This window comes from Halobaculum sp. CBA1158 (assembly GCF_021431925.1).
Classification (GTDB): domain Archaea; phylum Halobacteriota; class Halobacteria; order Halobacteriales; family Haloferacaceae; genus Halobaculum.
Window position 1 is genome coordinate 445,401 of sequence record NZ_CP090371.1, and the last position, 55,136, is coordinate 500,536.

The window sequence follows — 55,136 nt, forward strand, 5'->3', positions numbered from 1 at the left end:
CTCGAGTTGCCCGACTGGGTCGACTGTCGGGTGGTCCGGCGTCGCCGGGGGAAAGGCGCGGCCGTCACCGCAGGGTTCGAGGCGCTCTCGACGGACGTGTACGCCTTCGCCGACGCCGACGGGGCCACCCCCGCGGCGTCGCTTTCGGACGTGATCGACCCCGTCGCCGGCGACGAGGCGGACCTCGCCGCCGGCTCCCGCCGGCACCCCGCCGCGGACGTGCGGTCACACCAGACGATCGCGAGGCGCTTGCTCGGCGACGGCTTCGCGTGGACCGCGCGCCGGCTGCTCGATGCGGACCTCCACGACTATCAATGCGGCGCGAAGGCGCTGTCGGCGGCGACGTGGGACGCCGTCCGCGACCACCTGTACGAGCCGGGGTTCGCGTGGGACATCGAGCTGATCGCCGTGGCGGCCGCGCTGGACCACCGGATCGTCGAGGTGCCCGTGACGTGGGAGGACCAGCCCGGATCGACCGTCTCGCCGGTCGGCGACACCCTCGACATGGGACGGGGGCTGCTCGTCGCGCGCCACCGCGCGCGACTCATCCGCGACGACCGCCTGCACCGCCTGCTCGACCGCGAGGAGGGCGTCGCGCTGGTGAACCGCCCGGGCGAGGACGACGCCTCGGCCGCGTCCGGCGGCGACGGCGGCGTGACGGACGCCTCCGGGAGCGACGCGCGATGAGTCGGGACCGCGGCACAGTCGAGACGCTGGCGTCGGGGACGCGCATCGGCCAGTTCGTCTCCGTCGGCGTCGTCGGCGCGACCGTCGACATCGCCTCCTCGACGGCGCTCAGCGAACTCGGCGTGTTCCCCGAACTGGCCGCGCTGATCGGCATCGAGACGGCGATCGTCGTCATGTTCCTGCTCAACGACCGCGTCACGTTCGCGGGCGAGGGGGCCGCCGGCGTCGTCCCGGCGCTCCGTCGACTCGTCCGGTCGAACGTCGTCCGCGCCGGCGGGACCGCGGTACAGCTCGTCGTGTTCACGCTGCTGTTTCGCGTCGTCGCGATCCCCGTCTCGGCGGCGGGGATCGACCTGTGGTTCGTCGCCTCCCGCGTCGGCGGCATCGGCGCGGGGATGGTCGTCAACTACGTCGCCGAGAGCCTGTTCACCTGGCGCGTTGGCGAGTAACGTGGTGAGAAACCGCATACGGCGACGGGATCGGAAACACAACCCTTACAAGTGCAGGTCGTTTTGTCTCCGGTAGCGGGATGGGATAGCCAGGAGATTCCGCCGGGCTCATAACCCGGAGATCGGTAGTTCAAATCTACCTCCCGCTATGTTCTGCGCGCGCACCGCGAGTGACGAACGGATGTGAGTCACGAGCCGCGCGCGGTCACTCGTTCCGGAGTAGATTTGAGCAGGGAGAGAAGCGAGCGTCAGCGAGCGAAACGACTGTGTTCAAATCTACCTCCCGCTACTTCTCGCCGCACACCGCGAACGACGAACGGAGTGACTCGTGAACCGTGCGGCGGACTTCGTCTTGAGGTGGATTTGAAGTGGACCGGACGCACGCAGCGCCAGTGAGCACGTCCGGGCGTGGTTCAAATCTACCTCTCGCTATGTTCTGTCGCCGAGGCAACGCGAGAAGCGGCGCGAACCGCGAGCCGACCGACGACCCATCCGCCCCGCCGCCACGACCGATGTTGTTTTCACACGTCTGCGTTAGTATTCGCCGTATGGCCGACAGCGACGACGTCGTCTCGTTCGACGTGAACGCGGTTCGGGGGGCGATCGACGCCGCGATCGACGACGAGCACGCGCTCCACGTCGTCGCGGCGTTCACCGCCGACGCGTACGAGATCGCCTACTGCGACGAGTTCACGCGGTCGTTCTACGCCGACGAGGAGGAGATGACCGATCACTTCGACCAGATCCACCAGTACACCGGGATCGACTTCTCGGAGATCGGGCTGTTCGTCGACGAGCTGTTCCCGGTCGCCGGCGGCGTCGAGTACGTCTCCACCGGGATGGAGCACCTCACCGTCGTCAGACTGTACACCGGGAACGAGGGGCTGCTGCTCACCCTCGATCCCGACGCCGAGGTGACGACGGCCGTCGAGGCCGTCCGCGACGCGATCGACGTCGACCTCGGCGCGACGGGAACCGCCGCCTCCACGTCGGAGTTCTGACGGGCGTTCGAGGGACGTTCAGGAGCCGGTGAAGTCGATCCGCCCACCGCCGTCGCTTCCACCCTCCTCGTCGCCCTCCCCCTCGTGTTCGCCGAGGTGGTCGAAGGTGTACCCGTCGTCGTCGAGGAACACGCCGCCGTCGGCGACGACCACGTCCACCGACTCCATCACCGACCCTTCGCAGGGGCCGAAGTCACAGTAGCCGGTATCGAGTTGGAACGTCGCGCCGTGTCGCTGACACCACACCTCGCCGTTCGTGACGCGCGCCCCGTCGCCCTTGTCGAGGCGCACGTCCGTCCAATGCTGGCAGTAGTTGCGGTACGCGACGATAGCGCCGTCGGACAGCCGGGTGCAGAACGCCTCCGCGGGCTCTCCCTCGTCGTCGCGCAGCGTGAACAACAGCGTCTCGCCCTCCGCGACCTCGTCGGCGTCGACGATCCGCGCGGCCTCGTCCATGTGACGACGGAGGGGTCGCGGGCTTGTATGACTCCCTATTCGCCCCGACGGCCGCCGTCGGCGTCGCGGTCGCGGTCGTCGGTGGCGGTGTCGCGGTCGTCGGTGGCGGTGTCGCGGTCGTCGGTAGCGGTGTCGCGGTCGCGGTCGCCGGTGGCGGTGGCGGTGTCACGGTCGCCGGTCCGGTCCTCGCGGTCACCGTCGCGTTCGCCGTCCGCCACGCCGTCACCGTAACACTCGCGCTCGATGCGGTCGTCGTACAGTCGGCTCAGCAGTTCCGTCACCGGTCCCCCGCCGACGTCGACGCCGTCGTACGTGCCGACGGGTCGGATCTCTCGGAGCGAGGAGGCGACGAACGCCTCGTCGGCGTCGCGCACGTCGTCGGGCGTGTACCGCCCCTCCTCGACGGGAAAGCCCTCCCCGCGGGCGATGTCCAGCACCTCGGCGCGAGCGACCCCCGGGAACACCGGCCCGTCGAGCGACGGGGTCCGGATGGCGTCGTCGGCCACGAGGAACAGGGAGGCGGTGGCGCACTCGGCGACGTGTCCCTCGGCGTCGAGCAACACGGCCTCGTCGGCCCCGGTCACCCGCGTCTCGACGCGGGCCAGGACGTTGTTGAGGTAGCTGTGCGTCCTCGCGTCGCTCGGGATCGCGCGGTCGGGAACCCGACGGGTCTTCACGGTCTGGAGCGTCGCCGCCCCGGTCCACGTTGACTCCCCGCCGGCATCGCGGCGGCCGCCCCGCGGAAGCGGGTCGACCGTGATCACGACCGTCGGGTCGGTGTCGGCGGCGGCCGGCGGGGCGAATCCGGCCGTCTCCCCGCGAGTGACCGACAGCCGGACGGCGGCGTCGGCGAGGTCGTTCGCGCGGAGGGTGTCGCGGACGCGGGCCTCCAGCCCCAGCGCCGAGAGGTCGAGGTCGTCCGCGGGCATCCCCAGCGCCTCCAGCGAGCCGAACAGGCGGTCGACGTGGGCGTCCCACCGCCAGAGCGTCCCGCCGTACGCCCGGATCGTCTCGACGGCGGCGTCGCCGTACCGGAACCCGCGATCGCGCACGGAGACGGTCGCCTCGTCGGCGGCGACGAGGTCGCCGTCGACGTGATACAGGCGGTCGCTGTCGGCGTGCTCGCCGCCGCCGTTGCGGCCGGCGGTCCGGTCGCCGTTCGCGACGCCGTCGGTGTCGCTCGTCCGGTCGCCCGTCCCGTCGTCGCCTGCGCGGTCGCCCGTTCCGTCGTCGCCTGTGCGGTCGCCCGTTCCGTCGTCGCCTGTGCGGTCGCCCGTTCCGTCGTCGCCTGTGCGGTCGCCCGTCCCGTCGTTGCCTGCGCGGTCGCCCGTCCCGTCGTCGCTCATCGCTCCCCGCCTCGCTCGCACATGATCGGGGAGTCGCGGACCATCGCCTTGCCGGTGTCGGTGAGGGCGCTCTCGAGGGCGGAGTTTGAGAGAGGTACCGGAGCGTCGATTGCGGCGCTACGCCTCGTGTTCGGCGGCGCGATCGATCCAGCGGGAGACGCGCTTCTCGGAGACGGTCGTGCGCTCGGCCACCTCCGCGGGGTCGGCGGCGACGAGGTCGGCGACCGTGTCGATGCCGATCTCTCCCAGTCGCTCGGCGTACGCCGGGCCGATCCCCTTGATCTCGTCGACCGGAACGCCGTCGTCCGTCGATTCCCCGTCGCTCTCCTCATCCCCGTCGCTCGCTTCGTCCCCGTCGGTTCCCTCACTCCCGTCGCCCTCGGTCGGATCCACGTCGTCCACGTCCGTCGTCACGTCCTCGGACTCCGGGCCCGCGGCCTCGGCCGGCTCGGCGGCCGCGGCCGCCTCCTCGTTGGCCGCCTCCTCGTCGACGAGCGCCTCCGTGGAGGCGTCGGCGTCGGTGCCGGCGGCGACCGGGTCGTCGCCCTCGCTCTCGGCGTCGACCGCGTCGCCGTCGTCCTCGCCGGGTTCGTCGCCTCCGGCGTCGACTCCGTCGTCCCCGCTTTCTTCGTCGCCGGGTGTCGCGGCGGCCTCGGCAGGCTCGGCCGCGCCCTCGGCGTCCGCGTCGACGGCCGACCCGGTTGAGGCGACGGCGTCGGTGTCGGCGGCCGCCGGCTCGTCGCCCTCGTCGTCCGGGTCGGCGTCGCTGATCTCGGCGTCGTCGGTTCCCTTCACCGCCGCTTCGGTCCCGGCGTCGGCCTCCGGCTCCTCGCGCTCGCGCTCGACGGTTACCGAGGCCTCGCTCGCCCGCTCGTTCGACTCGCTCGCGCCCCCGATACCCAGCAGGCGTTTGATCGTCCGAAGGATGGCCATGTCGTCGGAACCACGCCGTCGCCTTTTAAAAAACCAGCGGCGGACGGCGAGAAAACTGCCCGGAGCGGCGGCGATACCCGATCGGAGGGGACGGTCACTCCGACCGGTCGAGCGCGTCGCGAAGCGCGCCGTTCATCGCCCCGACGGGGGCGTCGCGATCGGTCCATCGCTCGAACGCCTCGACGCCCTGGTACAGCAGCATCCACGCGCCGTCGACGGCGGTCGCGCCCGCCGCCCGCGCCTCCCGAAGCAGTCGGGTGTCGAGCGGGGCGTACACCGCGTCCAGCACCGCCATGTCCCCGTGGAGGTGCTCGGCGGGCACGGGCGTCTCGTCGGACTCCATCCCGACGGTCGTCGCGTTGACGAGCAGATCGGCCGACGGCACCGTCCCCGCGAGCGTGTCGAGGCCGCCGGCGGTCACGCGCGTCGGGGGCGTCGCCGCGGGGTCGGCGTCCGCGTCCCCCGCGTCGTCAGCGCCGCCCGCGCGGGTGGCTCCCAGCGCCTCGCGAACCTCGCCGGCCAGTTCCTCGGCCCGGGCCGCCGTCCGGTTGGCGACGTGCAGGGCGTCGACGTCCTCTGCCAACGCGAACGCGGCCGCACGACCGGCCCCGCCAGCCCCGACGACGACGGCGGCACCCTCGCGTTCGACGCCGTGGTGCCCGAACGCCCGTCGGACCCCGGACACGTCGGTGTTGTACCCCCGCGGCGGGTCGTACGCGAAGTCGACGGTGTTGACCGCGCCGACCGCCGCCGCGAGGTCGCTCGGCTCGACGGCCGCGAGCACGTCCCGCTTGAACGGCACCGTGACGTTCAGTCCACTCATCCCGAGCGTCGCCGCCGCCTCCACGGCCGCCGCGCCCTCGTCTGCGTCCGGTTCGAGGGCGACGTACCGCGCGTCCACGTCGAGCGCGTCGTAGGCCGCCTCGTGCATCGGCGGCGACAGCGAGTGCCCGACCGGATTCCCGATCAGTCCGTACACGTCCATGGAGGCGACGACGACGCGACGGGGAATAAAACGCCGTGTACCGCGGCGTGCGTGGCGTTGCCGTCGAGATACGGCTTCCGCTTCGATCGAGCCACCCAGATATCGGTTCTGGTATTTCGAGGGTGGGATTCAAATAGCGGAGGCGGAACCGGCCGAACAATGCTGCTTCAGTTGGCTGACGTACTCCTGACGGAGCACGGCCTGTTCTTGCTCTTGGGGGTCGTGTTCCTCTATCTCGGCGCGGAGGCGCTCGTGAGGGGGGCCGCCGGGCTCGCCCTCGGGGTCGGGATTCACGCGGCGCTCGTCGGCGTGACCGTCGTGGCGTTCGCGACGACGGCTCCGGAACTGTTCATCGGCGTCATCGCGGGCGTCGACGGCGACGCACAGCTCGGGCTCGGCGCGGTCATCGGCTCGAACATCGCCAACATCGGGCTGGTGCTCGGCGTCTCGGCGCTGCTGCGTCCCCTGTCGGTGTCGCGGAACGTGGTCCGCAGGCACCTGCCGTTCATGGCGCTCGCGGCGCTGTTGGTCGTCGTCTTCGGGCTCGACGGGACGATCGGTCGCATCGAGGGCGGGGTGTTCCTGCTCGTGCTCGCCGCGTTCACGGTCGTGCTGTACCGGGGTGCCACGGACGCGGCCGAGGCCGTCGACGAGTCCGGCGCGGTCGCCGACGGCGGCGCGGTCGTCGAGGAGGTGCCCGAGGTCGACGCGGACGCCGGCGTCCAGCCCCGGCACGTCGCGTTCCTCGTCGTCGGCCTCGCGCTGCTGTTCTTCGGCTCGCGGTGGCTCATCGACAGCGGGCGGTCGATGCTGTACCAGCTCGGATTCACCCAGCGGCTCATCGGGCTGACGGTGCTGGCGTTCGGCACGTCGCTGCCGGAGTTCGCCGCCAGCGTCGTCGCCGCGGTCCGCGGGGAGGCGGACTTCTCCGTGGGCAACGTCGTCGGCTCCAACATCTACAACGTGCTCGCGGTGCTGGGCCTGCTGGCGATCATCGCCCCCGTGTTCGTCTCCTCGGGCGTCTCCTCGTTCGACTTCCCGGCGCTCATCGCGTTCACCGCCGCGGCGGCGGTGGTGATGCTCCGCGGCGGCGAGGTCGGCCGACTCGACGGGACCGTCCTGCTGGGCGGGTACCTCGTGTTCTTCTACCTGCTGCTCCCGTAGGAGCGGACCGCGCGTACCCGAGCCTCGGTCGGCCGAGTCGCCGTCGGCGGATCGTCGAAACGCAAGAGTAAGGGGAAGCCGCCGGCTCCGTGGCGGTAATGAGTTCACGACTCCGTCATCCCCTCACCGCGCTGTTCGGGGGGATCGCGCTGACCCTCCCGTGGATCCTGTCGTGGCTGACCGGCGTGAACGAGGGCTTCTCGACGCTGACGACCGTCGGCGTCGCCGGCGTCGCCGTGCTGGGGGCGTCGTTCCTGCTCGCGTGGGGGGCCGAGACCGCGGAGAAGGACGTGCCGCGGGCGTTCGCCATCGCGGTGCTGGCGGTGCTGGCGGTCGCGCCCGAGTACGCCGTCGACGCGCTGTACGCCTGGCAGGCCGGCCAGGGCGACGCGGCCGCGTCGAACCTCGCGGTCGCGAACATGACCGGCGCGAACCGGATCCTCATCGGCATCGGCTGGTCCGGGATCGCGCTGTTCTCCGTCTATCGGGCGTACAGCGGCGGCGGCGCGGACCCCAACGTCGTCAAGCGCGACGGCTTCCTGCGAGACTACGTCGACCTCGACCGCGACATCTCCCTGGAGATCGCCTTCCTGTTTCTCGCGACCGTCTTCGCCTTCTTCGTGCCGCTGGGGGGCGGGATCGGCGCTATCGACACCATCGTCCTCGTCGGCCTGTACCTCGCGTACATCCTCGTGATCATCCGCGGCGACGTGGAGGAAGTCGAGGAACAGGTCGGCGTTCCCGCCTATTTCCAGGCGAGGGCGCGCTCGATACGGATCCCGGTCGTGCTCGGCCTGTTCACCTACTCCGGGCTGCTCATCTTCACCGCCGTCGAGCCGTTCGCCCACGGGCTGGAGGCGCTGGGCCTCCAGTTCGGCATCCCCGAGTTCTTCATGATCCAGTGGATCGCGCCGCTGGCCTCCGAGAGCCCGGAGCTGATCGTCACCGCCTACCTCGTCAACAAGGCGCGGTCGACGGCGGCGTTCAACGCCCTCATCTCCTCGAAGCTGAACCAGTGGACGCTGCTCATCGGGACGCTCGTCGTCGTGTACAGCATCTCGCTGGGGCAGTACGGCGTGCTCATGTTCGACGAGAAGCAGGCCTCTGAGATCTGGATCACCGCCGCACAGAGCCTCTTCGCGCTCGCGATACTCATCAACTTCCAGATCTCCGTGCGCGAGTCGCTGCTGCTGCTCGTGTTGTTCCTCTCGCAGGTGATCACGGAGTTCTACTTCATCCGGACGATGTCGGAGGCGGCCGCCGAGGCCAACTCCATCCTCCTGCTCGACGCGTTCACCGTCTTCTATCTCGTCATCTCCGTCGGACTGCTCGCGGCCCGCCGCGATCAGATCCGCGAGGTGGCGACGCTGACGGGCGCGACCGTCCGCGACGCTGTCGACGGCGACGCCGAACAGCCGGCCGACTGACGCCGCGCCCCCGTCTCACGACTCGCTCCGTCCCGCTCCGCCGGAACCGACGCGTATTCGAGTCACCGACCGCTATCCGTCGGTAGTGATCGGTATCGTCGTCTCCCGCGCGGACCGCGCCTCGACCCACATCGCCGAGCGCCTGCTCGCGCTCGCCGACTGGACCGAACGGACCGACGACGACCGCGCCGACGCCGACGGCGGCGGGACGTACCACACGCTCGACCCCGCGACTGCGACCGAAGCCGTCGCCGACGCGGACCGGGACGGCGCGGTCGCGGTCGACACCGGCGACTGCCCCACCCGCTTCGAACTCCGCGTCTTCGACGAACTGCACATCCGCCTCGGCGACCCCACGCCCGCGTTCTCCGAGCGCCCCGACTACCTCGTGTTCGTCTCGCGCCACGCAGGCGACACCGGCCCCCTCCTGACGTGTCACTTCACGGGCAACCTCGGCGAGGCGGAGTACGGCGGCGAGTCGCGCTCGCTGGCCCCGACGTGTCCGGGGGTCCAGCGCGCGCTCGTCGCCGGCTTCGACGACCACGCCCCCGAGGGGTACGAGGTGGCGATCGAGGGGACCCATCACGGCCCGACCGACCTCGCGACGCCCGCTGTGTTCGCTGAACTCGGCAGCGACGACGAGCAGTGGGACGACCCGGCGGGCGCAACCGCCGTCGCTCGCGCCGTGCTCGATCTCCCCGCCCGGGACGCGAGCGTCGCCGTCGGCGACCCCGACCGACCGCGTCACCTCGTCGGCTTCGGCGGCGGTCACTACGCCCCGCGGTTCGAGCGAGTGATTCGCGAGACCCCCTGGGGGGTCGGCCACGTCGCCGTCGACTGGCAACTCGAGGAACTGGGTCACCCCGAGGAACACGGCGACGTGCTCGAGGCCGCGGTCGCCGCCAGCGACGCGGACCACACGCTCGTCGAGGGCGAGCGCCCCGCCCTCCGGGACGCGCTGGCCGACCGCGACGTGCGAGTGGTGAGCGAGACGTGGGTCCGCGCGGTCGGCGACCGGCCGCTGGGGCTGGTGGCGTCCCTGGAGTCGGATCTGTGTCCGGTCGAGGACGGCCTCCGGTTCGGCGACCGCGCGCCCACCGGAAACTCCGGGGACGCCGGGAATACTGGGAACGCTGGGGACGCCGGGGATTCCGCCACGGCGGACGACGCGGTCGCCGGCGAGGCGGCCGCCGACGGCTACCGCATCGTCGACCTCCCGGCCGAATTGCTCGCGGCGGCGCAGGGCGTCGACGCCGAGGCGGCCAGGACCGCGGTCGACGCCCACGTGGTCGCCGTCGAGACCGAGCAGTCAGGGAGCCGCCCCGCGGGACGCGCGGCGGTCCCCGCGCACGGCGACGATACGGTCGCCGACGCCGCGGACACAGACGCCGCCGGTCCCGACGCGTACGACGCGCTCGTCGACGATCTCGCGGCGATACTACGCGGGACGTACGACGAGGTCGTCCGCGAGGACGGCGCGGTGGTCGCGCGCGTGGAGTCGTTCGACCCCGAGCTGGCGGCGACGCTCGGCGTGCCCGAGGGGCCGAAGTTCGGCGCGCTCTCGGCCGGCGAGCCGGTCGAGGTCGACGGCGAGACGGTCCCGCCCGAGGCGGTCAGCAGGGAACGAGAGGAGCGCTTCCCCGTCTGAGCACTCACCCCTCCGCCCGGATCCGTTCGGGTCCGGTCCGGTCGGTCCGTTATCGCCGGCCGGGTCCGCCGGCCGAGTTCCGACGAGACGACGACGGGACGGCGTCTGACACGTGCACGACGCGAGGGGAAGGATAATAACTCTCCGTCGGCAACGCACCCGCATACCTATGGATTCCATCGTCGAGGACGCGATTAACGAGGCCGAGGAGGAGGCCGGGGAGCCGGGGGACGACGGCGCTCCCGCGGGCTCCGACTCCGCTGGGGGAACCGCCCCCGACGCCGGCGGCTCGCCGGACGCCGACGGCGACGCCCCCCGGACGGGGAAGATGACCGACGAGGAACTGCAGGACGTCCTCAAAGACCTCCAGACCAACATCACGGTCGTCGGCTGCGGGGGGGCCGGCGGCAACACGGTTAATCGGATGTTCGAGGAGGGGATCCACGGCGCGGACCTGGTCGCGGCCAACACCGACGTGCAGCACCTCGTCAACATCGAGGCCGACACGAAGATCCTGATGGGCCAGGAGAAGACCCAGGGTCGCGGCGCTGGCTCGCTCCCGCAGGTCGGCGAGGAGGCCGCCATCGAGTCGCAAAACGAGATCCGCGAGTCGCTCGAGGGCTCGGACATGGTGTTCGTCACCGCCGGCCTCGGCGGCGGCACCGGCACGGGCTCGGCCCCGGTCGTCGCGAAGGCGGCCCGCGAGATCGGCGCGCTCACCATCGCCATCGTCACCACCCCCTTCACCGCCGAGGGCGAGGTGCGACGGACGAACGCCGAGGCGGGGCTCGAACGCCTCCGCGACGTGGCCGACACCGTGATCGTCGTCCCCAACGACCGCCTCCTCGACGCCGTCGGGAAGCTCCCCGTCCGCCAGGCGTTCAAGATCTCCGACGAGGTGCTGATGCGCAGCGTCAAGGGCATCACCGAGCTGATCACCAAGCCCGGCCTCGTCAACCTCGACTTCGCCGACGTCCGCACCGTCATGGAGAAGGGCGGCGTCGCGATGATAGGCCTCGGCGAGTCCGACTCCGACACGAAGGCCCAGGAGTCCGTCCAGTCGGCGTTGCGCTCGCCGCTGCTCGACGTGGACATCTCCGGGGCGAACTCCGCACTGGTGAACGTCACCGGCGGCTCGGACATGTCCATCGAGGAGGCCGAGGGCGTCGTCGAGGAGATCTACGACCGGATCGACCCCGACGCGCGGATCATCTGGGGCACCTCGATCGACGAGGAACTCGAGGGGCAGATGCGGACGATGATCGTCGTCACGGGCGTCGACTCTCCCCAGATTTACGGCCGCAACGAGGCCGCACAGGTCGCCGCCGGCGACAACCTCGAGGACATCGACTACGTCGAGTAACCCGGCCTCCACCCCCGTCCGCCTCGGAGTCGACGGGTCGGCCGGGCGGGACGCCCCGTCGCCCCGCCGTTCCAGTTCTCCTCTTCGGCTCGCACCCGCCACGCACCGCCCCGGAGCAACAGATATAGAAGGAGCCGCGGAGTACGACCGATCAACATGGATGTCAAGTACGACCTGACAAGCTACGTCAGGGTGCTCAAGCTGGCGAGCACGCCCTCTTGGGAGGAGTTCTCCCAGATCTCCAAGATCGCCGGCGCGGGCATCTTCCTCGTGGGCTTTCTCGGGTTCGTCATCTTCGCGATCATGACGACGCTCACCGGAGGGATCTGAGCGTGCCCATCTACTCGGTGAAGACGACGGCCAGCCAGGAGCGCACCGTCGCGGACATGATCGCCAGCAAGGAGATGGCCGGGATCTACGCCGTGCTCGCGCCCGATCAGCTCACCAGCTACGTGATGGTCGAGGCCGAGGACGACGCGGTCATCCGGCGCGTGTTGGAGGAGGTGCCTCACGCCCAGGGGCTCGTCGAAGGACCCGGCGGCGAGGCCGGCCAGTCGTCGATGTCGGAGGTCGAGCACTTCCTCTCGCCGACTCCCGACGTGGAGGGGATCGCCGAGGGCGACATCGTCGAACTCATCGCCGGCCCGTTCAAGGGAGAGAAGGCGCAGGTCCAGCGCATCGACGAGGGCAAAGATCAGGTGACCGTCGAACTGTACGAGGCGACGGTTCCCATCCCGGTGACGGTTCGCGGCGACCAGATCCGCGTGCTCGACAGCGAGGAACGATAGCGCCCTCGCCGTCGACAGCGACCGATCGGACTGCCTTCGACCGGATCGCGACCGATCGGACTGCCTTCGACCCGACCGGTCCCGAGCGGATCGCCCGGAACGGCACCAACCGGATCAGACCGTGTCGTCGATCCGCTCCACGACGCTCTCGATGTCGGCTCGGTCCTCGATCTCGGCTTTGATCGACTCGCGCTCGCGGATCGCGTCGGCGTCGGCGTCGTACGCCCGGACGAACTCCGCGCGCGTGTGCTCGTCGAACGCGTGGCGGATAGCGAAGTACCCCTCCGGGACGACCGTCCCGCAGACCCGGCACTCGTGACGGGCGTGGGCGGTCGTCTGGTGGACGATCGCGTCCTCGACGCCGTCGAACGCGGCGTCGCAGCCCTCGATCCCGCAGGCCCACCGTGGCATATCCGATTCCAGTTCAGGGGCCCGCATAAGCGTTCCCGTGACCCGCCGGTCGCCCGGAAACGCAATTCCTAACGGTGATCCGGGCGACGACAGCGGTGTGAGCGACCGACGGACGCGGGTGGACCCGCACGTGAAGATCCTCGACGAGCGCGTCGTCGAGCGCGCCCGCGAGTCGGGGATCGAGACGCTGGTGTACGCTCCGCACTTCGTTCGACTCCCCGAAATCCGCGCCCGTGCCGAGCGGTTCTCGACCGACGCGGTGACCGTCGTCCCCGCCCGCGAGGTGTTCACCGGCGACTGGGGGAACCGGCGACACCTGCTCGCGATCGGGCTCGACGAGCCGGTGCCCGACTTCATCACCTTCGAGGCGGCGCTGGCGGAGTTCGACCGACAGGGTGCGGCCGTGCTCGTCCCCCACCCGGGATTCATGAACGTGAGTCTCATCCGCGCGGAGGTGGGCGCGTACCGCGACCGGATCGACGCCGTCGAGACGCACAACGCGAAGCTGTTCGACCGGCACAACCGACGGGGCGTTCGCACGGCCGAAGCGTTCGACATCCCGGGGTTCGGCTCGTCGTACGCGCACCTCCGCGGAACCGTCGGCTCCGCGTGGACGGAGTTCGAGGGCGACGTGACCGACGAGGAGTCGCTCGTGACGGCGTTTCGAGAGCGGACGCCCCGGTCGGTGGTGAACCGTCGCGACCCGGCGACGCGACTGCGTCGGCTGGCGGAGTTCGCCCACCTCGGCTACGAGAACTCCTGGGGGAAACTCGACCGACTGTTCCTCTCGGGGATGGAGGCGACCCATCCGCGCCACATCGCATACGACGGCCGATTCGACGACGTGGCGGTGTACTGATACCGACGGCGCGATCCGGTTCGCTTCCCGTCAGACCGGTAGCCCGGTGAGCATGGCCGCGACGGCCTCGCGCGGGGTCCCGGTGTTCAGGTCGACGACGAAGAACTGGAGGAGCGCCAGCGCCGCTAACTCCGCGAGCGTGATGACGACGGTGAACGCGTCCGCCCACTTGCTGGAGGTCGTCACGCCGATCGGAAGCCCGTACTCCGTCGACGACAGCGGGTAGAACAGCGCGATCCCGCGCTTGCTCCCGACCACGTCGAGCAGGTAGTGCGTGGCGACGCCGATCCAGACGAACTGGAGGTTGCCGAAGTAGATCGGGTACGCGACGATCACCGCCAACACCGGGAGGTTGTGCAGGGTCTTGCGGTGCTTGCCGAAGGCGGTGTCCACGTCCGGGAACAGCGCGCCGAGCACCAGCGGGACGAACAGCTCCGCGATGGTGACGAACGTCTCCACGTCGCCGGCGGGTTGGAGAATGTACGCCAGTCCGATCGCCAACAGGATCGCGTTCAGCACGTGGCCCTTCTTGTTCACGCTCCGCCGTGCCGTCTCCATCGACCAAACCGTTTCGGGTCTCGGACCCGAGCGCGCCGAGGGCTCGTGACGAGTCCGTTACTCGTGGTCCGCGACGGCGTCGAGTAGGTCCCGCAGCGCCCGCCGCGCGATCTGAGCTTTGATCTCGGCCCGCGTTCCGTCGAACTCGTACCGTTCGACGGCCGCTCCGCTCTCGCCGGTTCCCCACTCGCCGCGGCGGGCGACTCCGACGTAGACGGTGCCGACGGGCTTCTCCTCGCTTCCCCCGGCCGGTCCGGCGATCCCCGTCGTCGAGACGCCCCAGTCGACGCCGGCGGTGTCGCGGACGCCGCGAGCCATCGCGAGCGCGACCGGCTCGGAGACGGCTCCCTCGCGATCGAGGTGTTCACGGGGGACGGCTAGCTCCTCCAACTTCGCGTCGTAGCTGTAGGTGACGATCGAGCGATCGAAGTAGTCGCTGGAGCCGGGCACGTCCGTCAGCAGCGACCCGATCAGGCCGCCCGTACACGACTCGGCGGTCGCGACCGTCGCGTCGGCCTCGCGGAGGGCGTCGCCGACGCGCTCCTCGACGGTCGGGTCGGATGCGAACTCGCGCATACCGGCGGCTCGCTCGCCGTCGGCTTAACACCGCGGGAGTGAAGGAGCGACGGCTCCCAGTACCGCCGACAAGCCGTGAACTACGAGCGCCCGAAGTTCTTTCACGTGATGGAGTACGCCCGGTCGGCCGACCGCGACGTGGTGGATATGGTGTCGGGTAACCCCGACTGGGAGCCGCCCGCGCCGCTGCGCGAGGGCCTCCGCGAGTACGCAGACGCCGACTCCGAGGCGTTCCAGTATCCACCCAGCGAGGGGCTGGTGGAACTGCGCGAGGAGATCGCCGCTCGCCGCAACGTCGACTCCGACCGGATCGTCGTCACCAACGGCACCGGCGAGGCGAACTACCTCGCGATGGCGGCGGCGCTCGATCGCGACGCCGGATCGGAGGTGCTGCTCACCGACCCCGTCTACCCGTACTACCCCGGGAAGACGGAACTGCTCGACGCGGAGGCGACGCTCGTGCCCGCCGAGCGCGACGGCTCGCTTGACCCCGAACGCTTCCGCGCGGCCGCGAGCGAGGACACGGCCCTGATCCTCGTGAACACGCCGAACAATCCCACGGGAGCCGTCTACTCGCGTGAGACGATGGCGGAGCTCGCGGCGATCGCCGCGGATGTGGACGCGACGCTCGTCGCCGACGAGGTGTACGATCACTTCGATTTCACGGGTGCGTTCGAGTCGGCGCTGACGCTCGACTCCGACCGGGTGATCGTCACCAGCGGCTTCTCGAAATCGCTCGCGATCACCGGGTTCAGAGTGGGATACGCGGTGCTTCCCGACCGGTTCGTCGACGCCGCGAAGACGCGCCACATGCTGGTGAACGTCGCGACCTCCCGCCCGCCGCAAGTGGCCGTGCTTCGGGCGCTGCGAGAGACGGGCCCCGACTACTACGCCGACGTTCGGGCGATGCTGCGCGAGCGCGTCGAGACGTTCACGGACGCGCTCGAGGCCGCCGGTGCGGAGTACTCACGTCCCGACGGGGCGTTCTACGTCCTCGCGCGCTTCGACGGCTTCCCGGGCACCATGGAGAACGCGAAGCGCCTCGTCGACGAGGCGGGCGTCGCGGGGATGCCCGGCGAGACCTTCGGCTCGGCGCGCGACGAGTGGCTCCGATTCGCCCTGGTGACCCCCCGCGTCGAGGAGGCGGCGACGCGGCTGACCGACTACTTCGCGTAACGGGTAGACGGACGCGACGACCGACGGACGTGGCGGTCGCCCGACTCGGTGCTCGGCCCCGGGCGCTCCGACTGCACGCGAGGGACTACGCGGACTGTGGGTCGTCGGCGGCGACCCGAGGCGTCCGACGGTGCTGGCCTCGGTATCGTACTTCAACCTTCGTCGTCCGCGTCGCGTCGGGAGACCGGGACCAACGGATAGACAAGCGTCCGAACCGCACCTCCGCCAATGAGCGACATCGACGTGGAGGCCGTCGACGAGATCGACGACGGGGACGACGGAGACGACGGGGTCGACGACTCGGGTGCGGACGGCGACGCGCCCGTCTCCGACCCGTCACGGATGGGCGCGGAGATCGACATGACCGGCGCGTCCGACCTCGCCGATCCCGACGCCCCGGAGTACGTCCTCTACGGCGGGAAGGGGGGTGTCGGGAAGACGACGTGTGCGGCCGCGACCGCGCTCGCGAGCGCGGCCGACGGCGCGGCCACGCTCGTCGTCTCGACGGACCCGGCTCACTCGCTGTCGGACACGCTCGACGCCGAGATCCCCGCCCGTCCCTCGCGCATCCGCGAGGACGTGCCGCTGTACGCCGCCGAGATCGACCCCGACGCCGCGATGGAGGAGGGGATGTTCGGCGCGGGGATGGCCACCGGAGCGGGGGAGGACGGCGGCGTCGGTGGCGAGGGGGCACCGGGCGACGCGAACCCCCTCGGCGGCCTCGGGGGAATGGGGGAGGCGATGGGCGACTCGCCGCTGGGCGGGATGCTCGGAGGCACCATGCCCGGGGCCGACGAGGCGGCCGCGATGCGGCAACTGCTCGAACATCTCGACGACCCGCGATTCGACCGGGTCGTCGTCGACACTGCGCCCACGGGCCACACCCTCCGGCTCCTCCAGTTGCCGGAGATGCTCGACTCGATGGTCGGCCGGATGATGAAGCTCAAACAGCAGTTCTCCGGGATGATGGAGGGGATGAAGGGGATGTTCGGAATGGGGGACGGGTCCCCGGAGGAACCGGACCTGGACGAGCTCCGCGAGCGGATCACCCGACTGCGCGAGACGCTGCAGGACCCCTCGAAGACCGATTTCCGGGTGGTGATGGTGCCCGAGGAGATGAGCGTCGTCGAGTCCGAGCGGCTCGTCGAGCGTCTGGGAGAGTTCTCCATTCCGGTCAACACGCTCGTCGTCAACCGCGTGATGGAGGACCCGCGGGAGGTCGCGGAGTTCGACGAGGGCGTGGACCCGTCGTGGATCGTCACGCCGAACCTGGAGGACTGCGAGTTCTGTCAGCGCCGGTGGGAGGTCCAGCAGAACAGCCTCGCGAGGGCGAGCGACCTCTACCGCGGCCGCGACGTGAAGCGCGTCCCGCTGCTCGCCGACGAGGTGCGCGGGGAAGACGCCCTCGGCGTCGTCGCCGCCTGTCTGGCCTGACAGGGACGATTATGAGTCGTCGCGCTCGGGCTCGTCGGCCAATTCCCTCGCGAGTTCGAGCGCCGCGGCGACGTGCTCGTCGGCGGTCTCGTCCTCGGTCTCGCCGGCCTCGCGGAGCAGCCGGACCACGTGACCGGCGCGCTCGCGGACGGTGTCCGGGTCGGCGGGTCGCTCCGCGAGGTCGCGTGCGACGGCCTCGGCCTCGCCGAGGCGGGCGCTCGCGGCGCGGGCGACCGGGCGTTCGGCGGTCGCGGCGAGGTGCTCGTACAGCGCGTCGAGGCGGTCGTCGCCGTCGTCGGAGTCGGCGTCCGTCACGGGCTCACGACAGCCTCGACGCGAACGACCACATCGCGTCGGCGATCCGCGTCGGGACGAGTCGGCCGACCTCGGCGACCGTCGCGAGCGGTCCGACCGGGTAGCGCGCGGGCGGCTTCGTCGAACTCGCGGCGTCGACGACGTCCTCGGCGACGCGCTCGGGCGTGACCGAGACGAACCCGCCGTCGCCGCCGATCGCGTCGTAGTCGTCGAGCATCTCGTAGAACGACTCGTACGCCCCCGAACGGTCGAGCCCCTCGACCTCCGAGGCGACGCGGTCCTCGAAGCCGGTGTCGACGGGACCGGGCTCGATCAGCGAGACGGAGATCCCGTACTCGCGGACCTCGTTGCGGAGGGCGTCGCTCATCGCCTCCAGCGCGTACTTCGAGCCGCAGTAGACGCCGCCGCCGGGGAACGAGACCCGCCCCGCCGCCGACGAGACGTTCACGATCGCGCCGTCCTCGCGGCGACGCATCGCGGGCAACACCTCGCGGATCAGTCGGTGGGGGCCGTACACGTTCACCTCGAACTGGTCGCGGACGGCCTCGGTCGGCACGTCCTCGACCGGGCCCATCTGGCCGTAGCCGGCGTTGTTGACGAGCGCGTCGATGCGCCCCTCCTCGTCGAGCATCCGGTCGACGACGCGCTCGATGTCCGCCTCGTCGGTCACGTCGAGCGTCGCGATCCGGCAGTCGTCGCGCTCGCCCAGCGTCTGGATGTCTGCGGGGTTGCGCGCCGTCGCGTACACGGTCCACTCCTCGTCGAGGAACGCCTCGGCGCTCGCTCGGCCGATCCCCGAGGAGCACCCCGTGATGAGCACGGTTCTCGTCATGTCGGTGGCCTCGGCGGCCCCGCAGTTAACTCCCGCCGTCTCGTCGCCGAGCGACCCGGTAGCCGTCGCGGGTCGGTCACCGTCCTCGTCGCCGTCGGCGGTCCGGTGCGGCCGCCGTCACTCCGTGGCCGTCACTCCGTGTCACTCGCGGTCGTCGCCGGCGACCTCGCGCTTCGCCTCCTCGGCGTACGCGTCGGCGAGCCGGGTCGGCTCCGGGAGTTTGTACTCGCCGCCCAGGGACGCCACGATGTCGGTCGCGGTGTCGGCGCTCACGCGGTGGCCCGGACTCACGTACAGCGGATTGATCACCGGCGAGGAGTCGTACTGTCGCGACTGGTAGGCGTGGCCGATGACGGTGCCTGCGGGCGCGTCGACCCGGTCGTCCGCCCGGATAGGCGTCCGCCAGCCCGCGGGTCTGCCGTCCACGTCGCCGTCCGGCGTCCCACACAGCAGCGACTTCGCGACCCCGACCGCGGGCGCGTCGAACAGCACCCCGACGTGGGTGGCGATCCCGGCCTGCCGAAAGTGGATCCGGCCGCTTCCGTCGAGGACGTACAGGTCCGGGTCGGTCGCAAGCGTCGCCAGCGCGTCCACGATCGGACCGCCCTCGCGGAAGGCGAGCAGTCCCGGAACGTACGGGACCGAGAGGTCCGTCACCGCGTACGTCCGCTCGACCACCTCGCCGCCTCGCAGGACGACGACGGCGGAGACGGCGCGGTCGTCGAGAAACGCCTGGTCGACGCCGGCGACCAGCGGCGGTTCCGGTGCGGGATCGCTTCCGGACCCGTTGCCGGTGGACGAACTGAGTCCGGAACCGTCGCCGGAATCGTCGCTGCCGGCGTCGAAGTCGTCGAGGGCGACGGGATCGTCGCGACCGGCGGTGTCGTCACCGACTCTCACGGTCGACGGATCGATCGGGAGGTCGTCCGAGAAGCGGGCGGCCTCGGCGATGTCGCGCTGGAGCGACTCCATCCCGTCGCGGTCGAGCGCCGGGTCGGGAAGGAACTCGGGCCGGACCGGATCGGGCATCGGTCAGAACCGCCCGCGCCCGGGACCCCCGGGACCGCCGAGGCCGCCGCCTCCGCCCCCGCCGCCGATCTGGTTGGGGACGCTCCGACGGCCGTCGGCGACGTTCGCGTAGACGACGCCGAGCACGAGCCCCGAGAGGTGCGCCGCGTGGGCGATGCCGCCCGCGCCGCCCAGGATGCTCCCGGTCGAGACGACGCCGAACAGCGAGAAGCCGGCGTACAGCAGCGTCATCGTTCGGATCTTCAGCGGGATCGGCGGGATGAGCAGCATCACGCGCAGGTCGGGGTTCACGATCGTCAGAAAGCCCATCACGGCCATGATCGCGCCCGACGCGCCGAGCACGCCGCCCGACGGGGGCGCGCCCAGCAGCACGCCGACGAGGATCTGCGACAGCCCGGCGACCGCGCCGGTGACGAGGAACATCCCGGCGAACCGCTTCGAGCCCAGGTAGCGCTCCACCAGCGGGCCGAAGAAGTACAACGCGATCGAGTTGCCCGCGATGTGAAAGAAGCCTCCGGGGTCGTGTGAGAACACCGACGTGAGGATCGTCCAGACGTACCCCTGCCGGAGCGCGCTCTCGCTGAGGACGAAGACGTCGGAGAACGCGCCGCTACCGAGCGTGAACAGCACCGCGAACTCGGCGGCGAACGTCACCCAGATGACCGCGAGGAACACGTACGTCATGTTCCCGCGGAACGCGCCGAGCAGACCGCCGGTCCCCCGCTCCTGGTCGATCCGCGACCGGACGCGCGAGCCGATTCCGCCGCCGGAGCCGCCGGATCCGCCGGATACGCCGCCGTCGACGGAGTCCTCGAAGCCGGAGTCGAACACCCCGCCGGGGTCGTCCCACTCGTTCAGCCCCGGACACTCGTGATTCTCGGGGAGGCGGTGCTCCGCACAGAACGACTGGCCGCACCGGTGGCACTGGTACGGGAGGTTCTCGTACTCACCACACTCCGAACACTGCGCCATTGCCCGCTCTTACTGTGGACGGCTTAAATGCCTGCCCCTCACGGCGTTTCGGGGGGACCGATCTCCGGGCGATCGGGGGGTCGCGACGCTCGACAGACCGGGGCCTCAGGCGTCGCGACCGGCGTCCTCGTCGTGCTCCCCGTCGGCCGCTTCGTCGCGGTCGGCGTCGGAGTCGTCGGAGCGAGCGTCGTCGCGGTCGGCGTCGGAGTCGGGGACGAAGTTCGTCGGGACCACGGTGGTGTGGTCGATACCGACGGTCGGCTGTTTCGCGGCCATGTTCAGTCACTACTTGCCGGTTCTCTCACTAAAGATTACCCATGCTCATAACTAATGCGAGATCGCGGGGCGATACCCGGGGCTAATGCGGGGCGATGAACGCGGAGAAATCGGACGGTGGCCGTTACGCGATCTGCTCGTCGTAGAGGTCCTGCGCGTGCTCGATGGCGTCCATCGCGGCCTGCTTGTCCTCCCAGCCCAGGGTCTCGACCTCTTTGCCCTCCTCGAGGTTCTTGTAGGTCTGGAAGAACTCGTCGATCTCGTCGAGTTGCTGCTGCGGGACGTCTTCCAGGTCCTCGATGTGATCGTAGCGGGGATCCTCACTCGGGACGGCGATGACCTTGTCGTCCTGCTCGCCGTCGTCGTCCATCTTCATGAGCGCGACCGGGCGGGCCTCGATGACGCAGCCGGGGAACGTCTGATCTTCGACGAGCACGAGCACGTCGAAGGGGTCCTCGTCGTCGTAGTACGACTGCGGGATGAAGCCGTAGTCCGACGGGTAGTGGACGTTCGAGTGGAGGACGCGGTCGAGCATCACGCCCGGGATGTCCTTGTCGTACTCGTACTTGTTGCGCTCGCCCTTCAGGCACTCCACGACGGCGTAGATCTCCTCGGGGGCGTTCGGCCCCGTCTCGAGGTCTTCCCAGAGGTTCGTCATGCGCCTGCGGGTTCCGTCAACGCGAGCAAAGGCCTTTCGGCACGCGACGACGCCCCCCCCCCGTTCGCGCATTGGGTGCGGACATCGACCGCACGCGAACACGCCGCGCACGACGCCGAATAGTGCCGGCCAAGGTTTTATTTCTGCTACTAGCGTTCGCCCGGTGGGACGCGGTACGCCAGTCTGGGGGGCGGTCACAATTCGCCCGAATAGTCCCGTCTCAAGCGCTTTCGAGCCGATATCCGTCTCCTGCTTGGCAACTATTATATACTCCCGTGACCTCTCACTTGATGACCATGTCAGAGGCACAAGCGGAGGCCGAACAGACGAACGTCGCGCGGGATCTCACCGCGTTCCAACAGAACATCCTCGTCATCCTCTCGGAGGAGGCGATGTACGGGCTCGCGATCAAGCGCGAGCTGGAGAGCTACTACGACGCCGAGGTCAACCACGGTCGGCTGTACCCCAACCTCGACGAACTCGTCGACCTGGGGCTCGTCGAGAAGAGCGAACTCGACAAGCGGACGAACCAGTACGAGCTGACCGAGGCGGGCCGCGAGGCCGTACTCGACCGCCTGAACTGGGTCCTCGGCAAGTACGTCACCGACGACGACCGCGCGTCGGACGTCCGCGAACTCGTCGACGGCACGACCGAGGCGTAAGCGACCGCCGGTACCGACACCGGTCGGATCGAACGGAGATACGTCGCGGCCCCGACGGACCTACATGGGAGTCCGTTCGTCGGCGGCCTCGAAGACGTACCGCACCGACGCCCGGACGGTGTCGCGCTGTTTCTCGGAGGGCCAGGTGTTTCGCGGGTAGTACTCCTCGAGGAACTCCTGCACCTCGTCGGCGCTCGCCGACTCTACTGGTCGCGCGTAGTGGTTACCCATGAAGTCCGCGAACGCGCGAGCGTTCGCGCGATGGGGGTCGCCGTGCTCCTCGGCGACGCGCTCGACGATCGCGGCGTTGTGTTCCTCGATCGCCGTCCAGTCGTCCGGGTCGCCGGCACCCGACAGCGACACCTCGACCGCCCGGTCGGTGTCCTCGATCCGGTCGATCTGAACGGTCCCGTCCTCGACCCACTCCTCGGGGTAGAGGACGAGCGTGTCGTCCTCGTCGCGAACGCGGGGGGTGAAGCCGTGCTCGCCGACTCGCCGGTCGCGGTCCTCGCGGTAGGCGTCGGCCTCCGCGTCGTCGACGGCCTCCCTGGCGAGTCGCGTGAGGCGTTCGGCGGCCTCGACGGCCGAACGCGGCAGTTCCTCCTCCCAGTCGTCCCCGTCTGATCCGTCGCCCGTCTGCTCCCGTGTCGCCTCGCTCGTGTACTCGGTGTTGTCCATGTTCAACCCTCGAACGCCTCGTTCGCCAGATCGTCCGCCCGTTCGTTTAGCTCTCTCGGGACGTGATCGATGCTCCAGCGGTCGAACCGCTCCAGCAGTTCCCGCGCGCGGACCCGTCGCTCCCTGAGGTCGGGATCGTTGGCGTTCCACTCGCCGCGCACCTGCTTGACGACGAGCTGTGAGTCGCCGCGCACGTCCGCCTCCGCCAGCCCGTAGTCGACGGCCGCCTCCAGCGCACGAATCAGCGCCTCGTACTCGGCGCGGTTGTTGGTCGCGTCGCCGATGCGCTCGCCCCCCTCGGAGACGATGCCGTCGCCTGTGACGATCGCCCAGCCGATCGCGGCCGGCCCGGGGTTACCTCGAGAGGCCCCGTCGAAGTAGACGTGCCCGCGACCGCCGCCGTCGCGCACGAGCGCCGCGAGCCGCTCGGGGTCCGAGCCCTGTACCACGACCTTGTCGTCGTAGGCGACCGCGATCGCGCCCTCGCGCTCGGCGCGCCAGCGCTCGTGGTCGGTGTTGCCCGCGACCGCGTCGACGCCCGCGTCCGTCAGTCGGTCGCGGGCCGCCTCCGGGTCGCACTCGATGACCGGCATACCATCGATCGGGGGTGGCGCGGCGAAAGGGTTGTCATCGGCACGAACGCTTAACCGTCTCCCGAAGCACACGTATTAAATACGATGACAGGTCCCACCCGCCAGCGCGAGAATCGCGAGCGACGCCAGTGGACGGGGAGCACCGAATCGGGGGAGGAGACACGATCGGAACGGACCGAAGAGAACGCCGACGAGGAGACCGACGGCGACGCGGTCGACCTCGAGGACATCGACGAGGAGGACCTCGTCCGTACGGCCGACGGCGAACTGATGCACGAGCCGACCGGGCTCATCGTCGAGGAGGACAACGTCGATCGAGGACCGGAGTGGCGGGCATTCAACCACTCCGAGCGCCAGTCGAAGTCCCGCGTCGGGGCACCCGTCACCGAGACGATGCACGACAAGGGCCTGACGACCACCATCGACTGGAAGGACAAGGACGCCTACGGGCGGTCACTCTCCTCGGAGAAGCGCTCGCAGATGCACCGCCTCCGCAAGTGGCAAGAGCGCATCCGCACCAAGGACGCCGGCGAGCGCAACCTTCAGTTCGCCCTCTCGGAGACCGATCGGATGGCGAGCGCGCTGGGCGTCCCGCGCTCGGTTCGGGAGGTCGCCTCCGTGATCTACCGCCGCGCGCTCGACGAGGACCTCATCCGCGGGCGCTCCATCGAGGGCGTCGCCACGGCGACGCTGTACGCCGCCTGTCGAAAGGAGGGCATCCCCCGGTCGCTCGAGGAGATATCGGAGGTATCGCGGGTCGAACGCAAAGAGATCGGCCGCACCTACCGCTACGTCTCCCAGGAACTCGGCCTGGAGATGAAGCCCGTCGACCCGAAGAAGTACGTCCCGCGGTTCGGCTCGGAACTGGAGCTCAGCGAGGAGGTGAAGTCGAAGGCCAACGAGATCATCGAGACGACCGCCGAGCAGGGACTGCTCTCGGGTAAGTCCCCGACTGGGTTCGCGGCCGCCGCCATCTACGCGGCCTCCCTGCTGTGCAACGAAAAGAAAACCCAGCGCGAGGTCGCCGACGTCGCCCAAGTCACCGAAGTCACCATCCGAAACCGCTATCAAGAGCAGATCGAAGCCATGGGCATTCACAGCTGAGGCGCGTCTCGACTCGACGGCGGTCGGTCCCCTGTCCGCACCGCCGCACCGCCGCACCGCCGCACCGTCGCACCGCCGCGTCGCCGCGAACGTTTTTGTCGGATCACGGGACCACGCTCGCCGTGACGTGAGCACCGTCGCGCGACGGTCAGCGGGTGTGGGGTCCACCGAGAGGTGACCTCGGCGCGCACGGCGCGAGCCGTGCGCGTGTGCGGTCGTCCGTCGCGCGTCGCGTCCCGCTGCCGGCCCCCGCCGCGAGCCGCCTCGGCGACGCACCGACCGCCTGTCAGCCATCCGCCGAGCGTCGCGGCCCTCGACGCCGACGGCCGCGCGGGGAACGTTCATAGTCGCCGAGCGGCTACGTCGGCGTGAGCGTGAACCTGGACGAGTACGTCGAGTTCGAGGAGAACGAGCGCGCCGAGCGGCGGCGGCTCGCCCAGGAGAAGTCCTACGAGCTGATGGATCACCTCGAGTCGTTCGAACACCGCTTCGAGGAGGCGACCGACGGCGACTCCGTCTTCGGGTCCGTCTCGCCGTCGATCTTCGTGGGCTCGTCGAACTACCCGAACCTCTCGACCGGGCTGCTCTCGCCCGTCGGCCACGAGGAGGACGCCGCGGCCTACGAGACCAGCGGCGCGTGGTACGAGGAGGACGTCTCCATCTCGGACGTGTTCGAGCGGCGCACCTCGTTGTTGAACTCCGCCCAGGGGGTCGACGCCCGCGACGCCGGTACCGGCGGTGCCGGCGGCGGCGTCCACGACGCGTGGGACGGCTTCCTCGGCGTCCAGCGCGAGGTCGCCATCGCGGACCGACCGGTCGACGTGGAGGTGTTCCTCGACGATGGGCCGGACATCGACTACGACGTGTCGCCCGACGACGTGGCGACGCCGACGGGTCCGCGTGCCCGCGCGGCCGACGCCGACCTGACGGAGAATCCGCACGTTCCGCGTCCCGTGAAGAAGACGCTGGAGGACGACGACTGGCGCGCCGAGGGCGCGATGAACTACCTCTATCGGCGCGGCTTCGACGTGTACGACATCAACACCGTGCTCTCGGCGGGGGCGCTCGGACGCGGCGAGAACCGTCGGCTGGTCCCGACACGCTGGTCGATCACCGCCGTCGACGACACGATCGGGACGTACCTCCGCGGCACCGTCCGCGACCGCCGGAGCGTCGACACCGTGCAGGTGTGGCGAAACGAGTACCTCGGCAACGCCTTCTGGGTGATCCTCGCGCCCGGCGACTGGGAGTTCGAACTGGTCGAGATCAAGTCGCCGGGGAGCATCTGGCACCCAGACCCCGAGGGCGACACCTACCTCTCGTCGGCCCACGAGAACCGCGAGGGCCGCACCCGGTACGTCGACGAGACGGCCGGCGCGTACTACGCCGCCCGGTTCGGGGTGCTCGAACACCTCTCCGAGCGCGGCCGGCAGGCGAAGGTGCTCGTCCTCCGGCACGTCTCCGACGACTACTGGGGTCCGGTCGGCGTCTGGCAGGTGCGCGAGAGCGTGCGCAACGCCTTTGAGGGCGAACACGGCGAGGCCGAGACGTTCGAGGAGGCCGTCCGCGGCGTGAGCGACCAGCTTCCGGTGTCGCTGGCGCGTCTGCAGAGGAAGTCGACGATGGCCGCGGGTCTCCAGTCGAGCCTCGCGGACTGGACGGGGTAGGCGTCGCGGTCATCGTCGCCGCCGCGGTCACCCTCGAGATGGCCGTCGCGGTCGGCGGCCGGCCGCCCGAAGAGTTACCTCGCCCGGTGGCGACGCGTCGGATATGGCCCTCCTGTTCGGCGCGGTCCCCGGCGGTCCGGAGCTGTTGATCATCCTCCTCGTGCTTCTGCTGCTGTTCGGCGGAACCGCGGTACTGCTGGCGGTCGTCGGCGTCGGCGGCCTGCGGCTCCTCGGCGGTGCGAGCGACGCCGACGCGGGTGCAGACGAAGCGCGAATCGCCGAACTCGAACGCGACCTCTCCGAGACGCGCGCGGAGTTGGCCGAGCTTCGCTCCGAACGCGAGGACGACGCCGGGTCCGCCGGCGACCGTGGTGGTACCGACGACGCCGACGACTACGAGGAGTCGAGGTCGTCGTAGGCCGCGTCGACCATCTCCCCGGTGTCGGCGATGATCGCGTCCATCTCCTCTCGGTCGGTATCGAGACCGAGCAGGCGGGCGATCCGCATGATAGAGACGTGATAGACCGTCTGGACGCCGGGAGCTTCCTCCCAGACCACGACGTTGCACGGGAACAGCGCGCCCATCCGGCGGTCGGTCGCGTCGAGCGCGCGGTCGGCCACCGCCGGGTTGCACGCGCCGAGCACGTAGTACGGGTCGCGGTCGGCCTGGACTTTCTCGTTGAGGAGATCCGACGGCGAGAACTCCACCGGGATCCCGAAGCCGTGCTCGGTGAACACCTCGCGGACGTGTTCGATCGCCTCCTCGTGGCTCATCTCCAGGGTGGCTCGCTTCTCGCCGATATCGCCGCCTTCCACCGCGGCCGGATCGATCGGTAGCGTCACGACTTCGGGTTCGATCGGATCGCTCGAAAAGGCAGCGACGGTGCGCGCGTCGCGTCAAGCCGCTCTCCGATGCTCGAAGTCGGGACCGGACCGATCGACCGCTCGCGGTCCAGATCCCGCTCGGGCCCGTTCTCGGACGTTACTCGGCGGTCTGTACGGGACCGCGACCGACCTCGTCCTCGACCGTCTCGACGAACGTCTGTCGGCGGTCGAAGTACGTGGTGTCGACCGCCGCCAGCACGTCCGCGAGGTCGCGCGGCCCGTCGGGCGTCCGGATCGTCGCGTCGCCCTCCTTCTCGAGCACGCGGGACTTCTCCTGGGGCCAGGTGAGCCGCGAGGCGACGCGCGCGAGCGGTGCGCCCTCCACGGCGGGTCCGTCGCCGAGTTCGACGGCGGGTTCCTCTTCCTCCTCGGGTACGTCGTCGCTCATACGCGCCAGGTTCGCCGACGCGGCGTGTAACACTTTCGGAGCGACGCGGCCGTCACGCGCCGAGACGACCTCCCGGCTTCGGATGTTCCTCGGAGGGCCGTCGCGTGTCCGTCGGGCGTATGTGAGACCACGTCATGCCGATGTCTGACGTATGCTTTTAATTGATGACGGTATAATACGGTGTATGAGCAGTCTCGCCGAGGTGTACGAGGGCCGTGTCGGCGAGTACGCCAGTCTCCGCCGGCTGTACCTCGGCGTCGGCGCGTTCTCGCTGGGGGCGCTCCTCGTCGTCGCCGGCATCGTGATCGCGGCGACGGACGTGACCGCGGTCGCGCTCGGGTGGAATCTCGCACAGGCGCGCGAGGCCGCCGGCGTTCTCGCCGGGCTCGGACTCCCGGCGACGTTCCTCGGCGTCCTCGCGATAATGCCGGCGAGCCGCCGGACGCAGGCGGCCGCGGTCGTCGGCGCGGGCGTCGCGGTGCTCGGCGTCGCGCTGTTCACCCACGCGTACCCGTGTCGCTGGTCGGGCGCGCGCTGCGCCGGCGAGTTCGCCGACCTCACGCTGCCGACCGCGGGCGTCTACTTCCTCGGCGCGTTCACGACGTTCTGGTGTCTGTTCACCGGCGTCGCGAATTTCAAGGCGCGGAACAACCCCGGCGGCACGGTCTCACTCGAGATCACTCGCGAGGGAGAGACCAAGGTGATCGAGGTGCCGAAGGCCGCCGCCGAGGAGATCCGCGGCGCGAAGGCGTCCTCGGGGTCGGTGGGGGGCGTCGGCCTCCTCGGCGTCACGCCCGACGGCGACGTCGAGACTCAGACGAACCGTCCGGAGGCCCGTCGCGACCCCGGCGATCGCGGCGATCGTTCCGCCGGCGGGTCGTCCGGCGGTCTCGGTTCCGGCGGGTCGTCCAGCGGTCCCGGGACCGTGAGCGACGGCGGCGCGGCCGCCAACGACATCACCTCCCTCCGAGAGGGGTCTCCCGGTTCCGACGGAGAGGCGTCGGCCCGGTCGTCGCCGTCGCGGCCGCAGTCTCCCTCCGAGCCGCAGTCCTCCTCAGGGTCGCAGTCGCCGCAGTCGCCGCAGTCGCCAGACGACTCGGCCGCCGGTTCCCCGACCGAGCGGTCGCGATCGACCGGCGACACCTACTGCGGCTCCTGCGGTCACTTCCAGTACGTCCGGACGGAGAACGGGATGCAGCCGTATTGCGGGCTCCACGACGACCTCATGGACGACATGGACGCCTGCGACGACTGGAACCCACGCTGAGATCGGGGACAGCGGGGACGCCTCTTGGTCTTCGGTTAGAGTCCATCTCTCTGCTCTCGCCTCTCACCCCTCGAGGAACGACCGGAGGCCGTCGGCGTCGCGGGCGTTCAGCACGTCCGCCGTCTCGGCCCACCCTCGCCGGGCCGTGTGGACGCCGTAACGGACGTTGTCGAACTCGGCAGGCGAGTGGGCGTCGGTGTTCACGGCGATCGTCGCGCCGGCGTCGACGGCCGCGCGAACGCCCCCGCCGTCGAGGTCGAGGCGGGCGGGGTTGGCGTTCACCTCCAGCGCGGTGCCGGCGTCGGCGGCGGCCGCCGCGAGGCGCTCGAAGTCCACGCCCAGGCCGGATCGTCGGTTGATGAGTCGGCCGGTCGGGTGGCCGAGGACGTCGACGTGGGGGTGTTCGACCGCGCGGATCAGCCGTTCGGTGGCGTCGTCGCGGTCAAGCGCGGCGTGCGGCGAGGCGATCACGATGTCGAGCTCCGCGAGCAGGTCGTCGCTCGTGGTCACGTCGCCGTCGGCGTCGACGTTCGCCTCCACGCCGTGGAGCACGTCGATGTCGGCGTCCTCGCGGACGGCGGCGACCGCCTCGGCCTGCTCGCGCACGTCCCCCGCCGAGAGCCCGGTGTCGCCGAAGACGCCCGGACCCTCGGCGTGGTCGGTGACACAGTAGTACTCGTAGCCGCGGTCGGACGCCGCCTCGACCAACTCGGCGATCGCGTTGCCGCCGTCGGACCACTCGGTGTGGGTGTGGAGGTCGCCGCGGATCTCGTCTTCAGCGAGGAGATCGGGGAGGTCGCCGTCGAGCGCCGCTTGGACCTCCCCGGTGTCCTCTCTGAGTTCGGGCGGGATCACCGGCAGGTCGAGCGCGCCGTACATCTCCGACTCCGTCCGACCGCCGAGTCGCTCCCCGACGCGCTGGCCAGCGTCGGGGTCGTCGACCGCACTCACGTCGAAGACGCCGTACTCGTTGAGCTTCAGGCCCCGGTCGATAGCGAGGTTTCGGAGCCGGACGTTGTGGTCCTTCGATCCGGTGAAGTACTGGAGCGCCGCCCCGAACTCCTCGGGCACCACGACCCGGAGGTCGACCCGGACGCCGTCGGCGCGGACGCTGGCCTTCTGGTCGCCCGCCTCGATGACCTCGTCGGCCGGGCTCCAGTCGGTGAACGCCGAGACGACGGCGTCGGCGTCGTCGCCGGCGACGAGCACGTCCACGTCGCCGATGGTGTCCTTCCATCGGCGGATCGACCCCGCCACGTCGATCCGCTCGACGGCCGACTCGCCGCCGAGGTAGTCGACCACGCGGTCGGCGAGCGGGCGCGCGTCGCCGAGTCGCTGGCGCTGACCCGCCTCCCTGGCAAACCCGACGTTGTCGAGGATGTTCTGCTCGGTCTTCGCCCCGAACCCCGTGACCTCTCGAATCCGCCCCTCCTCGGCGGCCGTCTCCAGTTCGTCGAGGGTGGCGATCCCAAGCTCCTCGTACAGCGTGCCGACCGTCTTCGGGCCGACGCCCTCGACGCGTGTCAGCGCCTCCATGTCGACCGGAAGCTCGTCGCAAAGCTCCTCCAACTCCTCGATCTCGCCGGTCTCGAGGTACTCGACCACCTTCGCGGCGATCGCGTCGCCGACGCGGTCGATCTCGGCGACGGCGTCCTCCCCGCCCTCGCTCGCGAGGTCCTCGATCGCGCGGGGGTGTTCGCGGATGTTCTCGGCGGCGCGGCGGTAGGCGTTGGGCTTGTACTCGACGCCCTTCGCCGCCAGCAGGTCGGCGAACTCCTCGAACCGGGCGGCGACCTCGGCGTTTCGCATACGTGGACGTCGGAGTGGCTGGGACTTAGAACGACGGGCCGGGATCAGTTCGGGGCGTAGAAGACGGGTCCGTGATCGGCGTATCCGTCGTCGTGATCACGGGGAACGCGACCGCGAACGCTACGGCCGCTCTCGGGGAACGACCGCGTGTGCCGCCGCGAGTCGTCGGGGATCGTGTCGTCGGTGCTGACCCGGTTCCTGCGCTCGGTGGCTACCTACCAGTCGGCGCGCGCCGCCGCGACTCCGTTCGCGGCGGGAGCGCGCGAGGGGCGAGCGAGCGAACGGGGTGAGCGAGCGAGTCGGCTGGGGAGGGTGAGGCCCCGATGCTGTCGGGTCGGGCTTTCGCGGACGCCTCGCACGACCCTCGCAACCGAGGCGGTCGATACGGAGCTCGAAGCGACCGATCCGACCCGGTACAGTCCTAGTACCCGCCGCGCTTGCCGCCGCTGGCGTCCTCCCGTCCGAGCGCCTTCTTCAGGAAGCTCATCCAGCGCTTCTGGTCCATCGCCTCCTGGCGTTCGGCCTCCGTGTTCACGTCGGCGGGACGGAGGGTGTCGAGCGCCTCCAGCGCGCGGTCGATGCCGATGATGCTGGCGGCCAGTTCCTCGCCGGTCTCGAAGTCGACGCGGTTCTCCTCGATCTCCTCCAGGCGTTCGAGGCGCTCGCGGCGGAGATTTCGCTTCGCCCGCTCGACGCGCTCGCGCTCGCCCTCGGGGATCGTCTCGCGGCGTTTGATCTCGAAGACGAACGTCCGGAGGTCGATCTCCTCGCCCTGCACCTCGATGCGGTCGGGGATGTCCGCGCCGATGGTCGCGCTCTCCTTGTTGACGCGTTCGAGGAGCTGTTTTCGCTGGTACTCCTGCACGGTCTGTCGTCGGTCGTTGGGCCGCCGTGGTGTTTCGTGTTTCGCTCGGCACGGGTCGGATCGGCCGGACCGTGCGGACCGACGCCGGTTCGCGAGGATCCCCGCCACCCGAATCGTTAATGTTCCTTCCGGCAGTTGTTGCACTCATGTACGACGAGGACGACCTCGCGGAAATACGCGAGAGCCGCGAGGAGTGGGAAGAGGAGACCCGAGATCCCGTGATCGACGCCCACGGCGAGCGAAAGGACCGGTTCGCGACGGTCTCGAACCTGGAGATCGACGACCTGTACACGCCCGAGGACGTGGCCGACATCGACTACGAGGAGGACATCGGCTTCCCCGGCGAGGAGCCGTACACGCGCGGGCCGTACCCGACGATGTACCGCGGCCAGACGTGGACGATGCGCCAGTTCGCCGGCTTCGGCACCGCCGAGGAGACGAACGAGCGCTTCCACTACCTCATCGAGAACGGCCAGACCGGGCTCTCGACGGCGTTCGACATGCCCAGCCTGATGGGGAAAGACTCCGACGACCCGCTCTCGGACGGCGAGGTCGGCAAGGAGGGCGTCGCCGTCGACACCCTCCGCGACATGGAGATCCTCTTCGACGGCATCGACATCGGCGAGGTGTCGACCTCGTTCACGATCAACCCCAGCGCGCCCGTGATCTTCGCGATGTACGTCGCGCTCGCCGACCGGAAGGGGATCCCGCGCGACCAACTCCGGGGCACCTTCCAGAACGACATGCTCAAGGAGTTCATCGCGCAGAAGGAGTGGGTGATCCCGCCCGAGCCGTCGCTGGATCTCGTCACCGACACCGTCGAGTTCGCCATCGAGGAGACGCCGGGGATCTACCCGATCTCGGTGTCGGGCTACCACATCCGCGAGGCCGGGTCGACGGCGATCCAGGAGCTGGCGTTCACGCTCGCCGACGGCTTCGCGTACGTCGAGGACGCCGTCGAGCGCGGGATGGACGTGGACGAGGTCGCGCCCCAGCTGTCGTTCTTCTTCAACTCCCACAACTCCATCTTCGAGGAAGTCGCGAAGTTCCGGGCCGGCCGGCGCATCTACGCCACGATCATGGACGAGTGGTACGACGCGGAGGAAGAGGCGTCTAAGCGCCTGAAGTTCCACACCCAGACCGCGGGCCAGTCGCTCACCGCCCAGCAGCCCCTCAACAACATCGTCCGCGTGACGATCCAGGCGCTGGCGGGCGTGCTCGGCGGGACGCAGAGCCTCCACACGAACTCCTTCGACGAAGCGCTCGCGCTGCCCTCCGAGCAGGCTGTCCGCGTCGCCCTGCGAACCCAGCAGATCATCGCCGAGGAGTCCGGCGCGGCGGACTCGGCGGACCCGCTCGCGGGCTCGTTCATGGTCGAGAGCCTCACCGACGAGGTCGAGGAGAAGACGATGGCGTACCTGGAGGAGCTGAAGGAGATGGGCGACGGCTCCGTGCGCGACGGCGTCCTCGCGGGCATCGAACAGGGGTACTTCCACCGCGAGATCCAGGAGGCCAGCTACGAGTACCAAGAGCGCGTGGACGACGGCGAGGAGGTCGTCGTCGGCGTCAACAAGTACACCGTCGACGACGACCCCGAGCCGGACCTGCTCCACGTCGACGAGGAGGTCCAACAGCGCCAACTGGACCGGCTCGAATCGGTGAAAGACGAGCGCGACGACGCGGCCGTCGAGGAGACGCTTTCGGCGCTGGATTCGGCCATCGAGAACGACGAGAACGTCATGCCGTACGTCGTCGACGCGGTGAAGGAGTACGCGACGATGGGCGAGATCATGGACGTGTTCGAGAAACACCACGGCGCGTACCGCGAGAAGATCGGCCTCGCGTCGTAGGTCGCGGGCGCGGTCCGGTACGACGGGTCGCGGGCGCGGTCTACTGCGGCGGGTCGCGGACGCGGTCCGGGGCCGTCGTCGTCGACCCCGGCGCGTCCGATGCGGTTCTCTGCTTCGGTGGACTTACTTTCATGGTGGGCGTGAACTGAACACGATGGACGGCGTTCTGTGGTACGTGCTCACCGGAACCCGGGGGGGAGAAAACCGGGTACGGATACTCAGAACGCTGGACGAGCGACCGCGAAACGCCAACAAGCTCGCCGAGACGCTCGATCTCGACTACACGACCGTCAGACACCACCTCGACGTGTTGTGCGACAACGACGTGCTGGAGAAACAGGGCGACGACTACGGCGCGGTGTATCTCCCGACCGACCGCGCCCGCAACAACTGGGACACGATCGAACAGATCATGGAGCAGGTAGAATGACCGAGGGCGCATTCGGGTCGAAGTTTGGAAAGAGTATAAACGCGCAACCGCGCTACTGGGGACTGAGCCGATGAGTCTCTGGTTGCAGGTGATCTGGGTCGCCGCCGGCCTCAACGTCGTCCTCCTGTTGGGCCTGAGCTACGTCTGGGGGCGAAACTACGGTCGATTCCGGTCGAAACACACTCTCGGCCTGGCGGCGTTCGGCCTCATCCTGCTCGCGGAGAACGCGCTCGCGCTCTACCTCTTTTACGTCCACGCCGACCTCAGCGCCTGGATCGCCGCGCAGGCACCGATCGCCCACCGGGCGATGGGCGGACTCCGCGTGCTCGAACTCGTCGCCATCGCGTTCCTCGCGTGGATCACCTGGGACTGACCCCCGTGGACCGATCCGGCGTCGACGCGGTCGCCGACCCCCTCACTCGTGGTCGTCCCGGCCGGAAGCCCGTTCTGCCCCGTCTCGTCTCCGCTCCTCGCTTTCTCTCCATCCTGGCTCCCCGCATCACCGCGCCGTTTCTCCCCCCGCCCCGGCGACGTCTCGGTGCAGCACGGTCGCACGCCCCGTTCGGGTTCCCCGACACGGTACAGGGTTCTCCGCCCCTCGCGCGCGAACGATCCACATGGATGAAACCGAGTGACGGAGCGGCGAATTCGACGGAGTGAGGCAGTTTTATCACGGTCGATTCCGACGTATCGCGTGACCATGGCAGATGATGACGTGGAACTGGAGGCACGGCTCGAGGAACAGGAGGTGTTCGAGCCCGCCGATTCGTTCGTCGAGCAGGCGAACGTCTCGGACGCCGACATCTACGACGAGTTCGACGAGAACTGGCCGGAGTGCTGGGAGGCGGCGGCCGATCTCCTCGACTGGGAGGAGCCGTACGATCAGGTGCTCGACGACTCGAACCCGCCGTTTTACGAGTGGTTCACCGACGGGAAGCTGAACGCCTCGGCGAACTGTATCGACCGGCACCTCGACGAGCGCGGCGACGAGGCCGCCATCGAGTGGGTCGGCGAGCCGGTCGACGAGGACAACGTCACGCTGACGTACGAGGAACTGCACGAGAAGGTGAACGAGGCGGCCGCGGCGCTGCGGGACCTGGGCGTCGGCGAGGACGACGTCGTCACCATGTACATGCCGATGATCCCGGAGCTGCCGATCGCGATGCTGGCGTGTGCGCGCATCGGCGCGCCGCACTCGGTGGTGTTCGCGGGCTTCTCGGCCGACGCGTTGGCGACGCGGATGAACTCGGCGGACTCGGAGTACCTCGTCACGTGTGACGGCTACTACCGCCGCGGCGACCCGCTCGACCACCTCGAGAAGGCCAACGAGGGACTCGCGGGCGTCGAGCACGACACCGACACCGTCGTCGTCGACCGGCTCGGCCCCAACGGCGACGACTTCGGCCACGACCTGGCCGACGACCAGCACGACTGGGGCGACCTGATGGCCGGTCACGAGGGCGCGACGGTGGATCCGGTCACCCGCGACGCCGAGGACATGCTGTTCCTGATGTACACCTCGGGAACGACCGGCAAGCCGAAGGGGGTGAAACACACCACCGGCGGCTACCTCTCGTGGACCGCGTGGACCTCCCAGTCGGTGCTCGATATCAAGCCCGAGGACACGTACTTCTGCTCGGCGGACATCGGCTGGATCACCGGCCACTCCTACATCGTGTACGGCCCGCTCGCGCTGGGCACGACGACGATGATGTACGAGGGGACGCCCGATCACCCCGACCGCGACCGCCTCTGGGAGATCGTCGAGGACTACGGGGCGACCCAACTGTACACCGCGCCGACGGCCATCCGCGCGTTCATGAAGTGGGGACCGGAGTACCCGGACCAGCACGACCTCTCCAGCCTGCGGCTGCTCGGGACGGTCGGGGAGCCGATCAACCCCCGAGCGTGGAAGTGGTACTACAAGCACATCGGTGGTGAGGAGTGCCCCATCGTCGACACCTGGTGGCAGACCGAGACCGGCGGCATGATGGTGACGACGCTGCCGGGCGTCAAGGACATGAAGCCCGGCTCGGCGGGACCGCCGCTGCCCGGCCTCGACGTGCAGATCGTCGACACCAACGGCGACGAGGTCGAGCCCGGTCGCGCGGGCTACCTCACGGTGAACAAGCCGTGGCCCGGGATGCTTCGGACCCTGTACAAGAACGACGAGCGCTTCATCGAGGAGTACTGGGCGGAGTACTCCGACACCGACTCCTCGGACTCCGAGGACTGGGTGTACTTCCCCGAGGACGGCGCGAAGATCGACGAGGACGGCTACATCACCGTCCTCGGCCGCGTCGACGACGTGCTCAACGTCTCCGGGCACCGCCTCGGGACGATGGAGATCGAGTCGGCCATCGTCGGCGTCGAGGGCGTCGCCGAGGCCGCCGTCGTCGGCGGCGACCACCCCGTGAAGGGAGAGGCCGTCTACGCGTACGTCATCACCGAGGACGGGCAGGAGGAGACCGAGGCGTTCCGCGCGGAGATCGTCGAGGCCGTCGAGGACGCCATCGGCCCGATCGCGCGTCCCGAACAGGTGATCTTCACGCCCGAACTCCCGAAGACGCGCTCCGGGAAGATCATGCGCCGCCTGCTGGAGGACATCGCCAACGGCGACGACCTCGGCAACACCTCGACGCTGCGCAACCCCGATATCGTCGAGGACATCCGCGAGGTCGTCCAGGGCGACTGAGCGCGCCGGCTCCGAGCGCCTCCGACCCGACCGCGTTCTTTGGCTACCCGTCCGCCAGCCACGCGTCCACGCACCGCTCGTCGCAGAGGTGGCGGCGTTCGTCGCCGCCGACCGGTCGCGAGAGCGTGACGAGTACGTGACGTTCGGACAGCGTCAGCTCTGCACCGCAGGACGGACACGCTTCCAGACTTCGCTCGCCGGGGGTCCACCGGTAGTGGGTCGACGCGCGCACGACTGTCGCGTCCCCGTCCGGATGCGGCTGACCGAGATACTGCTTGAGCGTCATGCCCGTGGGACCGTGCGCCGATCACTTATCAACTGGCTGTATAGTTTTGGGGTGTGCTCACCCCTCCCCACGACTGATCCGGAGCGGTCGAGAGCGCTCGGGAGCAGTCGCAGTCGCCGTCGCGGTTGCGGTTGCAATCGCGGTCGCGGTTGCGGTCGTGTCCGCATCAGGTGATACCGCCCCCGCAACGATTATCACGAACGTGCCTGAACTTCCCCTGTCTATGGAAAAACCGCTGCTGGTGACCGACTTCCTCGACCGGGCGCGCCGGAACTACGGGGACCACGAGGCGGTCCTCGGAGTCGACGGCGACCGGTTCACGTACGACGAACTGGGAGAGCGCGCCGACGGCTTCGCGGCCGCGTTGCAGGCGCGCGGCATCGAGAAGGGCGACCGAGTCGCGGTGTTGGACCCGAACACGCACTACCACCTGGCGGCCGCCTACGGGAGCTTCCAGGCCGGCGCGGTCCACACGCCGCTGAACTACCGGCTCGTCGAGTCGGACTTCGAGTACATCCTGAACGACGCCGGCGTCGACGCCATCTACGCGGACCACGCCTACGCCGACAAGGTCGAGGCGGTCCGCGACGACGTGCCCACGGAGACGTTCATCACGAACGACGCGGACGCCGTCGAGGGCGACTGGGAGGAGTTCGACGACGTGATCGCCGAGTCCACCGACTACGACCGCCCCGAGATGAGCGAGGACGAGGTGATCACGATCAACTACACCTCGGGGACGACCGGCGATCCGAAGGGCGTGTGCCGAACCCACCGGACGGAGACGCTGCACGCGTACATCATCACGATCCACCAGGAGCTCAGCGACGACGACACGTACCTGTGGACGCTCCCGATGTTCCACGTGAACGGGTGGGGACACATCTACGCGGTCACGGGGATGGGCGCACGCCACGTGTGCACCCGGGGCGTCGACGCCGAGTACGTCTTCGACAAGCTCCGAAACGAGGACGTGACGTACTTCTGTGCGGCCCCGACGGTCGTCAAGATGCTCGGCGACCACCTCGCAGAGCACGGCGGCGAGCCCGACGCCGGGCAGGACGTGCGCGTCGCCACCGCGGGCGCGGCACCGCCGGAGGCGACGATCCGTACGGCCGAAGACGAGTTCGGCTGGTACATCAAGCACGTGTACGGTGCGACCGAGACCGGGCCGCTCATCACCACAAGCGACGCGCGCCGGTTCTTCGACGACGACTCCGAGGACCGCTTCGCGGTGAAGAAGACCCAGGGGATCGGCTACCTCGGCACGGAGATCCGCGTCGTCGACGAGGACGGAAACGACGTGCCCGAGGACGGCGAGACGATCGGCGAGGTCGTCGTGCGCGGCAACCAGGTGATGGATCGGTACTGGAACAAGCCCGAGGTGACCGAGGAAGCGTTTACCGACCGCATCGAGGGGTACTACCACATGGGCGACCTCGCGGTCGTCGACGACAACGGGATGATCTCGATCCAGGACCGCAAGAAGGACATCATCATCTCCGGCGGCGAGAACATCTCGTCGATCGAGGTCGAAGACACCCTGTTCAGCCACGAGAAGGTCGACGACGTGGCCGTCATTCCCTCGCCCCACGACGACTGGGGAGAGACGCCGAAGGCGTTCGTCGTCCCCGTCGGCGGCGACCCGAACGAACCGGGACTCACCGCCGACGACCTGATCCAGTACGCCCGCGACAACATGGCCCACTACAAGGCCCCCACGCGGATCGAGTTCGTGAAGCAGCTTCCCAAGACCTCCACCGGGAAGGTGCAGAAGTACGAACTCCGGCAGGACGAGTGGGAGGAGGAAGAGCGGATGGTCGGCGAGGGATAGTCGGGACGTAGCCGAGCGACGGTCAGACCGTCGTCGTCGCGGTCGCGGTGGCTGTCGCGGTCGAACCGCGTCGCACGCGCGTCGTTCCTCGCGTCCGTCGTCGTCGTCGAGCGCCTCGCTCCTCACCCGAACGGGTTCGTGAACCCGTCGTCACGGCCGCCGCGGCCGTCGTCGCCGCCGTCGGCGAACGCGTCCGTTCCGTCGTCGCCGTCGCCGAAGCGGAAGCCGCCGGTGTTCGTCGTCACCGTCATCCCGAGCATGTCGGGACGCTTGCGGAGGGCCGCCGCCACCTCGCGGTAGGCGGTCGCCGACTCGCTGTGCGGGCGATACGAGACCGCGGGCTGGCCGGCGTCCTGGGCCTTCGGGATCGTCTCGTCGTGGGGAACGTGTCCCAGCAGTTCGGTGTCGAGGAAGTCGGCGATTCGGTCCGCGGGCGGGGAGCGGCCGGTTCCGGACTTCGTGAGCACGACGCCGCCGACGGGCGCGTCGGCGCGCTCGGCGACGGTCATCGTCTTGTCGGCGTCGCGGATGGAGGCCACCCGCGGCGTCGACACGAGCACGGAGGCGTCCGCGCCCGACATCGGCACGACCGTCTCGCGGCTGACGCCGGCGGCTGTGTCGACGAGCACGGCGTCGTAGCGCGCCTTCAGCGCCTCCATCGCGGAGGGGAACCGGTCCAGGTCCGAGGCGACGAAGCCGTCGAGGTCGACGCCGCTTGGCACCACGTCGAAGCCGCCCGGTGCGGGGTAGGTCGCGTCGCCGACGCCCGCGCCGCCGGCGAGCACGTCGTGGAGGGTTCGCCCGCCGTTGACGCGGATGTCGAGGAAGTCGACCGCGTTCGCCATCGCCAGGTCGGCCTCGACGACCGCGACGGCGCGGCCGTCCTCCGCGAGCGCGGCCGCGAGGTTGAGGCTCGTCGTCGTCTTGCCGACGCCTCCCTTCGCGCCGACGACGGCGAGCACGCGTCCGTCCATGCGAGGAGTGGACGGTCCGCCCGACTTAACTGCCGCCCCGAAAGTATCGCACCTGAGACTCGCGCGGCGAATCGCTCATAGGTACGCCGCGTCCCAGCGGCTCGCCTTCCGCTTGTTGCCGCAGTCGGAACACTCCACGCGGTCCATCGTGTCGACGGTCACGTCGTGGCTCTCGCAGTTGCCACAGACGTAGCCGACGCGCTCCTCGCGCTCGCGGTCGGCGTACGTGGCGTAGAACGGGGCCATCGAGGCGCGGTCGGCCTCGTCGTAGGCGACGTAGAGCTGATCGCCGTCGTCGGTGACCCGCGCCTCGGTGAGCACCTGCTCGCCGGTCCCCTCGGGGAAGCGGGCGTACACGCGTTCGAGGAACGATTCCCCGCCGATGTCGACCGTGCGCTCGCCCACCTCGGAGAACCCCTCGCCCTCGTAGAACTCCGCGCCCGCCTCGTTGGCCGCGAGCACGCGCCCCTCGATGCGCTCGGCCCCGCGCTCCAACAGCTCCGTCTCCGCGCGCCGAAGCAGATCGTCGCCGATCCCCTTCCCGCGGTGGTCCGGGTGGACGTGGAGCCAGTCCAGTTCGCCGACGGGCTCGCGACGCTCGACGAGGTAACTCTGGACGAATCCGACCACGTCGCCGTCGTCGACGGCGACCACGAACACCGCGTCGTCGTCCGTGAGCGTCTCGGTTACCTCCCCGGCGTCGTACCACGCCTCCACCGCCCCGTCGATTAGATCCGCCGACAGCGCGTGCCCGTACGACGCGGACAGCGACGCACGCGCGGTCTCGCGGATGCCCTCCACGTCCTCGGTCGTGGCGTTTCGAAGATCCATGATAGCACGTACCGCGCCGATCCACTTAACCACGCTGACGAGTCCGGGGCGCTCGCTCGGGCTCGTCGGTCCCGTCGGCGGCCGATCCGTTCGCACGAGCTGTTGGCGCACCGAACTGTTTCGGTCTCGACTCGTCGGGCTATCGTTCCGGCCAACGAAACTACCATTCTGTTTATTCCCGTGACCGCAGGACTGAAACGCCTAAAGTATGATAATAATTATCATGGGTAAGCAATCGGGAACATATTATCAATATTAACATAGTCTAAGGGAATATAGGCGGAACGTTCATTAAGGTAGCTTCCACGGTTAGGTGCATGGCACGAGATACCACCACACTCAGCCGACGTGACGTGCTAAAGACGTCCGGGGCCGCGGGGGCCGCCGGACTTACCGGCCTGGCCGGATGTGCAGGAATCGGCGGCGGCGGCGGCGACTCAGAGTACCCCGCGCTCGGGAACTACCCGGTCGAGGGCGACGAGGTCGTGTTCGGACTGAACGTCCCGCAGTCGGGATCGTACTCCCAGGAGGGGGAGGACGAACTGCGCGGCTACGACCTCGCGGTCGACCACCTGAACAACGGCGGCGGCTGGGTCGACAACTGGGACGGACTCTCGGGCGAGGGCGTGCTCGACAAGACGGTCACCACCGTCGAGGGTGACACCGCGACGGACCCCGACACGGCCCGACAGTCCGCCTCACGGATGATCAGCCGCGACAACGCGATCATGGTCACCGGGGGCTCGTCCTCCGGCGTCGCCATCGCGGTGCAGGGGCTGTGTCAGGAAGAGAACGTCATCTTCCAGTGTTGTATCACCCACTCCAACGACACCACCGGAAGCGAGTGCGTCCGCTACTCCTTCCGTGAGATGTTCAACGCGTACATGACTGGGCAGGCGCTCGCGCCCGTCCTCGCCGAGGAGTACGGGGAGGACCTGAACTTCTACCAGCTGTACGCCGACTACTCGTGGGGACAGACGCAGCAGGCCTCGATGGAGCAGTTCTTCACCGATGTCGGCGGTTGGAACCAGATCGAGTCGGTGCCGACGCCGCTGGGTACCTCCGACTACTCGTCGTACCTCTCGGACGTGCCCCGCGACGAGACGGACGTGCTCGTCCTCAACCACTACGGGCTGGACGCGGCGAACTCCCTCCCGCAGGCGATCGAGGCCGGGCTCGACGAGGACATGGAGATCGTCGTCCCGCTGTACAACCGGCTGATGGCCGAGGCGGCCAGCGGCTCCATCGGCGGCATCTTCGGGACGGCCGACTGGAACTGGCAGCTCGAGGACGACGCCACACAGTCGTTCGTCGAGGTGTACCGCGAGGAGTACGACCGCGCACCCAGCTACGGCGCGCGGATCGCGTACACGCAGACGCTCCAGTACGCCGCCGCCGTCGAGCGGGCGGAGACGTTCTACCCGCCGGAGGTCATCCGGGAGATGGAGGGCGTCGAGTACGACGGTGCGGGCCTCGGCGCGGAGACGATGCGCGCCTGCGACCACCAGGCCCAGCGTGACGTGCTCGTCATGCAGGGCGCGACCCCGGAGGAACAGACGGAGGACAAGCTGCTCAACATCGTCTCGCAGACCTCGCGAGACGACATGGGGTACGCGTGCGACGCGGGCCCGGCGGCCGAGTGTGAGCTGGGCGAGTACGGCGACGAGTAACTGACGCCGTCACCGTCCTCGTCGTCCCGTACCGGCACGTTCTTATTCGATCGCCTGAACCGCGTCAACGAATGCCAACACCGACAACTACTACCAAGCGGACCACACCGCACCTACACGAACGATAATGTTGCTCCTACAGTCCGAGATCGCATCGATACTCCTCAACGGCCTCCAGCAGGGCGCGATCTACGCGCTGCTCGGGATCGGCCTCACGATCATCCTCGGGACGATGGAGTTCCTGAACCTCGCGCACGGCGCGCTCTATCTCGTCGGCGCGTACACGGGCCTCATCGTCTTCCAGGAGACCACCCTCTCGAACGGGTTCTTGTACAGCCAAGGGATCACGACGATCGGCTTCGGGGGTGGGTTCATCGCGGCGCTGATACTCGTTCCGCTCGTCGGGTTCGTCGTCGGCCTCCTCATGGAGCGGTACGTCGCCGAACCGTTCTACGACCGACCCGAGACGGACCAACTCCTCGTGACGTTCGGACTCGCGCTGATCGTCCAGGAGATCGTCAGGAACGTCATCGGCGGGAACACGTTCCAGTCGATCGCGCCTTCGACGATGTTCGGCGTCAACGTCTCTCAGCCGATCAGCCTCCCGCTCGTCGGCCTGTTCCCGTCCTGGCGGCTGTTTATCATCGCCATCGCGTTCGTCGTCATCGGCCTGACGTACCTCGCGATCGAGCGGACCGACTTCGGGCTCGTGGTCCAGGCGGGGACGCGTGACTCCGAGATGGTCCGGCTGCTGGGCATCAAGATCAACCGCTCGTACAGCCTCGTGTTCGCGCTCGGGGCGGCGCTGGCGGCGTTCGCCGGACTCATCGGGGCGTCGATCCAGACGATCAGTCCCCAGATAGGGACCGAACGGGCGCTGCTGCCGGCGTTCCTCACCATCGTCGTCGGCGGGGCCGGCTCCGTTCGCGGGGCCATCGCCGGCGGACTGGTGCTCGGCGTGATCATCTCGGCGATGACGCAGACGTACAGCCAATGGGCGCAGATCGTCCTCTACCTGTTCGTCGCGCTCATGCTCATCGTCAAGCCGGAGGGCCTGTTCGGAAGCATGGAGGTGGGCGAATGAGTCGCGAAGACCGGGTCGCAGGCGACGAACCCGTCACCGACGGGGGGACGGTCGCCGACGAGAGCACAGGCACCGGTTCGGGCGGCTCGGCGCTCGCGCGCCTTCGCGACCGAGAGGACTTCGTCGTCATCGCCTCGGCGGCCGCGCTGGTCGTGTTCCCGTTCTTGCTCATCGACGTGCTCGGCGCGATCGGGGACGTCATCGGCACCAGCATCGGCGGCTACGCGGGGCTGCCCTCGCTGGTGCTCATCTACGGCATCATCGTCATCGGGTTCAATCTCCTGCTCGGCTACACAGGGCTGTTGTCGTTCGGTCACGCCGCGTTCTTCGGATCGGCGGCGTACTCGGCGGCGCTGTTCAGTCAGGTCGTTCCCAGCCCGATCCTGATGATCGTGGCCGGGACGGTCGTCGCGACGCTGCTCGCGTGGCCGATCGGCTTCGTGTCGATCCGCCGCTCGGGCGTGTACTTCGCCGTGTTGACGCTCACGTTCGGGCAGGCGCTGTACTTCTGGGCGCTCGGTCCCGGATCGTGGCTCACCAACGGGGACAACGGCTTCTCCGGTATCGAGGCGCACGGGCTGTTCGTCGGCGCGCTCCCGCTGGACGCCCAGTTGATCCCGGTGTTCGATTCCTACACCGTGATGTACGCGTTCGCCTCGATCGTGATGCTCATCGCTATCTGGGTCGGCAACCGAATCATCAACTCGCCGTACGGTCTCATCTTCGAGGCGCTGGGCGAGAACGAGGAGCGCGTGGAGTTCGTCGGCCTGAACGTCTTCCGGTACAAGCTGATGGCGTTCGTCATCTCGGCCGTCTTCGCCGGCGTGGGCGGCGCGATGTTCACCATCCACGAGCAGTACATCCACCCGACGACGGCGCTGTACTGGATCCAGTCCGGCGACTTCGTCATCATGACGGTCCTCGGCGGCACCGGGAGCCTCGTGGGACCGGTGTTCGGCGCGCTCGTCTTCGAGTACGTCGCGAACGTCGTCTCCGGCGTGAGTCTCCCCGTCATCGGCTCGATCGGGTCGCTCTGGCGGTTCGTGCTCGGCGCGGTGTTCGTATTCATCGTGTGGGTGTTCCCGCGCGGCATCTACGGCGCGTTCGCCGACCTCGGCGCGCGGATCACCGGCGGCGGCGGCGACGGCGAGGAGCCGGCCGCGGCCGACGGAGGTGAGGCCGAATGACCCTCCTGCAGACCGACGGGCTCACGAAGCAGTTCGGCGGCCTCGTCGCCGTCGACGACGTGAGCTTCGAGGTCGAATCGGGCGAGACGCGCGCGGTCATCGGGCCCAACGGGGCCGGCAAGTCGACGCTCATCAACTGCATCACGGGCGCGCTCGAACCCACCGCCGGCAGGGTGGAGTTCGACGGCGAGGACATCACGGACCTCGAGCCCCACGAGACGGTGCAGGCCGGCGTCTCCAAGTCGTTCCAGACGGCGTCGATCTTCCCGAGCATGACCGTTCGCGAGAACGTCGAGATCGCGGCGGTCGCGGCCGCACACGGCTCCTTCAGCGTCGACTTCCTCAAGCGGCTCGCCGGGTTCGACGAGGTGCACGACATCACCGATCGGATGCTCGATTCGGTCGATCTCCTCGGCGACGCCGAGATGGAGGCGGCGAGTCTCCCGTACGGTGACAAGCGCCGCCTGGAGATCGCGATCGCGCTCGCTTCCGAGCCCGATCTGCTGCTCATGGACGAACCGACCGCCGGCATGTCGCCGGACGAGACCGCGGCCACCGTGGACCTCGTGGAACAGCTCCAGGAGGACCTCGGACTCACCATCCTCATCGTTGAACACGACATGGAGATCATCTTCCAGATAGCCGACCGCATCCTCGTGCTGAACCGCGGACAGGTCATCGCGGACGGCACTCCCGAACAGGTACAGGAAAGCGAGGAGGTTCAAGAGGCGTACCTCGGCGGGGTGGAGCTGTGAGCTCCGATCCCGCGGAGACGACCGACGCCGAGGCAGAGGCGAACGAGACCGCCCGGGAGGTCGCCACGGCCCACGCCGCGGACGCGACAGCGGCCGCCGCCGAGGGCGACCACCTCCTGTCGGTCGAGGACGTCGACGCCTACTACGGGGAGAGCCACATCCTGCGCGACCTCTCGATGCACGTCGAGGAGGGCGAGGTGTGTGCCCTGCTCGGCCGCAACGGCGCGGGCAAGACGACGACGCTGCGCTCGATCGCCGGTGCCCGTCCGCCCGAGGTACGCGACGGGGCCGTCCGGTTCAAGGACCAGGAGATCACCGGGCAGTCGACGGAGGACGTCTCCTCGCTCGGCATCTCGCTGGTCCCCGAGGAGCGGCGGGTGTTCCCCAACCTCTCGGTCGAGGAGAACCTCCACCTCTCGGACGTGGCGCGCAACTGGTCGAACGTGATCGGCCGCGAGGTGTCGATGGAGCACCCCGGCATGTCCACCGAGGAGGTGTACGAGGTGTTCCCACGGCTGGAGGAGCGTGCCACGCAGAAGGCCGGGACGCTCTCGGGCGGCGAACAGCAGATGCTCGCCATCGCTCGCTCGCTCAAGCAGGACACCGACCTGCTGATGCTCGATGAGCCGTACGAGGGGCTGGCCCCGCAGATCATCGAGACGGTCGCGGATGCGATCGAACAGATCGCCGACGCGGGGACGACGATCCTGCTGGTCGAGCAGAACGCCGTGGCCGCGATGGACATCGCCGACCGGGCGTACGTCATCGACCAGGGCGCTGTGGTGTTCGCCGGCGACTCCGAGGAACTTCGCGCCGACGAACAGACCCGCGAGCGGTACCTGGGTGTCTGAGATGGCGGCCGATCCCACCGCCGGTCCGCCGTCTGACCCCCCCGACCCCGAGGCGATGCTCGATCGGCTCATCGAGGTCGGGGCCGTCCGAGAGGACGCCGACGGCACGCTGCGCGTGTCGGCGGCGCTCGACGACGCTCTCGACGTGTACGAGCAGAGCTACGGCGACGTGCCCGACCAGCAGTTCACCGAAGCGGTCGCCGACGCGTTCGGCCTCTCGTACTCGGAGGCCGTGCGCCGAATCGACGAGGAGGGCGTGACCCGCGAGGAGTTCGTCGCCTACCTCGCGTTGCGGTCGCACTTCGAGCACGTGGACGAGCCCGTGCCCGACTCGCTGGAGCGCGCGTCGATGGCCGCGATCGTCACCGAGATCGCGCCCGCGACGCCGGTTCCGCAGGGGATGCGCGAGATCACCGACGACGACCTCGACGCGTTCCTCGCGGACAACGAGTCGGCTGTCGTGTTCGTCTGGCGACTCCGGTGTGACCCCTGTGAATCGATGAAGGCCGAACTCGAGGAGACGCTCGATGCGATTCCCGACGGCGTCGCCGTCGCGGGCGTCGACGGCGAGGCGTGTCCCGAGTTCCGCCGCCGGTTCGACGTGGACGTCGCGCCCGCCGTGGCGTGCGTCCACGACGGCGAGGCCGTCGCCGTCGAGACGAGTTATGTGTCGCCCGCGGAGATCGCAGACCTCGTCGAACGGGCGTTCGACTCAGAGTAAAGCCGACGCCGACCTCGCGTCGTCTCGTCGGTACGCACCGTCTCGTCGGCACCGTCATCGGTCACGGCGGTCGCCGTCCGGCCGCTTCTACTTCCCGTGTCGACCGTCGCCGTCAGCCGCGGGTCCCGCCGCGTGGCCCCTCTCCGTCGGTCCCTTCGCTGCTCGTTCGCTCGGCGTCGGCCGCCGCCTCGCCGGCGTCGTCGGTTCACTCACCGGTGTCCGTCGGTTCCGTCGGTTCCACCACCGTCGTCGCCGTCGCGGTTACGGTACGTCTCGTAGCGCTCGGCGGCGAGGACGCTCCCGGCCGCTAGCACGGTGCCGAACACCACGTCGGTCGCCCAGTGGATCCCGAGGTACATCGTGGAGACGGCGATCGACGCCCCGAGTCCGACGGCGATCGGCGTCCACCGGGGGTAGCGCCGTCGGGTACGAACGGCGAGCATCGCGACGGTCGCCGCCAGCGACGTGTGCAGCGACGGGAAGACGTTCGTGTTCTCGTTCACCTGGCTCGTGAGCAGTTGCGACCGGGGCCAGCTCTCGAACAGGAGCGAGCCGACGAGGTCGGGCATGAAGTTCCGCGGGCCGTACGCGACGATCAGCACGTAACAGACAACGCCGACCCCGTAGTTGATCCCGTAGGCGACGATCAGGGTACGGAGGGCGCGCGTGTCCTCACACAGCGCGTACGCCACCACGGGGAAGGTGAGGAGGTAGACGTAGCCGAACACGTACACGAACGAGAAGTACGCGGTCGCGGCGGGGGTGGCGAACGACTGGATCCACGCGACGAACGTCCCCTCGATCGCGTAGATCGCGGTCGTGGCGTTCACGCCGATCACCCACGACAGCTCGACGCCGACGCGACGGACGACGCCGTTGACCGCCAGCACCGCGACGAGCGCAGCGAGCGGTCGCGAGACCCGTCGCGACATTCGGGAGAGCGCCGGCCCGACCGTCCGGGGGTCGAGAAACGATCGCCCGAGCACGACGGCGATCGACGCGACGTGCATGAGGGCGACGACGGCCGCGACCTCCCCGACGAGTTCGAGCAGGCTCATCGGATCTCCCGTCGAACGAGCCGGCCGTCGTCGTAGCTGTACCCGGCCGCCCGGAAGGCCTCTCGCGCGCCGGGCACGTCGAGTTCCCCCTCGCTCCCGATGAACGGCGTCACGGGGTCCTCGCCGTCCCATCTGAGGTCCTCCGGGATCCACTCGGTGTCCGAAAGCGGCGTCACCGACGGCGTGGCGTACCCGTCGAACACCTCGTCCACGAGCGCCGTCCGGTCGATCAGCCGCGCGAGCGTGTTGCGGAACTGCGGGTTCGTCAGCGGCGGCGACGACGCGTTGTACCCGAGCAGGTACGGCACGGTCCTGCCGTCGACGACGAGGTCGGTGTCGTCGGTTCGCCCGATCCGTCGGATCGTGTCCGCCCCCACGGAGGTCAGCGTCACGTCGGCGTCGCCGTCGGTGACGACGCCGACCGCGCTCACGTCCGAGCCGACCACGCGCACCTCCAGGCGCTCGAACGGCGGTCCGTCGGCGTTCGCTCCGGGGACATCCGACCCTTCGGTCCCGAGGAAGTGATCCGGGTTCGACTCCAGTATCAGCGACTCGCGTCGCGTGTTCTCGACGAACCGCATCGGGCCGCTGCCCACCGGCGGGACGTTGTCGGTGACGAGCGCCTCCGTCGCCGGACCGAACTCGATGCCGGCGACCGAGACGGGCGCGGTCCTGTCGACCCAGACGTGTTCGGGCAACACCGGGACCGTGAACGCGCGGACGGCGACGGCCGGGTCGCACTCGACGAACGTCACCTCGAGGACGCGGTCGTCGACCGCGGTAACGTCTTCGACGAGGCTGCTCCGGCCCTGGAACCGCGGTGCAGGCAGCGGGCCGTCGTCCCTCGGCGTCGTCGACGTTCCTCCGCCCTCGTCGCGGTCGTCGGGCGCGCTCGCCTCCCCGCCCAGCGAGGTGTCCGCGAGCAGGCGATAGGTGAACGCCGCGTCCTCGGCGGTGACCGGCTCGCCGTCGTGCCAGGTCACCCCCTCGCGCAGTCGGACCCGCGCGGCCGGCCGGCCGGCCGTCTCCGAGAGCGACCACGACTCGGCGAGCCACGGCCGAACCTCCCCGCCGTCGTCGAGACGGCCGAGGGTGTCGTACAACAGCCCGGTCAACACGCCGGTCCGACGGAACTCGACGGCGAGCGGATTGAGGTTCGTCGTCGCCCGACGGTCGGTCGTGACCGCTCGCAACGTCACGCTGCCGTCGTCGCTCTCGGGCGTCGCCGTCGCCTCCGCCTCCTCGGCTCGCCCTCCGGCCCCGCCGGGCGTTCCGACTCGGTCGAGCCCGAGGTACCCGGTGGACGACGCGAGGTCGGCCGTCCGCCAGCCGGTGAAGCGGTCCGTCCGGGCCGCCCGGACGTCGTCCGGAAACGCCAGCACCGTGAACGGCTGGGACCGCGCGATCGAGCGCTGGAGGTCGGCGACGGCCTCCCGGCGCTGTTCCCCGCTCGTGCGTCGCTGCGTCTCGAGCAGTTCGTTCACGTCGAGGTCGGCGTAGCCGAACGGGTTCTGCCACCCCGGCGTCTCGACGTACCGCGAGTGCAACAGCGCGTACAGGGAGTCCGGCGAGCGGAACCGACCCGACGCGCGCGCGAGGAACACGTCGAAATCGCGGTTGAGAAGCACCTGTCGGTACAGTTCCTGCTCGGAGACGGGCCTCACCCGGGCGTCGATGCCGGCGGCCGTGAGCCAATTGACGATCTGGCGGGCCGCACGGAGGGCGTAGGGGTCGGCGTCGGCGGGAACGGTCTTGATCTCGAGTCGGACCTGTGACTGCGATTCCCACCCGGAGAGCGCCCGGAGGCGACCAACGCATCCCGCGGTGGCGACGCTCGCGCCGCTGGCGAGCGCGGCGAGCGCGCGGCGGCGTGGGATCGAGTCATCCGACGATCGACGCATCTCACGGAGATTGGACGAGCCACTCCAATATCTCTTCGGACTTTCGATCCTCGCGGGATTCCGTCCTTCCGGTTTCATCTCAGCAAGCGAGTCGACCGCCGCCGGTCGATAGCGGAGTATTTGTGTGGGCGCGTCCCACGCGGCAGTATGTTCCCGAAGCGGCTCTCGGCCAGGGCCACCCTCGCGCTGTTGGTCGTCCTCGCGGCCGGGACGCTGGTCGTCGGCTACGTCCAGGCCGAGCGCGCCGGCGAGGACGTGACCGGCGACCCGGCCGTCGAGCAGGCGCTTCGCACCGGCGACGACTCGGCCGTCGTCGGCACTCGAGACGAGATCACGGTCGTCGCGACCGACTCGAACGCCTTCGTCGCCGACGAGAACGACGGTCCCCGCGCGCAGGCGGAGTTGGTCGCGTTCGCGCCCGACGGGAGCGTCTACTATCACCAGAACGAACACACCCGATACTGGGACGTCGACCCGGTGGCGGGGACCGACGCCACCGTCGAGTTCGTCTACGCCGACCACCTCGACGCGGACGAGTGCGGGGGGAGCGTCTGCACGCGCAACGGCGTCGAGCGCGTGAACCTCACCACCGGCGAGTCGACCGACGTGTTCAGCCGGATCACGCCCGGAAAACACTCCACCCGCTGGCACGACGTCGACCGGATCGACGACGAGCGCCTGCTCGTGGCCGACATCTACCGCGACCGCGCGTTCGTCGTGAACACGACGACCGGGCTGACCGAGTGGGAGTGGGACGCCCAGACCGACTTCGATCCGACCGACAGCGGCGGACCGTTCCCCGAGGACTGGACCCACATCAACGACGTGGAGTACGTCGAGATCGACGGACGGGAGACGGTCATGGTGAGCGTCCGCAACCACGACCAGGTCGTCTTCGTCGACATGGAGCGGGGTCTCCGGGAAGACTGGACGCTCGGGAGCGACGGCGACCACGACACCCTCTACGAGCAGCACAACCCCGACTACATCCCGCCCGAGCGAGGCGGTCCCGCCCTCCTCGTGGCCGACTCCGAGAACGGCCGGGTGATCGAGTACCAGCGCGAGGACGGCGACTGGGAGCGGTCGTGGACCTGGGAGGACGACCGCGTCCAATGGCCCCGCGACGCCGACCGCCTCCCGAACGGCCACACGCTGATCACCGACTCCAACGGCGACCGCGTCGTCGAGGTCGACACCGACGGGGAGGTCGTCTGGTCGGCCGACGTCGGCTTCCCGTACGAGTCAGAGCGCCTCGGCACGGGCGACGAGAGCGCCGGCGGCGAGTCGGCCGCCTCGCTCGGGCTGGAGTCGCGGACGTTCGACCCCGACCGCGAGGGCTCCGCGCTCGACCGCGTCGTCGCGCTCGCGCCGCCGACGGTCGTCAACGGCGTCGCGTACGTCCTCCCCCGGTGGGTGGGCGCGCTCGAGGCGGTCGCGGTCGTCGTGCTCGTCGGGTCGCTCGCCGGCCTGGCGCGGGTGCAGTACCGTCGGCTGGACGGCTCCGTGTCGCTCCGGTGGCCGGTGGTGTTCGAGCGAAAATGACGGGACGCGTGCGCGAGGCGATCCCGGTCGAGGAGGCCGACGGGCCGTGGCTCGCGCTCGGGGTCGCAGCCGCCTGCGTCGCCGTCGGCGTCTACCTCGCGACGAACGCCTACCCGGCGTACGGGGCCGGGCTGTACGCCCAGATCGCCGCCGAGATCGCGGCCAACGGCTACCGCCCGCCGGCGACGATCCCCGGATACACCGCCGAGGGCGTTCCCTTCGCGTACCCGCCGTTGCAGTTCTACGTGTTCGCCGTCCTCCTCGACGCCGGCGCGGACCCCGTCGCCGTCGCGCGGCTGCTCCCGAGCGTCGCCGTCGTCGCGGTCGCGGTGCCGGCGTACCTCTTGGGCCGGGATGTCGTCGGGTCGCGTCCGGCGGGCGCGGCGGCCGCGGCGCTGCTCGCGGTGAACCCGCAGGTGCTGGAGTGGCACGTCTCCGCCGGCGGCGTCGTCCGGGCGTTCGCGTTCCTGTACGCGATGTGTTCGGTGTACGCGGGCTACCGGGCGTACACGACGAGCTCGCGACGCGCGGTCGTCGCCTCGGCGGTCGCGTTCGGGCTGACGGCGCTGTCGCACCCGACGTACGCGCTGTTCGTCGTCGTGAGCCACGTCGTCGCGTGGGCGACGCTCGACCGCTCACCGTCGGGATTCCTCCGGGGGCTGGCGGTCGGCCTCGCCGGGACGGCGATCGCCGCGCCGTGGCTCGCGTGGGCCGCCGCGACGCACGGTCCGGGGGTGTTCGCGGCCGCCGCCGGCACCCACGGGGGCGTCGGCGGAGGCGGCGCGGCCGCGCTGGCCGGCGAGATCTCGCCGTTCACGCTCGTCCCGCTGGCCGCGGCGGCGTACCTCCTCGCCCGCGGCGACCGGTTCCTGCCCGCGTGGGTCGTCGCCGCCGAACTCGTGTTCGCCCAGCCGCGGTTCGCGTACACCGTCGGCACGCTCGCGGTCGTCGCCGTCGCCGTCGACCTCGGCGACCGGGTCGACGACCGCTCGCTGGCGTCGGTTGCGGGGTCGCTCCCGCGGTCGCTCGCGACGGCGACACCGACCCGAGCGGAGTCGATGGGATCGTCGCGCTCGCGGTCGTCACCGTCGGTTCGCGCGGCGCTGGCGGCGGCGCTCGTCGTCTGCGCGACGGTCGGCGGGGCCGCCGCGCTCGGCTACGAGATGACGCTCGAGGGCGACCCCTCCTCGCCGGCGTTCGTCGACGGCGACGACCGCGAGGCGATGGCGTGGATCGCCAGCGAGACGCCGCCCGAGGCGACGTTCGTCGCCGTCGGCGACGCCGCCGAGTGGCTCCCCGCGCTGACCGACCGGACGCTGTTGGTCGGGCCGTGGGGCGTCGAGTGGCGCAGCCCCGACGACTACGAGCGCCACTTCGACGCCTACGAGGCGCTCTCGACGTGTCACAGCGCCGCCTGCGTCGAGGCGGCCGCGGCCACGGTCGACGCCTCCCCGACCCACGTGTACCTCCCGAAGCGCCGGTACACCGTCCGCGGCGAGTCGACCGTCACCTTCGGGACGCTCGCCCGGTCGTTCGAGCGCGCCGACGGCTGGACGCGCGCCTACGAGAACGACGGCGTCGTCGTCTATCGAGTCGCCGACGACGAGGAGTGACTCGGGCCGGCGTCCGCGACGCGAGGTCATACGTAGCCCGCAAGCGGCGCGACCAGCGCGAGCACCCACGCGGCGGCCCCCGCGCCGGCCACCCGCCGGTCGCCGCGGGCGACGCCGAGCGCGAACAGCCCCAGCGCACAGCACAGCCCGAGGCGGTGGATCCCGAGTCGCACCGGAATCACCCGCACGCCCACCCCGGCCAGGTCGAGCACGACGCCGGTGCCGAGGCCGCCGGCCGCGACCACGGCGGTCCGCTCGGGCGGGCGCTCGCGTGCGAGCCACGCGACCAGCGCGGGCGGCCCGGCCGCCAGCAGCGGGTACAGTCCGGCGGCGAATATCCTGGGGTCTATTCCGGGGACGGCGGCCTCGACGGCCAGCCCCAGCGACCGGACCGCGAGGATCGTCCCCGCGAGCGCGACGGGGAGCGCGAGGTCGCCGATCGTCCACTGTCGACGCAGGTCGACGGCGCTGCCGACCCACGCCGCGGCGACGAGCGCCGGCAGCGCGGCGAACTCGATCGTCGTGGTCCAGCCGTCGCCGCCGCCGCGCGTGACGCCGTGGTACTCGCGGGCGACGCGCTCGACGAACGGTTCGTCGCGGAGGTCGCGCTCGAGGAACCGAGCACCCGGCCGGATCCCGGTGACCGTGTGCCGCATCCGGAACCAGTCCCAGTACTCCGCGTGCGCCTGGATCGCCGTCCAGTCACCCGAGGGAGCGGGGTACGCCCGGATGTGGATCCGCCGGCCGAGGTACGCGCCGGTGCTCAGTTGGTAGTCCGCGCGCACCCACGTCCCGCTGGCGTTGCGGTCGGGCGCGACGTAGGTGTAGCGAGCGGCCCCGCGTGCGGGTCGCCACGGCGAGGAGTCCGCCGCGACGGCCTCGTCGCCCTCGACTTCCGTCCAGTTCCCCTCCGACCGGTCCACGAGCGCGGTGTTGAGCGTCTCCGCGTCCGTCCGGACGACGACGTTGATCGCGAGCGTCCGTCCGTCGACCGACAGCGTCTGACTCGTGTACGGCCAGAGGGCGTTGTCGGTCCACTCGGGCGACACGAGGCTCTCGGCGGCCGGGTCCCGACCGGAGTCGGAGGCCGACGGACCGAGCGTGGCGCTCGCCAGGAGGCCGACGAGCACGACGCCGAGGACGACCGCGACCCGCGTGCGCATCGATACCCGTGGCTACCGAGTGAGTAAATATACGTGTGTGGGTGGATTCGGTCGTCGCTCCCGGCCGGTTACTCGCCGTCGACGACGCCGGTGACCATGACGGGACGGCCGCCGTTGAGGATCACCGTCTGCGTCACCGACCCGAACAGCGCCTTGCCGGCGGGCGAGCGCTTGCGCCCCCCGACGACGATGAGGTCCGAGTCGGCCTCGTCGGCGGTCTCGATGATCGCGTCGGCGGGGTCGCCGCTGGACTCGGTCACGTCGACCTCGATCCCGTCGGCCTCGAGCAGTTCCTGCGCCTTGCGGACGGACGCCACCTGCGTCGCCGACGCGCCGCTGGGGTTGTCCTGGAAGACGTGAACGATCGTGACCTCGACCCCCTCGCCCTCACCGGGGAGGTTCGTTATCTCGCCGGCGGCGGCGCGTGCGTGTTCCTCGTCTTCGTCGACGCCGAGTACAACGTGGTACATACCTCGCACCACTCCCGCACGGGGATTAGTCCTTTCGCCGCCGGCGACCACTCACGCTCCCTGTCGCTCACGGGTCGCGGTCGCGCGAGCGTCCGCCCGACCCGGGCCCGTGCGTGGCCTCCCTACTCGTCGACCGCGTTCGGGTCGTCGATCCCTCGCGAGATGTACGCCACGAGCGCCAGCGGGATCCCGAGCACGGTCGCGATGGTGACCGCGCCGTAGACGGCGAAGCCAAGCGGCGTCGCGGGCAGCGGGATCACCGCGTACAGTTCGGGCGCGCTCAGACCGTCGACGAACGTGGCGACGAGCAGGCCGGCGGCTCCGCCCACTCCGACCAGCGCGGCGTACAACACGAGCACGATCCGCGGTCCGTCGAGCCGAGCGGACCCCGAGTCGCTCGCCGCGTCGCGGTCGCGGTCGCTGTCGTCGCCGGCGGCGTCGGTGCGGTCGGTGCCGGCGGCGTCGGTGCGGTCGGTGCCGGCGGCGTCGGCCCCGCGGGATCCGGACTCGGTCGGCGGTGACACGGATAGGGATCGTCGCGGGCGGCGAATAGGGGTTGCGCTCCCTCGGTGAGGACGCGCCGTCGGCGTGCGTGTCGGCGGCGTCGCCGTCGCGGTCGCATCGACGCCGTCGGTCGCGGGTCGCCGGTCACCCGCGACGACGGGGCTTTTACTCGCGCGGCCCCGACGGTCGGGCATGACCGACAAGGACCTCCTCGGAATCGTCCTCGGCGGGATCGCCCTGTTCATGTTCCTCACCGGGATGCTCCTGGTGTTCCAGTAGGCGGCCGCGGTCGACCGCCTCGACTCTCGTCGCCGACGCCGTCAGCGCCGCCGCTCGCGGCGGTCGTTCGTCGCTCGTGTCCGATCGTCCCCCGAGAACCGCTCCGTGAGGCAGTCGCGAGGCTCCCCGTTCCGCGTCGCCGTCGAGAATCCGCGCTCGTCGTCGGAATCCGAATCG

General features: G+C 69.8%; 57 protein-coding genes, 1 tRNA gene and 1 pseudogene (1 of these 59 only partly in view). 32 read left to right on the top strand and 27 right to left on the bottom strand.

Annotated features, from left to right (window positions below; translation table 11 throughout):
- The 4 genes from Hbl1158_RS02210 to Hbl1158_RS02225 all read left to right on the top strand — a co-directional run.
- A protein-coding gene (locus Hbl1158_RS02210; protein ID WP_234298447.1) for a glycosyltransferase crosses the window boundary here: on the top strand, positions 1 to 687 show its 3' portion. 180 nt of this gene lie to the left of the window's left edge; the window shows 687 of its 867 coding nt (coding positions 181-867); its start codon lies off the left edge, out of view; it ends in the stop codon at positions 685 to 687.
- The gene (locus Hbl1158_RS02215; protein ID WP_234298448.1) at positions 684 to 1,136 is read left to right on the top strand and encodes a GtrA family protein; all 453 of its coding nucleotides are present in this window, start codon (positions 684 to 686) and stop codon (positions 1,134 to 1,136) included. Before Hbl1158_RS02210 ends, Hbl1158_RS02215 begins: the two co-directional genes overlap by 4 nt.
- A 74-nt stretch (positions 1,137 to 1,210) precedes the next feature.
- Positions 1,211 to 1,285 (top strand) — tRNA-Met (locus Hbl1158_RS02220).
- A gap of 399 nt (positions 1,286 to 1,684) precedes the next feature.
- The gene (locus tag Hbl1158_RS02225) at positions 1,685 to 2,137 is read left to right on the top strand and encodes a hypothetical protein (RefSeq protein ID WP_234298449.1); all 453 of its coding nucleotides are present in this window, start codon (positions 1,685 to 1,687) and stop codon (positions 2,135 to 2,137) included.
- A gap of 18 nt (positions 2,138 to 2,155) precedes the next feature.
- Here Hbl1158_RS02225 and Hbl1158_RS02230 read toward each other — a convergent pair whose 3' ends face one another.
- The 4 genes and pseudogenes from Hbl1158_RS02230 to Hbl1158_RS02245 form a co-directional block, all read right to left on the bottom strand.
- Positions 2,156 to 2,593, bottom strand: a complete 438-nt coding sequence (locus Hbl1158_RS02230) for a Rieske 2Fe-2S domain-containing protein (RefSeq protein ID WP_234298450.1) — start codon at positions 2,591 to 2,593, stop codon at positions 2,156 to 2,158.
- A 224-nt stretch (positions 2,594 to 2,817) separates the two neighbouring features.
- A pseudogene (locus tag Hbl1158_RS02235) lies at positions 2,818 to 3,696 on the bottom strand (aminotransferase class IV); the annotation flags it as partial.
- Positions 3,697 to 4,056: 360 nt separating this feature from the next.
- The gene (locus Hbl1158_RS02240; protein ID WP_234298451.1) at positions 4,057 to 4,872 is read right to left on the bottom strand and encodes a helix-hairpin-helix domain-containing protein; all 816 of its coding nucleotides are present in this window, start codon (positions 4,870 to 4,872) and stop codon (positions 4,057 to 4,059) included.
- A 94-nt stretch (positions 4,873 to 4,966) separates the two neighbouring features.
- Entirely contained in the window at positions 4,967 to 5,857 is an 891-nt protein-coding gene (locus Hbl1158_RS02245) for a shikimate dehydrogenase (protein WP_234298452.1), read from the bottom strand.
- Between the two features lie 159 nt (positions 5,858 to 6,016).
- Here Hbl1158_RS02245 and Hbl1158_RS02250 point away from each other — a divergent pair, with 159 nt between their 5' ends.
- From Hbl1158_RS02250 to Hbl1158_RS02275, 6 genes are all read left to right on the top strand, one after another.
- Positions 6,017 to 7,021: a calcium/sodium antiporter gene (locus tag Hbl1158_RS02250; protein WP_234298453.1), complete on the top strand. Its 1,005-nt coding sequence runs from the start codon at positions 6,017 to 6,019 to the stop codon at positions 7,019 to 7,021.
- 98 nt (positions 7,022 to 7,119) lie between these two features.
- Positions 7,120 to 8,448, top strand: coding sequence for a sodium:calcium antiporter (locus Hbl1158_RS02255; protein ID WP_234298454.1), 1,329 nt, complete (start codon positions 7,120 to 7,122; stop codon positions 8,446 to 8,448).
- A gap of 85 nt (positions 8,449 to 8,533) precedes the next feature.
- On the top strand, positions 8,534 to 10,096 hold the full coding sequence (locus Hbl1158_RS02260) for a D-aminoacyl-tRNA deacylase (protein WP_234298455.1): 1,563 nt from the start codon (positions 8,534 to 8,536) through the stop codon (positions 10,094 to 10,096).
- A 169-nt stretch (positions 10,097 to 10,265) separates the two neighbouring features.
- Complete coding sequence (gene ftsZ / locus Hbl1158_RS02265; protein ID WP_234298456.1) at positions 10,266 to 11,459, top strand: cell division protein FtsZ; 1,194 nt, start codon at positions 10,266 to 10,268, stop codon at positions 11,457 to 11,459.
- Between the two features lie 156 nt (positions 11,460 to 11,615).
- A complete protein-coding gene (locus tag Hbl1158_RS02270) occupies positions 11,616 to 11,789 on the top strand; it encodes a protein translocase SEC61 complex subunit gamma (protein WP_234298457.1) in 174 nt (57 codons plus the stop codon).
- 2 nt (positions 11,790 to 11,791) lie between these two features.
- A complete protein-coding gene (locus Hbl1158_RS02275; protein ID WP_234298458.1) occupies positions 11,792 to 12,247 on the top strand; it encodes a transcription elongation factor Spt5 in 456 nt (151 codons plus the stop codon).
- A gap of 114 nt (positions 12,248 to 12,361) precedes the next feature.
- Here Hbl1158_RS02275 and Hbl1158_RS02280 read toward each other — a convergent pair whose 3' ends face one another.
- Positions 12,362 to 12,658 carry a hypothetical protein gene (locus tag Hbl1158_RS02280; protein WP_234298459.1) on the bottom strand — a complete coding sequence of 99 codons (297 nt, stop codon included), beginning with the start codon at positions 12,656 to 12,658 and terminating at the stop codon, positions 12,362 to 12,364.
- Between the two features lie 97 nt (positions 12,659 to 12,755).
- Between Hbl1158_RS02280 and Hbl1158_RS02285 the strand changes: the two genes are divergently transcribed.
- Positions 12,756 to 13,517 carry a PHP-associated domain-containing protein gene (locus Hbl1158_RS02285; protein ID WP_234298460.1) on the top strand — a complete coding sequence of 254 codons (762 nt, stop codon included), beginning with the start codon at positions 12,756 to 12,758 and terminating at the stop codon, positions 13,515 to 13,517.
- Between the two features lie 30 nt (positions 13,518 to 13,547).
- On the opposite strand, the gene Hbl1158_RS02290 is transcribed toward Hbl1158_RS02285, so the two are convergent.
- The gene (locus tag Hbl1158_RS02290) at positions 13,548 to 14,054 is read right to left on the bottom strand and encodes a metal-dependent hydrolase (protein WP_234298461.1); all 507 of its coding nucleotides are present in this window, start codon (positions 14,052 to 14,054) and stop codon (positions 13,548 to 13,550) included.
- Positions 14,055 to 14,132: 78 nt separating this feature from the next.
- Positions 14,133 to 14,651, bottom strand: a complete 519-nt coding sequence (locus Hbl1158_RS02295; RefSeq protein ID WP_234298462.1) for a CinA family protein — start codon at positions 14,649 to 14,651, stop codon at positions 14,133 to 14,135.
- Between the two features lie 75 nt (positions 14,652 to 14,726).
- Between Hbl1158_RS02295 and Hbl1158_RS02300 the strand changes: the two genes are divergently transcribed.
- Both Hbl1158_RS02300 and Hbl1158_RS02305 read left to right on the top strand, forming a co-directional pair.
- Positions 14,727 to 15,827 (top strand): pyridoxal phosphate-dependent aminotransferase, encoded by a 1,101-nt coding sequence (locus tag Hbl1158_RS02300; RefSeq protein WP_234298463.1) that lies wholly within the window; start codon positions 14,727 to 14,729, stop codon positions 15,825 to 15,827.
- 228 nt (positions 15,828 to 16,055) lie between these two features.
- The gene (locus tag Hbl1158_RS02305; protein ID WP_234298464.1) at positions 16,056 to 17,261 is read left to right on the top strand and encodes a TRC40/GET3/ArsA family transport-energizing ATPase; all 1,206 of its coding nucleotides are present in this window, start codon (positions 16,056 to 16,058) and stop codon (positions 17,259 to 17,261) included.
- 9 nt (positions 17,262 to 17,270) lie between these two features.
- On the opposite strand, the gene Hbl1158_RS02310 is transcribed toward Hbl1158_RS02305, so the two are convergent.
- From Hbl1158_RS02310 to Hbl1158_RS02335, 6 genes are all read right to left on the bottom strand, one after another.
- Positions 17,271 to 17,576 carry a hypothetical protein gene (locus Hbl1158_RS02310; protein ID WP_234298465.1) on the bottom strand — a complete coding sequence of 102 codons (306 nt, stop codon included), beginning with the start codon at positions 17,574 to 17,576 and terminating at the stop codon, positions 17,271 to 17,273.
- 4 nt (positions 17,577 to 17,580) lie between these two features.
- Positions 17,581 to 18,408, bottom strand: a complete 828-nt coding sequence (locus tag Hbl1158_RS02315; protein WP_234298466.1) for an SDR family oxidoreductase — start codon at positions 18,406 to 18,408, stop codon at positions 17,581 to 17,583.
- Positions 18,409 to 18,549: 141 nt separating this feature from the next.
- On the bottom strand, positions 18,550 to 19,437 hold the full coding sequence (locus Hbl1158_RS02320; protein ID WP_234298467.1) for an endonuclease V: 888 nt from the start codon (positions 19,435 to 19,437) through the stop codon (positions 18,550 to 18,552).
- Positions 19,438 to 19,440: 3 nt separating this feature from the next.
- The gene (locus Hbl1158_RS02325) at positions 19,441 to 20,409 is read right to left on the bottom strand and encodes a rhomboid family intramembrane serine protease (protein ID WP_234298468.1); all 969 of its coding nucleotides are present in this window, start codon (positions 20,407 to 20,409) and stop codon (positions 19,441 to 19,443) included.
- Between the two features lie 105 nt (positions 20,410 to 20,514).
- Positions 20,515 to 20,685 (bottom strand): hypothetical protein, encoded by a 171-nt coding sequence (locus Hbl1158_RS02330; protein ID WP_234299562.1) that lies wholly within the window; start codon positions 20,683 to 20,685, stop codon positions 20,515 to 20,517.
- 124 nt (positions 20,686 to 20,809) lie between these two features.
- Positions 20,810 to 21,343: an inorganic diphosphatase gene (locus tag Hbl1158_RS02335; protein WP_234298469.1), complete on the bottom strand. Its 534-nt coding sequence runs from the start codon at positions 21,341 to 21,343 to the stop codon at positions 20,810 to 20,812.
- A 296-nt stretch (positions 21,344 to 21,639) separates the two neighbouring features.
- Here Hbl1158_RS02335 and Hbl1158_RS02340 point away from each other — a divergent pair, with 296 nt between their 5' ends.
- Entirely contained in the window at positions 21,640 to 22,005 is a 366-nt protein-coding gene (locus Hbl1158_RS02340) for a PadR family transcriptional regulator (RefSeq protein WP_234298470.1), read from the top strand.
- Positions 22,006 to 22,065: 60 nt separating this feature from the next.
- Here Hbl1158_RS02340 and Hbl1158_RS02345 read toward each other — a convergent pair whose 3' ends face one another.
- Together Hbl1158_RS02345 and rnhA are read right to left on the bottom strand one after the other, a co-directional pair.
- Positions 22,066 to 22,683 (bottom strand): rnhA operon protein, encoded by a 618-nt coding sequence (locus Hbl1158_RS02345; RefSeq protein WP_234298471.1) that lies wholly within the window; start codon positions 22,681 to 22,683, stop codon positions 22,066 to 22,068.
- 2 nt (positions 22,684 to 22,685) lie between these two features.
- Positions 22,686 to 23,276, bottom strand: a complete 591-nt coding sequence (gene rnhA / locus Hbl1158_RS02350; RefSeq protein WP_234298472.1) for a ribonuclease HI — start codon at positions 23,274 to 23,276, stop codon at positions 22,686 to 22,688.
- An 84-nt stretch (positions 23,277 to 23,360) separates the two neighbouring features.
- Here rnhA and Hbl1158_RS02355 point away from each other — a divergent pair, with 84 nt between their 5' ends.
- From Hbl1158_RS02355 to Hbl1158_RS02365, 3 genes are all read left to right on the top strand, one after another.
- The gene (locus Hbl1158_RS02355) at positions 23,361 to 24,380 is read left to right on the top strand and encodes a transcription initiation factor IIB (RefSeq protein ID WP_234298473.1); all 1,020 of its coding nucleotides are present in this window, start codon (positions 23,361 to 23,363) and stop codon (positions 24,378 to 24,380) included.
- Between the two features lie 374 nt (positions 24,381 to 24,754).
- The gene (nreA, locus tag Hbl1158_RS02360; RefSeq protein WP_234298474.1) at positions 24,755 to 26,047 is read left to right on the top strand and encodes a DNA repair protein NreA; all 1,293 of its coding nucleotides are present in this window, start codon (positions 24,755 to 24,757) and stop codon (positions 26,045 to 26,047) included.
- 103 nt (positions 26,048 to 26,150) lie between these two features.
- Positions 26,151 to 26,465, top strand: a complete 315-nt coding sequence (locus Hbl1158_RS02365; RefSeq protein ID WP_234298475.1) for a preprotein translocase subunit TatA — start codon at positions 26,151 to 26,153, stop codon at positions 26,463 to 26,465.
- Here Hbl1158_RS02365 and Hbl1158_RS02370 read toward each other — a convergent pair.
- Entirely contained in the window at positions 26,441 to 26,890 is a 450-nt protein-coding gene (locus tag Hbl1158_RS02370; RefSeq protein WP_234298476.1) for a DUF302 domain-containing protein, read from the bottom strand. The genes Hbl1158_RS02365 and Hbl1158_RS02370 overlap by 25 nt on opposite strands.
- 139 nt (positions 26,891 to 27,029) lie before the next feature.
- Positions 27,030 to 27,320 (bottom strand): DUF5789 family protein, encoded by a 291-nt coding sequence (locus tag Hbl1158_RS02375; protein ID WP_234298477.1) that lies wholly within the window; start codon positions 27,318 to 27,320, stop codon positions 27,030 to 27,032.
- A 184-nt stretch (positions 27,321 to 27,504) separates the two neighbouring features.
- Here Hbl1158_RS02375 and Hbl1158_RS02380 point away from each other — a divergent pair, with 184 nt between their 5' ends.
- Positions 27,505 to 28,587, top strand: coding sequence for a ribonuclease BN (locus Hbl1158_RS02380; protein WP_234298478.1), 1,083 nt, complete (start codon positions 27,505 to 27,507; stop codon positions 28,585 to 28,587).
- A 63-nt stretch (positions 28,588 to 28,650) separates the two neighbouring features.
- On the opposite strand, the gene polX is transcribed toward Hbl1158_RS02380, so the two are convergent.
- Together polX and Hbl1158_RS02390 are read right to left on the bottom strand one after the other, a co-directional pair.
- A complete protein-coding gene (gene polX / locus Hbl1158_RS02385; RefSeq protein WP_234298479.1) occupies positions 28,651 to 30,396 on the bottom strand; it encodes a DNA polymerase/3'-5' exonuclease PolX in 1,746 nt (581 codons plus the stop codon).
- Between the two features lie 421 nt (positions 30,397 to 30,817).
- Positions 30,818 to 31,261, bottom strand: a complete 444-nt coding sequence (locus Hbl1158_RS02390; protein WP_234298480.1) for a DUF5788 family protein — start codon at positions 31,259 to 31,261, stop codon at positions 30,818 to 30,820.
- A 146-nt stretch (positions 31,262 to 31,407) separates the two neighbouring features.
- Here Hbl1158_RS02390 and Hbl1158_RS02395 point away from each other — a divergent pair, with 146 nt between their 5' ends.
- From Hbl1158_RS02395 to acs, 4 genes are all read left to right on the top strand, one after another.
- Positions 31,408 to 33,111, top strand: a complete 1,704-nt coding sequence (locus Hbl1158_RS02395) for a methylmalonyl-CoA mutase family protein (protein ID WP_234298481.1) — start codon at positions 31,408 to 31,410, stop codon at positions 33,109 to 33,111.
- Positions 33,112 to 33,265: 154 nt separating this feature from the next.
- Entirely contained in the window at positions 33,266 to 33,541 is a 276-nt protein-coding gene (locus Hbl1158_RS02400; RefSeq protein ID WP_234298482.1) for a winged helix-turn-helix domain-containing protein, read from the top strand.
- A 70-nt stretch (positions 33,542 to 33,611) separates the two neighbouring features.
- Positions 33,612 to 33,914 carry a hypothetical protein gene (locus Hbl1158_RS02405; RefSeq protein WP_234298483.1) on the top strand — a complete coding sequence of 101 codons (303 nt, stop codon included), beginning with the start codon at positions 33,612 to 33,614 and terminating at the stop codon, positions 33,912 to 33,914.
- Between the two features lie 327 nt (positions 33,915 to 34,241).
- Positions 34,242 to 36,236: an acetate--CoA ligase gene (acs, locus tag Hbl1158_RS02410; protein WP_234298484.1), complete on the top strand. Its 1,995-nt coding sequence runs from the start codon at positions 34,242 to 34,244 to the stop codon at positions 36,234 to 36,236.
- Between the two features lie 43 nt (positions 36,237 to 36,279).
- On the opposite strand, the gene Hbl1158_RS02415 is transcribed toward acs, so the two are convergent.
- The gene (locus Hbl1158_RS02415) at positions 36,280 to 36,522 is read right to left on the bottom strand and encodes a hypothetical protein (protein WP_234298485.1); all 243 of its coding nucleotides are present in this window, start codon (positions 36,520 to 36,522) and stop codon (positions 36,280 to 36,282) included.
- A gap of 223 nt (positions 36,523 to 36,745) precedes the next feature.
- On the opposite strand from Hbl1158_RS02415, the gene Hbl1158_RS02420 reads away from it, so the two are divergent.
- Positions 36,746 to 38,356, top strand: a complete 1,611-nt coding sequence (locus Hbl1158_RS02420) for a long-chain-fatty-acid--CoA ligase (RefSeq protein WP_234298486.1) — start codon at positions 36,746 to 36,748, stop codon at positions 38,354 to 38,356.
- Between the two features lie 122 nt (positions 38,357 to 38,478).
- Here Hbl1158_RS02420 and Hbl1158_RS02425 read toward each other — a convergent pair whose 3' ends face one another.
- Together Hbl1158_RS02425 and Hbl1158_RS02430 are read right to left on the bottom strand one after the other, a co-directional pair.
- Entirely contained in the window at positions 38,479 to 39,330 is an 852-nt protein-coding gene (locus Hbl1158_RS02425; RefSeq protein ID WP_234298487.1) for a P-loop NTPase, read from the bottom strand.
- A gap of 75 nt (positions 39,331 to 39,405) precedes the next feature.
- The gene (locus Hbl1158_RS02430) at positions 39,406 to 40,161 is read right to left on the bottom strand and encodes a GNAT family N-acetyltransferase (RefSeq protein ID WP_234298488.1); all 756 of its coding nucleotides are present in this window, start codon (positions 40,159 to 40,161) and stop codon (positions 39,406 to 39,408) included.
- A gap of 317 nt (positions 40,162 to 40,478) precedes the next feature.
- Here Hbl1158_RS02430 and Hbl1158_RS02435 point away from each other — a divergent pair, with 317 nt between their 5' ends.
- The 6 genes from Hbl1158_RS02435 (at position 40,479) to Hbl1158_RS02460 (ending at position 46,429) form a co-directional block, all read left to right on the top strand.
- A complete protein-coding gene (locus Hbl1158_RS02435) occupies positions 40,479 to 41,831 on the top strand; it encodes a substrate-binding protein (RefSeq protein ID WP_234298489.1) in 1,353 nt (450 codons plus the stop codon).
- Positions 41,832 to 41,958: 127 nt separating this feature from the next.
- A complete protein-coding gene (locus Hbl1158_RS02440) occupies positions 41,959 to 42,915 on the top strand; it encodes a branched-chain amino acid ABC transporter permease (RefSeq protein WP_234298490.1) in 957 nt (318 codons plus the stop codon).
- Positions 42,912 to 44,102, top strand: a complete 1,191-nt coding sequence (locus Hbl1158_RS02445) for a branched-chain amino acid ABC transporter permease (protein ID WP_234298491.1) — start codon at positions 42,912 to 42,914, stop codon at positions 44,100 to 44,102. Before Hbl1158_RS02440 ends, Hbl1158_RS02445 begins: the two co-directional genes overlap by 4 nt.
- Entirely contained in the window at positions 44,099 to 44,857 is a 759-nt protein-coding gene (locus Hbl1158_RS02450) for an ABC transporter ATP-binding protein (RefSeq protein ID WP_234298492.1), read from the top strand. Before Hbl1158_RS02445 ends, Hbl1158_RS02450 begins: the two co-directional genes overlap by 4 nt.
- A gap of 116 nt (positions 44,858 to 44,973) precedes the next feature.
- A complete protein-coding gene (locus tag Hbl1158_RS02455) occupies positions 44,974 to 45,708 on the top strand; it encodes an ABC transporter ATP-binding protein (RefSeq protein ID WP_234299450.1) in 735 nt (244 codons plus the stop codon).
- 1 nt (position 45,709) lies between these two features.
- Positions 45,710 to 46,429 (top strand): thioredoxin family protein, encoded by a 720-nt coding sequence (locus tag Hbl1158_RS02460; protein WP_234298493.1) that lies wholly within the window; start codon positions 45,710 to 45,712, stop codon positions 46,427 to 46,429.
- Between the two features lie 209 nt (positions 46,430 to 46,638).
- On the opposite strand, the gene Hbl1158_RS02465 is transcribed toward Hbl1158_RS02460, so the two are convergent.
- Together Hbl1158_RS02465 and Hbl1158_RS02470 are read right to left on the bottom strand one after the other, a co-directional pair.
- Positions 46,639 to 47,487 carry a phosphatase PAP2 family protein gene (locus tag Hbl1158_RS02465; RefSeq protein WP_234298494.1) on the bottom strand — a complete coding sequence of 283 codons (849 nt, stop codon included), beginning with the start codon at positions 47,485 to 47,487 and terminating at the stop codon, positions 46,639 to 46,641.
- Positions 47,484 to 49,388 carry an ABC transporter substrate-binding protein gene (locus tag Hbl1158_RS02470; protein WP_234298495.1) on the bottom strand — a complete coding sequence of 635 codons (1,905 nt, stop codon included), beginning with the start codon at positions 49,386 to 49,388 and terminating at the stop codon, positions 47,484 to 47,486. The genes Hbl1158_RS02465 and Hbl1158_RS02470 overlap by 4 nt, the downstream gene beginning before the upstream one ends.
- A gap of 147 nt (positions 49,389 to 49,535) precedes the next feature.
- Here Hbl1158_RS02470 and Hbl1158_RS02475 point away from each other — a divergent pair, with 147 nt between their 5' ends.
- Positions 49,536 to 50,930 (top strand): aryl-sulfate sulfotransferase, encoded by a 1,395-nt coding sequence (locus Hbl1158_RS02475; RefSeq protein ID WP_234298496.1) that lies wholly within the window; start codon positions 49,536 to 49,538, stop codon positions 50,928 to 50,930.
- Positions 50,927 to 52,543: a glycosyltransferase family 39 protein gene (locus Hbl1158_RS02480; protein ID WP_234298497.1), complete on the top strand. Its 1,617-nt coding sequence runs from the start codon at positions 50,927 to 50,929 to the stop codon at positions 52,541 to 52,543. The genes Hbl1158_RS02475 and Hbl1158_RS02480 overlap by 4 nt, the downstream gene beginning before the upstream one ends.
- Positions 52,544 to 52,569: 26 nt before the next feature.
- Here the strand turns inward: Hbl1158_RS02480 and Hbl1158_RS02485 are convergent, their stop codons facing one another.
- From Hbl1158_RS02485 to Hbl1158_RS02495, 3 genes are all read right to left on the bottom strand, one after another.
- Positions 52,570 to 53,706, bottom strand: coding sequence for a hypothetical protein (locus tag Hbl1158_RS02485; protein WP_234298498.1), 1,137 nt, complete (start codon positions 53,704 to 53,706; stop codon positions 52,570 to 52,572).
- Between the two features lie 68 nt (positions 53,707 to 53,774).
- The gene (locus tag Hbl1158_RS02490; RefSeq protein WP_234298499.1) at positions 53,775 to 54,176 is read right to left on the bottom strand and encodes a universal stress protein; all 402 of its coding nucleotides are present in this window, start codon (positions 54,174 to 54,176) and stop codon (positions 53,775 to 53,777) included.
- A 122-nt stretch (positions 54,177 to 54,298) separates the two neighbouring features.
- Complete coding sequence (locus Hbl1158_RS02495) at positions 54,299 to 54,538, bottom strand: cox cluster protein (protein ID WP_234299451.1); 240 nt, start codon at positions 54,536 to 54,538, stop codon at positions 54,299 to 54,301.
- A 226-nt stretch (positions 54,539 to 54,764) separates the two neighbouring features.
- Between Hbl1158_RS02495 and Hbl1158_RS02500 the strand changes: the two genes are divergently transcribed.
- Entirely contained in the window at positions 54,765 to 54,959 is a 195-nt protein-coding gene (locus Hbl1158_RS02500) for a hypothetical protein (protein ID WP_234298500.1), read from the top strand.
- Positions 54,960 to 55,136: the final 177 nt, after the last annotated feature.

Coding starts and splice junctions, on each gene's coding strand:
- Hbl1158_RS02395 (WP_234298481.1), top strand. CDS start 31,408: ATGTACGACGAGGACGACCTCGCGGAAATACGCGAGAGCCGCGAGGAG.
- Hbl1158_RS02335 (WP_234298469.1), bottom strand. CDS start 21,343: ATGACGAACCTCTGGGAAGACCTCGAGACGGGGCCGAACGCCCCCGAG.
- Hbl1158_RS02400 (WP_234298482.1), top strand. CDS start 33,266: ATGGACGGCGTTCTGTGGTACGTGCTCACCGGAACCCGGGGGGGAGAA.
- Hbl1158_RS02240 (WP_234298451.1), bottom strand. CDS start 4,872: ATGGCCATCCTTCGGACGATCAAACGCCTGCTGGGTATCGGGGGCGCG.
- Hbl1158_RS02380 (WP_234298478.1), top strand. CDS start 27,505: ATGAGCAGTCTCGCCGAGGTGTACGAGGGCCGTGTCGGCGAGTACGCC.
- Hbl1158_RS02415 (WP_234298485.1), bottom strand. CDS start 36,522: ATGACGCTCAAGCAGTATCTCGGTCAGCCGCATCCGGACGGGGACGCG.
- Hbl1158_RS02270 (WP_234298457.1), top strand. CDS start 11,616: ATGGATGTCAAGTACGACCTGACAAGCTACGTCAGGGTGCTCAAGCTG.
- Hbl1158_RS02470 (WP_234298495.1), bottom strand. CDS start 49,388: ATGCGTCGATCGTCGGATGACTCGATCCCACGCCGCCGCGCGCTCGCC.
- Hbl1158_RS02475 (WP_234298496.1), top strand. CDS start 49,536: ATGTTCCCGAAGCGGCTCTCGGCCAGGGCCACCCTCGCGCTGTTGGTC.
- Hbl1158_RS02420 (WP_234298486.1), top strand. CDS start 36,746: ATGGAAAAACCGCTGCTGGTGACCGACTTCCTCGACCGGGCGCGCCGG.
- Hbl1158_RS02250 (WP_234298453.1), top strand. CDS start 6,017: ATGCTGCTTCAGTTGGCTGACGTACTCCTGACGGAGCACGGCCTGTTC.
- Hbl1158_RS02225 (WP_234298449.1), top strand. CDS start 1,685: ATGGCCGACAGCGACGACGTCGTCTCGTTCGACGTGAACGCGGTTCGG.
- Hbl1158_RS02440 (WP_234298490.1), top strand. CDS start 41,959: ATGTTGCTCCTACAGTCCGAGATCGCATCGATACTCCTCAACGGCCTC.
- Hbl1158_RS02355 (WP_234298473.1), top strand. CDS start 23,361: ATGACAGGTCCCACCCGCCAGCGCGAGAATCGCGAGCGACGCCAGTGG.
- Hbl1158_RS02255 (WP_234298454.1), top strand. CDS start 7,120: ATGAGTTCACGACTCCGTCATCCCCTCACCGCGCTGTTCGGGGGGATC.
- Hbl1158_RS02305 (WP_234298464.1), top strand. CDS start 16,056: ATGAGCGACATCGACGTGGAGGCCGTCGACGAGATCGACGACGGGGAC.
- Hbl1158_RS02315 (WP_234298466.1), bottom strand. CDS start 18,408: ATGACGAGAACCGTGCTCATCACGGGGTGCTCCTCGGGGATCGGCCGA.
- polX (WP_234298479.1), bottom strand. CDS start 30,396: ATGCGAAACGCCGAGGTCGCCGCCCGGTTCGAGGAGTTCGCCGACCTG.
- Hbl1158_RS02320 (WP_234298467.1), bottom strand. CDS start 19,437: ATGCCCGATCCGGTCCGGCCCGAGTTCCTTCCCGACCCGGCGCTCGAC.
- Hbl1158_RS02445 (WP_234298491.1), top strand. CDS start 42,912: ATGAGTCGCGAAGACCGGGTCGCAGGCGACGAACCCGTCACCGACGGG.
- Hbl1158_RS02365 (WP_234298475.1), top strand. CDS start 26,151: ATGGCCCTCCTGTTCGGCGCGGTCCCCGGCGGTCCGGAGCTGTTGATC.
- Hbl1158_RS02465 (WP_234298494.1), bottom strand. CDS start 47,487: ATGAGCCTGCTCGAACTCGTCGGGGAGGTCGCGGCCGTCGTCGCCCTC.
- Hbl1158_RS02215 (WP_234298448.1), top strand. CDS start 684: ATGAGTCGGGACCGCGGCACAGTCGAGACGCTGGCGTCGGGGACGCGC.
- acs (WP_234298484.1), top strand. CDS start 34,242: ATGGCAGATGATGACGTGGAACTGGAGGCACGGCTCGAGGAACAGGAG.
- Hbl1158_RS02405 (WP_234298483.1), top strand. CDS start 33,612: ATGAGTCTCTGGTTGCAGGTGATCTGGGTCGCCGCCGGCCTCAACGTC.
- Hbl1158_RS02295 (WP_234298462.1), bottom strand. CDS start 14,651: ATGCGCGAGTTCGCATCCGACCCGACCGTCGAGGAGCGCGTCGGCGAC.
- Hbl1158_RS02245 (WP_234298452.1), bottom strand. CDS start 5,857: ATGGACGTGTACGGACTGATCGGGAATCCGGTCGGGCACTCGCTGTCG.
- Hbl1158_RS02450 (WP_234298492.1), top strand. CDS start 44,099: ATGACCCTCCTGCAGACCGACGGGCTCACGAAGCAGTTCGGCGGCCTC.
- Hbl1158_RS02375 (WP_234298477.1), bottom strand. CDS start 27,320: ATGAGCGACGACGTACCCGAGGAGGAAGAGGAACCCGCCGTCGAACTC.
- Hbl1158_RS02230 (WP_234298450.1), bottom strand. CDS start 2,593: ATGGACGAGGCCGCGCGGATCGTCGACGCCGACGAGGTCGCGGAGGGC.
- Hbl1158_RS02485 (WP_234298498.1), bottom strand. CDS start 53,706: ATGCGCACGCGGGTCGCGGTCGTCCTCGGCGTCGTGCTCGTCGGCCTC.
- Hbl1158_RS02480 (WP_234298497.1), top strand. CDS start 50,927: ATGACGGGACGCGTGCGCGAGGCGATCCCGGTCGAGGAGGCCGACGGG.
- Hbl1158_RS02325 (WP_234298468.1), bottom strand. CDS start 20,409: ATGGCGCAGTGTTCGGAGTGTGGTGAGTACGAGAACCTCCCGTACCAG.
- ftsZ (WP_234298456.1), top strand. CDS start 10,266: ATGGATTCCATCGTCGAGGACGCGATTAACGAGGCCGAGGAGGAGGCC.
- Hbl1158_RS02330 (WP_234299562.1), bottom strand. CDS start 20,685: ATGGCCGCGAAACAGCCGACCGTCGGTATCGACCACACCACCGTGGTC.
- Hbl1158_RS02340 (WP_234298470.1), top strand. CDS start 21,640: ATGTCAGAGGCACAAGCGGAGGCCGAACAGACGAACGTCGCGCGGGAT.
- Hbl1158_RS02425 (WP_234298487.1), bottom strand. CDS start 39,330: ATGGACGGACGCGTGCTCGCCGTCGTCGGCGCGAAGGGAGGCGTCGGC.
- Hbl1158_RS02280 (WP_234298459.1), bottom strand. CDS start 12,658: ATGCCACGGTGGGCCTGCGGGATCGAGGGCTGCGACGCCGCGTTCGAC.
- Hbl1158_RS02345 (WP_234298471.1), bottom strand. CDS start 22,683: ATGGACAACACCGAGTACACGAGCGAGGCGACACGGGAGCAGACGGGC.
- Hbl1158_RS02460 (WP_234298493.1), top strand. CDS start 45,710: ATGGCGGCCGATCCCACCGCCGGTCCGCCGTCTGACCCCCCCGACCCC.
- Hbl1158_RS02430 (WP_234298488.1), bottom strand. CDS start 40,161: ATGGATCTTCGAAACGCCACGACCGAGGACGTGGAGGGCATCCGCGAG.
- Hbl1158_RS02490 (WP_234298499.1), bottom strand. CDS start 54,176: ATGTACCACGTTGTACTCGGCGTCGACGAAGACGAGGAACACGCACGC.
- Hbl1158_RS02435 (WP_234298489.1), top strand. CDS start 40,479: ATGGCACGAGATACCACCACACTCAGCCGACGTGACGTGCTAAAGACG.
- rnhA (WP_234298472.1), bottom strand. CDS start 23,276: ATGCCGGTCATCGAGTGCGACCCGGAGGCGGCCCGCGACCGACTGACG.